The sequence below is a fragment of the Streptomyces hawaiiensis genome, assembly GCF_004803895.1.
Lineage (GTDB): Bacteria > Actinomycetota > Actinomycetes > Streptomycetales > Streptomycetaceae > Streptomyces > Streptomyces hawaiiensis.
This window is the reverse complement of the sequence record NZ_CP021978.1, coordinates 509,869-565,492: the sequence shown is the minus strand read 5'-3', so window position 1 is coordinate 565,492 and position 55,624 is coordinate 509,869. Positions and strand designations below refer to the sequence as shown.

Below are 55,624 nucleotides of genomic sequence, written 5' to 3'. Positions count from 1 at the left end.
CTTCTGGTCCTTCGGCGGACTGTTCATCGTCGGCTCGCCCGAGCAGCGGCGCCTGGGCATCAAGGACTCCTTCGACCTCGCCTGGAGCGACTGGCGGGGCAGCGCGGGCTTCGACCGGCTGGAGGACGAGGACTCCTGGGCCGTGCGCTGGGCCCGCGCCTACGTCGAGTTCGCCGCGGGGGAGAAGCGGTCCTGGCTCGACGGGCACGGCATCACGTTCCTGCCCACCGTCGGCTGGGCCGAGCGCGGCGACCTCACGGCGCACGGGCACGGCAACAGCGTGCCCCGCTTCCACGTCGCCTGGGGCACCGGCACCGGCGTCGTCGAACCGTTCGTGCGGTACGCCGAGCAGGCCGCCCGCGACGGCCTGCTCACCTTCCACCACCGCCACCGCGTCGACGCCCTCGTCGTCGAGAACGGCACCGCCAGGGGCGTGCGCGGCACGGTCCTCGCCGAGGACTCCGCCCCCCGCGGCGTCGCCTCCAGCCGCGAGGCGATCGGCGAGTTCGAACTCACCGCCCAGGCCGTCATCGTCACCAGCGGCGGCATCGGCGCGAACCACGACATCGTCCGCCGCTACTGGCCCGAACGCCTCGGCACCCCGCCCCGCGAGATGGTCACCGGCGTCCCGGCCTACGTCGACGGGCGGATGCTCGACATCAGCGCCGAGGCGGGCGTCCGGCTGGTCAACCGCGACCGCATGTGGCACTACACCGAGGGCCTGCAGAACTGGGACCCGATCTGGCCCGGCCACGGTATCCGCATCCTGCCCGGACCGTCCTCGATGTGGTTCGACGCCCTCGGCCGCCGCCTGCCCGGGCCCTGCCTGCCCGGCTACGACACCCTCGGCACCCTGAAGCACTTGCGCACCACCGAGGACATCGCCGGGTACGACCACTCCTGGTTCATCCTCACGCAGAAGATGATCGAGAAGGAGTTCGCCCTGTCGGGCTCGGAGCAGAACCCCGACATCACCGCCAAGGACCGCGCCGGATTCCTCAAGGAACGCATCCTCGGCAAGGGCGCGCCCGGACCGGTCGACGCGTTCCTGCGCAAGGGCGCCGACTTCGTGACCGCGTCCGGCGTCGAACAGCTCGTCGCGAAGATGAACGACCTCACCGACGAGCCGCTCCTCGACGCGGCCGGGATCAAGCGCCAGATCGAGGCCCGCGACCTGCAGATCGCCAACCCCTACGCCAAGGACGCCCAGGTGCAGGGCATCCGCAACGCCCGCCGCTACATCGGCGACCGCCTGGGCCGGGTCGCCACCCCGCACCGCATCCTCGACCCGGCGGCCGGGCCGCTGATCGGCGTCAAGCTGCACATCCTCACCCGCAAGACCCTCGGCGGAATCCAGACCGACCTCGACTCCCGCGCCCTGGGGACCGACGGCAAGCCGGTCGAGGGGCTGTACGCGGCCGGCGAGGTCGCCGGATTCGGCGGTGGCGGCGTGCACGGCTACAACGCCCTGGAGGGCACCTTCCTCGGCGGCTGCCTCTTCTCGGGCCGGGCGGCGGGCCGGGCGGCGGCCAAGCAGAGCGCCTGACCCCGTCGGACGGCCCGCTCCGTCAGGATTCGAGGAGGCGGGCCAGCACGGTGGCGTGACTCCGCTCAGGCGTCTTCGACGCCGTCAGCAGGGTCACGTCGCCCTTGCCGGCCAGCTCACGCACACCGTCAAGCGCCTCGGAAGCCTCGTCGGCGGCGAGCTCCGCCTCGTACCGCTCGGCGAACTCCTCGTACGAGCCTTCGCCCGCGTGGTACCAGCGGCGCAGCTCCGTCGACGGGGTGACGGCCTTGGGCCACTCGTCCACCCGAGCCGCGTCCTTGGCCAGTCCGCGCGGCCACAGCCGGTCGACCAGGACTCGCACTCCGTCCTCCGGCTGGGCAGGGTCGTAGACACGGCGCACGCGCACGCTCATGTTCGGCTCCTTTCCGCGGGTGGTACGGGTGTGCCGCGAGCCTAACCCCGGCCGAGGCCCGGCACCGTCGGCGAACGGCCGATTCCGCTCGTGCCGGGCGGGTACTCCGTCCGCTTGGCGGCGTCGAGGAAGGAGGTCATGACATGAGTGCATCGGACGGCCTGCCGGTCGTGCGCACTCTCGACGAACTCGCCGAGCTCGTGGAACGGCACCAGGGCCTGTACGTCCGCTGGTCGCGCGGCCCGGAGATCGATCTCCGCAAGGCGTCCAGCACCGACGACCTGACCGGCGTGTCCCTGCCGGGCCTGTCCGCCAACCCGCTCGGCGTCGAGGAGTGGTGGGAGGACCGGCCGGTCCGCGTGTGGGTGGCCCGCCGCCTGCACGACTACGCCCATCTGCCGCACGACAAGGGGCCGGGGGTGCACCCCTGGGTGCTCGCCGGCCAGGAGGCCGCCCGCGGCCCCGACAACGAACCGCTGGTCACCGACGTCCGCCCGATGTGCTGGATCGACCAGCGGGTCATCGACGAGGCGAAGGCGGAGGTGGCCCGGCAGGAGAACCCCTGGGGACCGCTGCGGCGCGGCTAGGGGGCTTCTGACGGATCTCCTCGATGTCCACGAGATCCGTCAAAAGCCCCCTGGGTCCCCGGGGGCTGTCCCCAGAGGTGGCGGCCGGTGTCAGCCGGAGCGGCGCTGGGCCGCTGTGCGGCGCTTCAGCGCACGCCGTTCGTTCTCGCTCGTCCCGCCCCACACGCCGATGGACTGACCCGTGTCCAGGGCCCATTGCAGACACTGCTCCTGCACGGGGCAGCGCCGTCGGCACACCGCCTTGGCCTGCTCCGTCTGCAACAGAGCCGGGCCGGAGGTGCCGATCGGGAAGAAGAGCTCGGGGTCCTCGTGCCGACAGGCAGCGTGGTCTCGCCAGTTGTCCATCGAAGTCACCTGCATCGCATAGAAACGTGCTCTCTCGGACTTGCTCCTCTGCGGGTCACCTGTCGATGCGTGGTGAAACAGGGCGTTCCCGGACAGTCGTTCACTGCTCCCGCATGCCCCAGGGGGATCCGTAGTCCGTCAGCAGGTCCAGGAAGGGCCGGGCCGGGAAGGCCTCCGGGCCGAGCACGCCCGCACCCGACCAGGCGCCCGTGGCGAGGAGTTCGAGCGCGACCACGGGGTTGATCGCGGTCTGCCACACCACGGCCTGGGAGCCGTACTCCGCCATGGACCACTGGTTGTCGACCACGTGGTACAGGTACACCTCGCGCGACTCGCCGTCCTTCACGCCCCGCACCCACGTGCCCGCACACGTCTTGCCGTGCATCCGCTCGCCCAGCGTCGCCGGGTCGGGCAGGCATGCGGCGACCACGTCCCGGGGTGATACCGCCACCGGACCGTCCGGCCCGGGCACGGTCACCGGGGTGGTGCGGTCCAGGCCCAGCAGATGCAGTGTCCTCAGCGTCTCGACGAACTCCCGGCCCAGGCCGTACTTGAAGGTCACCCGGCGGGCGTCGACCCAGCGCGGGACGAGCAGCACCTCCTCGTGCTCGACGTTCACGCACTCGACCGGGCCGATGCCCTCGGGGAAGTCGAAGGCCTCGGGCTCGCTGAAGGGCTCGGTGGTGAACCAGCCCTTGCCCGACTCGTAGACGACCGGCGGGTTGAGGCACTCCTCGATGGTGGTCCAGATGCTGAAGGAGGGGGCGAAGTCGTAGCCGTCAACGGTCAGGTTCGCGCCGTCGCGGATGCCGATCTCCTCGATCTCGTCGAAGAGTTCGTCGGCGGCGTACCGCGCGAAGACGTCCGACAGGCCCGGCTCGACGCCCATGCCGACGACGGCCAGCAGCCCTTCCTTCTCCCAGTCGGCGGCCTGCGCGAACTGCTCGTCGCCGAGCTTGACCCCGCACTCCTCGTACGGCCGCTCGGTGTGCGGGCGGGACAGCGACATCGCCATGTCGAGATAGGTGGCGCCGGCGGCCCGGGCCGCGCGGAACAGGGGCATCACGAAGCGGGGGTCGGTGGCGTTGAGGAGGACGTCGCAGCGGTGCCAGGCGAGCAGGCGGGCCACGGCCGCCTCGTCACCCGCGTCCACCTGCTCGGCGGTGAACCGCGCGTCGCCGCCCAGCGCCGCGACGGCCGCCTCGGCCCGGTCGGGAGCGTAGTCGGCCACCACCATGGCCTCGAAGAACGGCCGCCGGGCCGCGATCCGGGTGATCGCCCCGCCCACACCACCGGCACCCACGAGCAGTACACGCATGACAGAAACTCCCTATTCGCGAAGAACGTGACGCGTCCTTGGAGAGATAGAACGCCGCCCTGTGTCATAAGGTCAATGGCGTTGGCATAAGGAGAGACGAAGGGAGGGAGACCGCGTGCCCAAGCCCGTGGTGCCCGAGGAGAAACGCCGCCGGCGCAGGCCCACCCGGAGCGGCACCGTGCTGTCCGAGGAACTGATCGTCGAGACCGCGCTGCGCATGCTGCGCGAACACGGCAGCGCGGGACTGACCGCCCGCCGGCTGGGCCTCGCCCTGGACGCCGACCCGAGCACGCTCTACCGCTACTTCCGGGGCATGGACGACCTGACCCTCGCCATCGGCGACGCGCTCATCGGCCAGGCCCTGGCGGGCTGGCGGCCCACGGGGGAGTGGCGGGCGGACCTGCGGTCCTTCGGGCTGCGCATCCACGCCGCGTATCTCGCCCATCCCCAGGCCGCCCTGCTGACCACGAACCGCGTCACGGGCCGGGCCCATGAGCTGGCCGCCGACGAGACCGTCCTGGACGTCCTGCGCACGGCCGGCTTCCCACTGCACGACACCGTGCGCATCTACCACGCCTTCATCGACCAGACCCTGGCCTTCGCCGCGCTGGACGCCGCCTCACTGGCCCTGCCCAGCGACTCGCTCCACGCCGACGAGGACATGTGGCGCTCGACGTACGCCCGCCTGCCCGCCACCACCCATCCCCGCATCGCCGAGGCGGCGCCCCTGCTCGCCACCCGCATGCTCACCAGCGCCTATCCGACGGCCCTGGAGATGCTGCTGGACAGCGCGGCGGCCCGGCTGGAGGCCGTATCAGGGACCGAGCGGGCCTGAGCGGGCCTGAGCGTCAGGCGCGCAAAGCTTCCGCCGCGGTCGCCGTCACCGTCTTTGCCACCTGCGCCAGCGCCGGCGAGTCGAGCTTCCACTGCTGCCAGTACAGCGGCACGTCGACCACGCGGCCCGGGGCGATGCCGACGAGCCGGCCGTCGCCCAGCAGCGGATCCGCCTGGGGCTCCGGCACCAGACCCCAGCCCAGCCCGGCGGCGACGGCCTGGACGAAGCCCTCCGAGGTCGGCACGTAGTGCCGCAGCGCACTCGCGCCGCTTCGCCCCCGGGTGAGCCCGCGGACGAAACCGTCCTGGAAGTCGTCACGCCGGTCGAAGACCACCACGGGTACCTCCGTGAGCGCCTGCGCCAAGGGCCCGCCGAGGTGGCGCGCGGCGAACTCCGGCGCGGCCACGGGGTGGTAGCGCATCCGTCCGAGCGAGCGTACGGAGCAGCCGGGCACGGGGTCCGGCGACGAGGTCACCGCGGCCATCACCACGCCCTCCCGCAGCAGTGCCGCCGTGTGGTCCTCGTCCTCGCGGCGCAGCTCGAAGCAGAGCCGCAGTTCCTCCGGTACCCGCGTGAGGACGGGCAGGAACCAGGTGGCCAGCGAGTCCGCGTTCACCGCGACCGACACCCGGATCGGCTCCCCGGCGCCGCTCAGCCCGAGTTCCGCATAGGCGTCGTGCTCCAGCCGCGCCACCTGGCGGGCCAGCCGCACCAGCACCTCGCCCGACTCGGTCGGCCGCACCGGCTTGGTCCGCAGCAGCAGGACCCGCCCCGTGCGCTGCTCCAGCGCCTTCACTCGCTGGCTGATCGCCGACGGCGTCACGTGCAGCGCGGCCGCCGCCGCGTCGAACGTCCCCTCGTCCACGACGGCCAGCAGGGTCCGCACCTGGTCCAGCGGGAGATCCGTCATCATCACGAGCGCTAATGATACGTAAGAATCCTTAGCTGGACCCGGGCCGGGCGTATCCGTAGCGTCGACGCCATGACCAGCACCTTCACCGCGGGCGCCGCCGGTTTCGGCACCGGACTGTCCCTCATCGTCGCCATCGGCGCCCAGAACGCCTTCGTTTTGCGCCAGGGGATCCGCCGCCAGGCCGTCCTCGCCGTGGTCGCCATCTGCGCCCTGTCGGACGCGGCGCTCATCGCGCTCGGGGTCGGCGGCGTCGGCGCGGTGGTGGTGAAGTGGCCGGGCGTGCTGACGGCGGTCGGCTGGATCGGCGGCGCGTTCCTGCTGGGCTACGGCGCCCTGGCCGCCCGCCGCGTGTTCCGGCCCGGCGGCGAGGCGCTGAGGACTCAGGGGGAGGCGGCCGGATCGGTGCGCCGGGCCGTGCTCACCTGCCTCGCGATGACCTGGCTCAACCCCCACGTCTACCTCGACACCGTGTTCCTGCTGGGCTCCGTCGCCGCCGACCACGGTTCGCTGCGCTGGACCTTCGGCCTCGGCGCGGTGCTGGCCAGCCTGTGCTGGTTCACCGCCCTCGGGTTCGGCGCCCGGATGCTCGGGCGCTTTCTCGCCAAGCCCGCCGCCTGGCGCGTTCTGGACGGCCTGGTCGCCGCCACCATGATCGTGCTCGGCGCGGTACTCATCCTCGGCAGCTGACACCTCGGCGCTGTACTCATTCTCGGCAGCTGACACCTCGGCCGCGGGACGCTCTTCGGCTGGTGCGATAGTGATCCCCGCCCGAAAGGTGTAGGGAGCATCGAGGAAGCGGCGCGTGGACACGAGCGAGAGCACAGCCGAAGAGCGGGAGCCCGGGCCCGAGGCGCCCCGCCGGCGGCGCTGGGCCATGGACACCCGCCCCCTGCGCCGCCCCGCCTACCGGCGCCTGTGGAGCTCGACCATCGTCACGGCCGTCGGCAGCCAGCTCACCGCCGTCGCCGTGCCCAAGCAGATCTACGACATCACCGGCTCCTCGGCGTGGGTGGGGGCCGCCGGCCTGGCCGGACTCGTGCCCCTGATCGTGTTCGCGCTGTGGGGCGGGGCGATCGCCGACGCCATGGACCGGCGCAAGCTGCTGCTGATCACCAACAGCGGCATCGCCGTCACCTCGCTGCTCTTCTGGCTGCAGGCCTTCGCCGGTCTGGAGTCGGTGACCGCGCTGATGCTGCTGCTCGCCGTGCAGCAGGCCTTCTGGGGCCTGAACGCGCCGGCCCGCAACGCCTCCATCGCCCGGCTCGTCCCCGAGGACGAACTGCCCGCCGCAAACGCCCTCGGCTCGACCGTGATGCAGACCGGACAGGTGGCCGGCCCGCTGCTCGCCGGTGCCCTCATCCCCGTCATCGGGCTGCCCGAGCTGTACCTCATCGACGCGCTGGCCCTGTGCGTGACGGTGTGGGCGGTGTACCGCCTGCCTTCGCTGCCGCCCCTGGCGGGCACGGCGGTGCGGCGCGCGGGCGTGAAGGAGATCGCCGCCGGTTTCCGCTACATCTCCGGGCACACCGTGCTGCTGCTGTCCTTCCTGGCCGACATCATCGCCATGGTCCTCGGCATGCCCCGCGCCCTGTTCCCGCAGCTCGCCTCACAGACCTACGCGCCGTACGGGGAAGGGCTCGCACTGGGCCTGCTCTTCGCGGCGATCCCCGTCGGCGCGGTCCTTGGCGGGCTGCTCTCCGGCACCTTCTCCCGGGCCCGGCGGCACGGCCGGCTGGTCATCGGGGCGGTCGTCGCCTGGGGCGTGGCCATCACGGGCTTCGGGCTGAGCCGCAACCTCTGGGTCGCGGTGGCCTTCCTCGCCCTCGCCGGGGTGGCCGACATGGTCTCCATGGTCTTCCGCGGGGCGATCCTGCTGTCCGCCGCCACCGACGAGATGCGCGGGCGCATGCAGGGCGTCTTCACCGTCGTCGTGGCGGGCGGCCCGCGCCTGGCCGACGTGCTGCACGGCACCGCTGGATCCGCCTTCGGCCCCCGCACGGCCGTCGTGGGCGGCGGACTGCTGGTGGTCGCGGTGATGCTGGTGCTGGCCGCCGCGGTGCCGGCGCTGCGGCGCTACCGCGTCTGACGTCTCACAGGACTCCGCGCCGGTGCAGCGTGTACTGCTCCATCAGCTTGCCCCGGGTCATCTCCAGCCGGTGCGCGAGCACCTCGGCGACGTTCCGCACCAGCATCATCCCCAGCTCCGGGTCCTCCCCGCACAGCCCCAGCACGGCCCCCGCGTCGAACTCGTAGGCCCGCACCGGGCTGAACGCCACCGCACCGAAGTCCCAGGTGTAGGGCGGGAACAGCCACGACCAGCCGAGCAGGTCGCCCGCGCCGAGGCTGGCCACGGTCACCCGCTGCAGGGAATTCACCTGCTGGTCCAGGGAGACGGCGCCGGAGCGGATGACCCAGAAGCGGTCGGCCGCGCCGTCCGCCTCGAAGATCCGGGCGTCCTCGGGGAAGGACACCTCCCGGGCGAGCGTCATCAGACGCTGCCGCTGGGGCGGAGGCAGGGCGGTCAGGAGTTTGATCGCTTTGGTCATGCGGAGCTCCTCGCCGGGCGGTTGCCTGCGGTGCTGTCCTAAGCCCATTTCAGCCGCTGGCGGGGCCGTGGGCACCTCGGCGTACAAGACTTCTTCCGACAGGCGGTCCGGGCATGAAAAAGCCCTGGCTGGACGGGGGAGACCAGCCAGGGCCGTAAGCGGTGGTGCGGAGGACGAGCAGTCGACTCCGTCACCACGTATGAATGAACCGTAAACCATCCAGGGGGCGTGCGCGCCCCCTGGACCGGGTTGCGTGACCTGATTCACGCCCGGGTCATCGCGCGAGCACCCGGACCGTCTCCAGCTCCGGGTCCTCGGGGTCAGGCAGGTGCATGCCCGCCTCCAGCCCCGTCCGCAGGTACGCCAGCACCGGCTCGGTGAGGCGTTCGCCCGGGAGGACCGCGGGGATGCCGGGGGGATACGGCGTGATCATCTCGGCCGCGACCCGCCCGGCCGCCTCCGCCACCGGCACGGTCTCGGCCGGGCCGAAGAACGCGTCCCGGGGCAGCACCGCCTGCTCCATCCGCAGCTCCGCCGGCGACGGCACCTCCACCCTCGGCGCCCTGGGCAGATCGCGCGCCGCCCGCGCGAGGTCCCGCAGCGCCTCCAGCAACTGCCCCGTGGTCTCCCGGTCGTCGCCATGGGTGATCTGAGCACCGATGCGGCGGTGGTCCACCAGGTGCGCGTCGATGTGCCGGTGCTCGCGCAGCCAGTCCGCCGCCTGGAAACCCGTGATCCCCAGTCCGGTGAGGTCGATGACGCCCGGCAGCGGGTCGAGGTCGTCGGACAGGCCCGGACCGCAGAAGTCGTCCCGGTCGTTGACGTGCAGTCCGTCGATCTCCTCGATGGCGGCCCGGGTCTCGGCCGCGAGGTCCAGCGCACCGCCCATCAGTTCCTTGCCGTGCAGCGCCATCTGCCGCCGCCAGCCGTCCAGGCCCGCGAAGATCAGCACCGAGGGGCTCGTGGTCCCCAGCAGGTCCGCCCGCATCCCCAGCAGCTCCGGCGGCACCAGATCGCCCTGGAGATGGAAGACCGAGCCCTGCTCCAGACCGCTGCCCATCTTGTGGATGCTGGTCACGCAGATGTCCGCGCCCGCGTCCATCGCCCAGGACGGCAGGCCGGGGTGGAACGGCAGATGCGCACCCCACGCCTCGTCGACGATCAGCGGCCGTGAGCGCCGGTGACACACGTCGGCGATCGCCCGCAGGTCCGCGCAGCCGCCGTACGGCGTGGGACTCGTGACCAGCGCGCCGCGCGCGTCCGGATGCGCGTCGAAAGCCCGGTCGAACTCCTCGGCGGACGGGGGATGAGCGAGATTCCGCTCGGCATCCCACCGGGGCTCGACCCAGACGGGCTCGATACCGGAGATGATCAGCCCCGCCACCACCGACTTGTGGGCGTCGCGCCCGACCAGCAGCTTCTCGTGCGGCCCCGCGACCGACAGCATCGCGGCCTTCACCGACAGGGAACTGCCGCACGTGCTGAAGAACGTGTGCGCGGCGTGCACCGCGTCGGCCATCAGCTCCTGGGCCCGTTGCAGCACCCGGCCCCGGGTGAGCCGGTCGTCCAGACCACCCGAGGCCAGCACGTCCCCGTGGAACACCGCGTCACCGAGGATCTCCCGGACCGCCGGATCAGCGCCGCGGGCCTGCTTGTGCCCGGGCGGCGTGAACGACAGATGCCCCTTGCGTCGGTACTCGTCGAGGGCTTCCAGAACCGGTGCTCGCGTGTGGTCGACTGTCATGCGCACCGGGTTCCCGGCGTGTGCCCCAGCAATCCGGCCCCACCCGGTCAGCCCTCAGGCGCGTGTTTGCCCGGGCTCACGATCTCGTCCAGCACCCGCAGCACCGCTTCGTAGGACATCCGCCGCACGGTCGCGTCCCGGGCCCCTTGCGGGTCGGTCGCGTCCAGTTCCTCGCTCCTGGTCCGCCACGTCCGCTCCTCCTGCGCCGCGCACTCCCTGGCCCGCTGGATGCGCCGCAGCAACTCGTCCGAATCCACTACATCCGTCATGCACACCGCGTACCCGCCCAGCGCGCGGAGATGGCACCGGCTCACGGCCGTTCGAGGTGCTTCTCGGGCCTTGCGGCCGCACCGGAGGTTTGCAGGTGCGGGGAGAGGTGAGCCGAAGAGTAGGACTGCGGCGCTCGCGCGATGCGCGCCCCGAACGCCGCGGCAGGTCGAGGCAAGCAGCGGGTCCGCGGGCCCCCGGGCAGTCCCGTGCGGGCAAGCCGCGGAACGCGGTCCGGACCCGGAATCCGTCTGTGCTGACAGGGAGCTGCAGAATGTGCGAGGAGCACATGATCGAATCCGTATTCGAGCCGCCCGGCGCTCACCGCGCCCGGCCGTGCAAACCCGCCGAGGCGCGCCGGGCCGTGGAGCGAGCCGTGGCCGAACGCTGCCGGACCACCCACACCCCGTGCGACACCGACGCCCTGTCCGACGCGCTGCTCGTCGCGTCGGAACTGACGACCAACGCGATCCTGCACGGCGGCGGTGTCACCGACTTCCAGGTGGACGTCGACGGCCCCGGTGTGCGCGTTTCGGTGAGCGACCGCAGTGACGCGCTGCCCGTGACCGTGCCACGCACCGACCCGCACGGACGGATGCGGCACGGCGGCCACGGCTGGCCCATCGTCTGCCGGCTCGCGCGCGACGTCCGGGTGTCGGACCTGCCCGCCGGGGGCAAGTGCATCACCGCTGTCGTACCCCTGTCCTGAACCCCCGTGAGCCGGTGCCCGACAGATTGCTCAGCAAAGCGGAGTTTGTACCACCGGGGGCAGGGCAGACGCAGTTTCGTGCTTCGGACCGGAGGCGCGCCAGCGGGAGCGGTATGACTGCCCCGGAGGCCGTCCAGGCGCATCCGGGCAGCGACCTTCCCGCGGTCAGTCCCTGAAACCACCGTTCAGGAGCGAATCCGCATGCTCATCGAAACGCCCACCCATCGTCCCGGCACGCCCGAAACGACGACCACCGCTTCCCGGCGGCGTCACGACGACGCCCCCGACACCGCCGCCCTCTTCGCCCGGATGGCGGAGCTGGAAGAGGGTCCCGAGCGGGAGGCCGTCCGCGACGAACTGGTCACCCTGTGGCTGCCCATGGCCCACCGCATCGCCGGCCGCTTCCGCGACCGCGGAGAGTCGATCGAGGATCTCCGGCAGGTCGCCGCACTGGGCTTGGTCAAGGCCATCGACCGGTTCGACCTGAGCCGGGGTGCCTTCGAAAGCTACGCCGTCCCCACCATCACCGGCGAGGTCAAGCGGCACTTCCGGGACCGCATGTGGGCCCTGCGAGTCCCCCGCCGCGTGCAGGAGCTGCGCAACAAGGTGCGAGTGGCACGCCGCGAGCTCACCCAGAACCCGGGCAGCCCCGAGCCGTCCGTGGCGGACATCGCCACCCACACCGGCCTGACCGAGGAAGAGGTCAACGCCGGGCTCGAGGCCCTGGACAGCTTCAGCACCCTGTCGCTGGACGCCGAGCTCTCGTCCGACGACGACGGCTACAGCCTCGCGGACACCCTCGGCGCGGCCGACTCGTCCTACGACATCGTCGTGGACCGCGAGTCCGCCAAGGAGGGCCTGCGCCGGCTGCCGGAACGCGAACGGGCCATCCTCTACATGCGCTTCTTCGAGGACATGACCCAGAGCCGCATCGCCGACCACCTCGGCATCTCCCAGATGCACGTCTCCCGCCTCATCAGCCGTAGCTGCGCCCGCGTGCGCGACGAGGTCCTGGGGCAGCGGACGGGCAACCGGGGAAGCGGTGACCCCTCCACGACGGCCTGACCATCCGACCCCAGAGGAGCGAACGACCATGCTGAGGCCCCACCCCGCCGTGCTGCGCCGACTCGTCGACGAGTACGAGGCCCTGGCGGCCGCCGAGGCCGCCCGCGGGCCGGCGGAGTCGAATCCCAGGGCACGCGACCTGGCGTACACGTTGTGTGTGTCCACCGGCACCCGGGACGTCAAGCGCGCCCTGGAAGCCGCCCACCAGTGGCTCGCGACCGCACCCGCACCGGTCCGCGAACCCGTTGCGGCGACGACCGGACAGCGCATGGCGGTCACGGAGCCCGCCTGATCCGCGTGCGCCACTGACGCGACGGGGAAGACGAGGCGGAACGAGGGCCCGGCCACGGCGGAAGCCGAGGCCGGGCCCGGTCGCGTCCTGCCACCGGCGCAACTCAAGCCGCACACGCCGGCCGGCGTCCTGGTGAACCGCGCCGCTGGAGGGACAGCGCCCGGCCTGGAACTGGAATCCCCTGGTCCGGAGGCTGCGCCGGGTGTGTGGACGCCGACCCGGGGCATCCGGACTCCCGGGAGGTCCACATGAACACGAGTGCGATGGCACAGAGCGGCCGGTTCCGGGCGCGGCGGATGGCGCGGGGCTCGGTGACCGAGGGGGCGGCCCGGGCGGGTTTCGCCGCCCGGGGCGTGATCTATCTGCTCGTCGGGGCGCTGGCCCTGCAGATCGCCTTCGGCGGCACCGGCCGGCAGGCCGACCGCGGGGGAGCGCTGCAGGAACTGGCGCAGAAGCCGTTCGGTGCGGTGCTGCTGTGGGCGCTGGGCATCGGGCTCGTCGGAATGGCCCTGTGGCGGCTGTCCGAGGCGCTCTTCGGCTCGGTCGGCAAGGACGGCCGCAGCGCACGCAAGCGCCTGATGGCAACGGCCCGCTTCGCCTTCTACGTCTTCGTCGCGTACTCGGTACTGTCGTTCGCGGTCAGCCGCCATCAGAGCGGCGGATCCAGCGACCAGCAGTCCCGGGACGCCACGGCCAGGATTCTGGAGATACCCGCAGGCCAGTGGCTGGTCGGTGCCGCCGGGGTCGCGATCGTCGTGGCCGGCGGCTGGATCGCCGTACGCGCGGTGCTGCGCAAGTACCACGACAAGCTCCGGCTGGGTCAGATGAGCCACCGGACGCGGCAGCTGGTGGACGTCACCGGCGTGGCCGGCGGCGCGGCCCGCGGGCTGGTCTTCGCGGTGGCCGGGGTCTTCGCCGTCCGCGCCGCCGTCGACTACGAACCCGACCGGGCCAAGGGCCTGGACGACACCCTGCGCTCCTTCGCCGACACCCCCCTCGGCCCCTGGCTGCTGGTTTGCGTCGCGGCCGGTCTGGTGCTCTTCGGAGTGTTCTCCTTCGCCATGGCCCGGTGGCGACGCGTCTGAGTCGCGTCTTGCGGGGAACACGGTGCGAATGAGCGATTCCGAGATTCCGCATGGCGATGGCCGGCCCGTGGACATGTACCTGGACCTCCTGCGCATCCGGATGGACACCGAGGACTACCGCCTTCTGATGCGCGCGGTGGAACCGGTCCTCGAGGCGATCGAAGAGGAACGCCTGTCCAGCCTCGACTTCGCGCTCGACTCCGGGGCCAACGACGAACTTCCCCAGGAGGTCCGCGACGAGGTGGCGCTCGTCATCGCCACCGCCGTCACCGGCCGCCTGGACAACGAAGTGGTCGAACTCGACGTCGACGACACCGGCCCGGTCAGGATCGTCACGGACGCCACCACCGCGTCCGACCCCGAGCGACTCGGCGAGATAGCCGACTACATCCGGGACCGGCACAAGCAGACCGAGGAGCTGCGCGGCATCGCCGAGGTGAGCGGACTGCCCACGGACTTCTGACGGGCAGCGGCACTCCTGGGGCGACTCTCACCCCTGGGGCGCCGCCACCGGCACATCCAGCGGCCGGGCGAGGCCCACCACGGCCTCGTCCAGCCGCTCCAGATGCCGCAGCACGCGGTCGGTGATCCGGCCGTAGCGCGGCGTTCCGGCATCGGAGCCCAGCAGGGAGGCGATGCTCGGCCCGGTCTCGACCCGCACGCCCGCGTGCTCGTCGGCCACCCGGGCCGCGATGGTCTCGATGTTGCGCACCGTGCGCCCGGCGGCCCCGCGCAGCCGCGGGTCCGCCGCGATCGAGGGATGCGTGGGCAGCAGCTCGGCGGTCGCCGCCAGCGTCCGCGCGTGATATGCGCACGTCTCCAGCAGCGCCACCACGTACCGGGCCGTGTGACGCCGGGTCCGCAGCGGTGTGACCGGGTGGATCAGCGGCTGGGTCGCGGCCCGCAGATCGGCCAGCGCCTGGTCCAGGTCGCGCGCCTTGTCCAGCAGCTCGTCCACCGGTCCGCCGCTGAGCTGGCCGACCGCGGCCTCGGTGACCTCGGCCAGCCGCTCCAGCACGGTGCCGAGCAGTTCGTTCGTACGGCGATCCGTCCGCACCGGCAGGACCAGCGCCGCCGCGACCACCCCGCAGACCGCGCCGAGCGCCGTCTCCTCGATCCGCAGCACGAGCACATCGAGGCTGTAGGTGTGCAGCAGCGTGTACAGCAGCCCCAGCATCGCCGTCACGAAGAACGACATCAGCGTGTACGACAGCGGCGCCACGTAGAACATCGCGAAGATCAGCACCAGGACCAGGGCGAACGCCGTCCAGGTGTGCCGGCCGACCAGTCCCGCCAGGACGATGCCGGCCACCACGCCGAACACCGTGCCCAGCAACCGCCGGTACCCCTTGACCAGGATCTCGCCCGTCGACGCGGTGTTGAGGAAAACGATCCAGCACGTCAGCACCGCCCAGTACCAGCGCTGCGTGGACAGCAGCTCACCGCCCACGATGGCCAGCGAGGACCCGACGGCGACCTGCACGGCCGCACGCGTGGTGGGCCGCCGCAGACCCGTCTCCTCCTCCTGCGCCGTCTCCTCGCCGCCGCCGTCGATCGCGGCGTCCTCGGCGTCCAGTTCCTCGCGCGAGCGGGCCGTCGCGGGGGTGTCGTCCGACTCGTCCTGCGGCCCGTCCAGCGCGATCCGCAGCCCGAGCACCGCACGGGCCGACTCGCCGATGCCACGGAAGACGTCCTGGACGGCGGCCGACGCGGGCGGCAGGTTCTCCTCGTCCCGGTAGCCGAGGAGCCGGTTGCGCACATGGGCCAGCCCGGTGCCCGTGTCACCGCTGCCCGCCCGCAGCACCAGGGCGTGCAGCGCCTGCAGATCACGGCGGAGTGTGGCGCCCGCCTCGTCCGGCACGGCCGGCCCGGAAACCAAGGGGGCGGGCGCGCCCGGCAGGTGCAGGGTGAGTGTGTCGGCCCGTTCGGCACTGCGGGCGGTCAGCAGCAGCAGTCCGAGCCGCTCGGCGGCGATCTCGGCGTCGGCGATCCTGCGCTGCACCAGCCGCGCCGCCGACTCGTCCGGTGTGCCCTCCTCCAGCCGCCCCTGGATCATCATCGCCGTCTCGTGCAGCCGCGCGGTGCCCTCCCGCACGGCCTTTAGCGCCTTGTCCATCTCCTCCGCGCCGGCGTCGAGGAGTTCGAGCTGGGCGGACACCAGCTGGGCCAGCCGGGCACGGAAGGCCAGCCGCAGCCGCAGCAGCACACCCGTGGGCGTCGCGGGCACGACCGCGAAGCGCATCAGGGCACTGGAGCAGAACGCCAGGGCCATGGCACCGCACAGCGCGGGCAGCGTCGAGACGGTGGCGCCGACGAACAGGGACAGGAAGTAGACCTGGAACCCGATCATCCCCAGAGCGGTGCCCCGGTCGCCGAACCGGCGGCCGTAGACCGCGCAGAAGATCAGGACGACGAAGAAGGCGTCACCGAAGACGACGAGACGCGTGTTGAGCACCGCCCCCAGGGACACCGAGGCCAGGGCCACCGGCAGCCCCAGGGCCAGCGTCACGGCCTGAGCGCCGAGCTGCTTCTCCCGGATGGCGAAGGTGGCGACCATCGCCGCCATGGCCCCCGCCACCAGAAGGTGCACATCGGCCCCCAGCAGGGAGAGCACGGCCAGGGTGAGGGCGATCGCGCCGACCGTCCGCAGCCCGGCCGTCAGACGCAGCAGCCCGGGGTCGGACGCCGCGACCCGGTCCCGCAGTCGTGCCCGCACCGCGCGTCCCGCTGCCCTCACGCCGCCGCACTCTCTCCCGACTCACACCAAGATCCGTATCTCAGCATGACATGCCACGAGCGGACGCTCCCGTCCGGCCCGGTCCTACTCCGGCCGGCCGGACCCCTCGACCTGCGCCCGCACCTGCTCCGGCGTCAGATAGGCGTCGGTGTACTCGAAGTCCTTCAGCCGCGCGGCCTTGCGGGCCTGGAACCCGGTCCGTACGAAGTCGTCACCGGCCACCGCGTTGAGCAGCCAGTTCGTCATCACCCGCGTCTTGGCCACGTTGGTGCGCAGCGCCGACCAGTGGTAGCCGCGGGCCACGGCCTGGGCGGGCAGCCCGCGCAGCTCGATGCCGAGCGGCTTGGAGACCGCGTCGGTGCCGCCCAGGTCGACGACGAGCCCGAGGTCCTTGTGGACGTACGGCTTCATCACCTGGCCCCGCAGCGAGGCGATGACGTTGTCGGCGACGTGCTTGCCCTGCCGCAGGGCGTGCTGCGCGGTGGGCGGGCACATGGCCCCGTCCCCCTTGGCCAGGTCGGGTACGGCGGCCGAGTCGCCGAGCGCGAACACCCCGTCGTCGCCGGGCAGGTTCATCTCGGGGGCGACCGTGAGCCGGCCCTTGACCGTCTCCGCGCCGAGCGTGGCGATGAGCGGGCTGGCGACGACCCCGGCGGTCCAGATGAGCGTGCGGGTCGGGACCCCCCGGCCGTCGGTGAAGGTGACCTCCTCGGGACCGGCCTTGGCGATGGAGGTGCCCAGGGAGATCTCGATGCCCCGGCGGCGCAGGATCTCCCGCGCGCTGCTGCCGAGCTTGTCGCCCAGCTCCGGCATCAGCTTCGGCGCGATGTCGATCAGATGCCACTTGATCAGGCTCGGGTCCAGCCGCGGGTAGCGCTTGACCGCCGCGTGCGTCAGGCGCTGCAGGCACGCCGCGGTCTCGGTGCCCGCGTAACCGCCGCCGACCACCACGAACTGCAGCCGCGAGGCCCGCTCCACGGGGTCCTGACTCGCGTCGGCCAGGTCCAGCTGGGAGATGACGTGGTCACGGATGTACGCCGCCTCGGCGAGCGTCTTCATCCCGAACGCGTGGTCCGTCAGCCCCGGGATGTCGAAGGTGCGGGTGATGCTGCCGGGCGCCAGCACGATGTAGTCGTACGGCTCGTTGACGATCTCGTCGGTGATGGTGCGGATCACGCACACCTTGGACTTCAGGTCCACGCCGATGGCGCCGCCCGGAATGATCCGCGTGCGGTACTTCTTGCTGCGTCGCAGGGAGACGGCGATCGACTGCGGCGTCAGCACGCCGGAGGCGACCTGGGGCAGCAGCGGCAGATAGAGCTGGTAGGCGAACGGCGTCACCAGCGTGACGTCGGCCTCGTCCGGGGAGAGTTTGCGTTCCAGACGGCGGACGCACTCCACGCCGGCGAAGCCTGCGCCAACCACCAGGATCCTGGGTCGTGTCACGGTGTTCATCCCTTTCTGCGGCTCCAGGCGGTCTGCCTCGAACGCCTTCCGACTGCCCCTGGATCGCTGGTTCGCACCCTTTCGATCCCACCGTGTGTCCGGCCGGCACGCCAGTCGGACGCGGCAGGCAGACGAACGCGTCGATCACCACCATGCCCGCACCGTGGCCGAAAAGCACCAGGCTGGAGTGAAGAACGCGTGCACACCCGGCCGCGCCGGACCCGCCGTCAGGATCCGGCGCGGCCCTGGAAATGACACAGCAACAGACACACGTCGTCGTCCCGCTCGGAATCGCTCAGCAGCGGATGCAGGAGCCGGTCCGCCGACCCCTCCAGGTCCGCGTCCAGCTCCGGGGACCGGAACCCGCCGAGTGCCGCGGCCAGCCGCTCGATGCCCGGGTCTATGCCCTGCGCCCGCCGCTCCACCAGCCCGTCGGTGTACAGGGCGAGGGTGGAGCCGGGTTCCAGCCGCTCCGTATGGTCGGCGATCTCCTGGGTGAGCGGGATGCCCAGCATCGCGCCGGGCTTGGCGTCGAGGGTGCGCACGGCGCCGTCGGGCAGGCGCAGTACCGGCGGCGGATGCCCCGCGGCGGCCCAGGTCAGCGTGGGTTCGTCCGGGTGGAACCGGGCGATGACGGCAGTGGCGTACAGGTCCGGCTGGAGATGGTGCAGGAACCGGTGCAGGCGGGTCAGCAGCCGCCCCGGGCTGTCGCCGTCGACGGCGTACGCCCGCAGCGCGGTGCGCAGCTGGCTCATCATGACCGCCGCGTGCAGACCGTGCCCGGTCACGTCGCCGATGACGGTGATGAGACCGCCGTCCCGCTGCGGGAACGCGTCGTACCAGTCGCCGCCGATGTTCAGCCCGTGCGTGGCCGGAAGATACCGCGCGGCCAGGCTGAGGCCCGGCGTGGCGGGCAGGTCCGTCAGCAGGGCGCGCTGCAGCGTCTCGGCGATGTCGCGGTTGTGCTCGAAGCGCCGGGCGTTGTCGATCGCGATGCTGGCCCGCCGGGTGAGCTCGATCAGCATGACCGCGTCGTCCGGGTCCCAGCGGGCACCGGGCGGCGACAGCGTCAGTACCCCCAGCGGCGCCCGCCGCGTCGGCAGCGGCACACACAGCAGCGGCCGCCCGGGATCCAGCGCCGACGGCGGCTGGTCCTCGACGCCGGGCAGGTTGCCGGGATGGTCGGCGGCGTACTGGGGCCGCCCGGTACGGGCCGCGACCACCGCGGCGGCCGGATGCGGCGCCGACCGGTGCTTGTCCTCCTCGTGGTCGAACAGCCAGACGTCGACGCTGCTCGCGTACTCCGGCACCAGCAGGTCCGGCAGCCGGCGCACGATCTCCTCGTGGTTCAGCGACGCCGTCAGCACAGCACTCGCGTCCGCGAGGAACGTCAGCCTGCGCCGGGCGCTCTCCGCCTCGTTGCGGGCGCTGCGCTCGGCGGCGAAGGCCTCGCGCTGGGCCCGCCCGGCCGCGTCCAGCTCGGCGTGCAGTGCCAGGACGCCCTGGTTGGTCTGGTGCAGCTCCTCGCGGTGGAAGGCGACCAGATCCTCCTGCTCGGTGAGCTTGTCCAGCACCACGGCCGTGTCCTCGTCGGCGCCGAGCAGCGCCTCCGACAGGGCGGCGGGGTCGTCGGCGACGGTGCCGTCCTCGACGGCCTCGGCCGCCTCGGGACAGGGGACCGTGACCTCCCACAGCGGCTCCCCGGCCGCGCACGCCTCCGGCGACGGGGTCACCACGACGTGCAGCAGCCCCTCCTCGGCGTGGGAGCCCGCCAGGTCCATGGTGAGCCGCCAGGTGCCGCCCTTGGTGAGGCACTGCCGCAGATGGGCGCTGAGGGCGGCGGCCAGCCGGGTCCGTTCGATGGTCGGCACACCGTATGCGGCGGCCAGGCGCGCGAGCGCGATACGGGCACGGGCCGCGTCGGTGACGGTGGTGATCTGCCAAGTGCGCATCATGGGCGTTCCGGCGGGGTCGAGGTCAGCACGGCCACGGCGGTGTCGTCCCGCACCGGCCGGGCGGGACTGCTGGCGTCACGTATCGTCACGGCGGCCGTCACAGCCGGGTCGGCCATGGGCAGACCGGGGTCGGACGGCGGTGTCCAACGGCTGGGCAGGCCGTCGGTGTGCAGGATCAGCAGCGGGTCGGCCGTCCAGTCGGCCTCCACCTCGCGAAGGGTGGCGGGCCGGTGGACCCCGACGATGCCGGGCCGCGACAGCAGGGCGCGCCAGGTGCCGTCGGTGCGCAGCCGCGCTCCCACGTTGCCGATGCCGGCGAACCGCAGCCGCCCGGCCGAGAGGTCGAGCTGGGCCAGGGAGACGGCCGCGCCCCGCGTGCCCTTCAGCGCGTCGTGCAGCCGCCGCAGCGACTCGGCGGGGGAGAGGCCGGCCCAGCGGTGCAGCGTCGCCACGGCGGTGGAGGACGCCCGGGCCGCTTCCGGCCCGTGCCCCAGGCCGTCGGCCAGCATCAGCGTCACCAGGTCCCCGGAACGGACCCAGGCCCAGGCGTCCCCCGAGTACTCGGCACCGCCGTAGGGGATGTTCACGCCGCCCGCGCGCACGGTGGTGGGCGGCAGGGAGCGGTCCTGTGACGCGTCGGCCAGCGGGCCGGGCCCGGCCGCGCCGATGCCCGGCAGGACCGGTGCCGGCGCGAGGCGCGCGCCGGCCGCTGACGGCACGGCGCTGCCCGCGGGCACACCGCCGGACGCCACGCGGGCGTCGCCGGCACGGCCGGCCACGCCCGTGTGCTCCGTCAGCCCGCCGTACGGAACGGCTCCGTGAGGCGGCGCACCGCCCGGCCACCGTCCGCTGCCCGAGCCTTCGTGCCCGGCCCCGGCAGGACCGCCCGGCCCGGGTGAGTGGTCCCAGCTCCCGGACATCCCGTCGGCCCACACCCGCACCCGGGGGCCGGCGGGCGCGCCGTCGCCCCGGGGCGTCCCGCTCACGCGGGCCACGGCGACCGTGCCGCGGCCGGGCGTCGTGTGCAGGCTGAAGTCGTCGGCGAGCCGCAGACACGTGCCCAGGCCCGCACCGAGCGAGCGGGTCGTGGAGAAGCCGTCGCGCACGGCCGCGGGCACATCGGCGATGCCCGGGCCGTGGTCGATCGCGGCAATCTGGACCACCCTCGACTCCTCACCACGTGGCACGGGCGGGGCGACGACGTCGATGAGCACCTGACCACCCTCGGCGTGCTTCAGCAGATTCGTGGCGAGCTCGGTCGCGACCAGCGCGGCGGCCGCGGTACGCCGCTCGTCCAGCCCGGCCAGCGCGGCGGCGCTCTCCGCCGCGACCCGTGCGTCGTGCACCCGGGTCGAGTCGCGCACCGGCACGTCCCACACGCGCGGCATCAGGCCTCCTCGCGCGGACGCGGCGGCCGGCTCACCCAGCAGGTCACCCGCACCGTGGTGCCCGTGCCCGGCGTGGTGTCGATGTCGAAGTCGTGCACCAGGCGCCGCGCGCCGCTCAGCCCCATCCCCAGACCGCCGCCGGAGGTGTAGCCGTCGCTCAGTGCCCGGTCCAGGTCGGCGATGCCCGGCCCCTCGTCGGTGAAGGCCAGCCGCAGCCCCTGCGCGCCCGCACGACCGACCTGCGTCGCCTCCATCTGTCCGCCACCGCCGTGCACGAGGGTGTTGCGGGCCAGCTCGCTGGCCGCGGTGATGAGCTTGGTCTGGTCCACCAGACCGAAGCCGAGCCGGGCGGCGGCCTGCCGTACGTGCTGACGCACCCACACCAGGTCCATGTCCGACCGGATGGGCAGGCAGGCCTCCACGCCCGCGGCGGTGTGCATCACGGACTCTCCTGACGCGGGCTGCCGGGACGGGTCACCGGGGCCTGCTGCGCGAGGAGCTCCATGCCCGCCTCGGTACTGAGCGCGGTGCTCAGACCGGGCAGCGTCAGGCCCAGTTCGACGAGGGTGATGGCGACCGCCGGGCGCATACCGGCCACCACGGTGCGCGCGGCCAGCAGCTTGGCCTGCGCGGCGATCTCGGCCAGCACCCGGCCGAGAAAGGAGTCGACGATCTCCACACCGGAGATGTCGATGAGGACCCCGCGCACCCCGGTACGGGAGATGGTCTCGGCGAGGTCCTGCTGGAGCTGCTGCGCCGTGCTGTCGTGCAGGTCCCCCTGGAGCGTGACGAGCAGGACGTCGCCGAGCCGGAGGACCGGTACGTGGCCGGTCACGGGAGGGGGGTAGGCGTCGTTCACCGCTGACCCGCACCCGGGTTCACGATGTCCGTGCCGAGCTGGTGCAGCGCGTACCCCAGTGCGTCGGCGAGGCTCGCACGCGTGATGACGTCCAGGTCCAGCCCGAGATGCACGATGGTCTGCGCGATGGCGGGGCGGATGCCCGAGACGATGCACTCGGCGCCCATGAGGCGCGCCGCGGCGACCGTCTTCATCAGGTGCTGCGCCACCAGCGAGTCGACCGTCGGCACCCCGGTGATGTCGAGGATCGCGAACCGCGCGTGCTGCTCGACGACGGCGTTCAGCAGCGTCTCCATCACGATCTGGCTGCGGGCGCTGTCGAGCGTCCCGATGAGCGGCACGGCCACGACGCCGTCCCACAGCCGGATGACGGGCGTGGCGACCTCCATCAGCTGCAGCCGCTGGCGGTCGCTGAGCGCCTGCCACTCGCTTAGTGCCGTCTGCATGGCCACCAGCCGCAGGGTGCCCATGAGCACCGTCAGCGCGGTCGAACAGGCGCGCAGGTGCTCGGGGGGCGCCTGCTCCAGATCGGAGGCCAGCAGGTTCTCCACGGGTGGCCGCAGGGCGGCCAGCTCGCTGGAGACCTGGGTGTTGGACAGCCCGGCACGGGAGCGGGCCACGCCCATCCGGGCCAGCTGCTCGCGCACGCCGCTGAATCCCGCGGCGTCCGGGTCCTCCACCTGCTCCGAGTCGGCCACCTGGGCCAGTGCGTCCACGACGACCTTGCCCGCCTCCACCGCCTCGTCGCGCGAGACGGTGAACACGGTGCGGAACAAGGGCTCGTCCGCCCACCGCTGGGCGATCTGCTCACGCCGGCGGTGCAGGAAGTCCCTGACCTCGTGGGTGGGCGTGGCGAGCTGTCCGTCCGCTTCGTGCTCCGGCACCTGGTTCTCTCCTCATCCGCGTTGCGTCGACCGCGCCCGCTTCTGGCAACGAGAACGGCGATGTGACACTTGCCGGGCGACAACTCTAACCATGCGCCGACCTCGTACGACACCTGCTCCGGTGCAAGCGATCCGGTTCAGGGGAACGGCCGTTGGGGTCGTCGTGATCGGCGTGAGCCGTCGTTCGGGCAGGGCGGAGCGAGGGCACCGGGCCACCGGTCTTCGCCGGCGCCGTGCCCGAGGGGGCAGCCGTACCGTCAGACGCTCGGCTCCCCCGGCTCGTGGGGGAGGCCCGCCCCTTCGTCGACACGGGTCAGAGCCTCGTCGACACTCTCCGATATCGGCACCGTGATGCTGACGCCCGTCAGATCGAGGATGCGCCGCACGGCCGGCGTCGGGCTGATGACGTGCACGCTGCCCTCGGTCTTACGGGTCTCCTGGTACACCCGCAGGATGATGTTCATCCCGGACGAGTCCATGAAGGGTACGGACGAGAGGTCGAGCAGGAAGTGCCGTCGGCCGTGGTGGAGTTGGTTGGCCAGATGGGCCTGGAACTCGGTCGCGGTGTCGACGTCCAGGTAGCCGTCGACCGTGATCAGGGCCACGTCCTCCCGGGGCAGTTCGACTTCCACGGACAGCGGGTTCTGGGCGAGGGGCACGGATACCTCCAACAAGTGCTACGGCCTGGGCTGGTCACCTCTGGGGACGACCGCGGTGCGAGGGGATCCCGGTCGTTCTCCGGACTCGAATGCCGTTTCTCATGCGCCTCCCTTCGCTGACGGGCTTCGGATGTCACCGCGCCCCGCGATTACCCCGGAAACCCACCTCCATGCCCCCTCGTCCGAACATCGCCGGGAGTGGCCGCCGGAAGTCGCGTGCACCAGCAGGTGTGTGCGCCGAATGCGCTTGCGACAGGAGGGTAATTGCTGCTGTGGGACAGGGCGGGCGCGAAGCGCTCGCCGGAGGAACTGCGATCCGCACATCGCCAGGGAGGATGGAGCAGCGTGGCCATCGACAGAATCTGGTCGTACACGCCGGACAGCGGTCACACCGAGGGGCAGGACCTGACCGGTTTCGCCGTCACCGCGACCGACGGCACGATCGGGCACGTGGACCGGGAGGCCGCCCCGCACGACATGCGGCACCTGGTCGTCGACACCGGCGTCTGGGTGTTCGGCCGCAGCGTCCTGGTACCCGCGGGAGTCATCACCGGCATCGACATACGGGGGAGGAAGGTCACACTGGCCTGCAGCAGGGGAGACGCCAAGGCGGCACCTCGCTTCCAGACCGACAGCGAGACCAGGGACCGGGAGTACCTGCGGTCCGTGGGTGACTACTACGACCGGCTGCCACCGCGCGAGGCGGCCTCGGTCTGAGCCGGTCACGGGCGCGTCGCGCCCGTGACGCTCCCGGCTCACCAGGGCATGAACACGTGCACGTCCTTGCCCCGGTCGTCGGCCACCACGCTGACCTGGTCGCACAGCGTGTGGATCAGGTGCCAGCCGATGCCCCCGCCGCCGCTGCGCGGATCGAAGGGGCGCGGGGCGGGCTCGGTGGTGCTGCTGTCGTGCAGGACCACATGCACGCCGTCGAACGTGCGGCGCATGCGCAGCGCGAACGGGCCGGGGGCGTACTGGACCGCGTTGGCGGCCAGTTCCGTCACCACCAGCAGGATGTCGTCCCAGTACTCGGGGGCAGAGGGCGGAGAGGAGCGTGCCAGATCACGCAGGAACTCCTCCGCGGCCAGCCGCGCACCGGTCACGTCATGCGGCTCGCCCACGAAGCTGTTCGTGCGGCTCGGGATCTCCTCGGAGGTCAGGGCGTCGTCCCCACGCGGCTCGGTTGACATATCGCCTTTCCGGCCCGGGCGTCAGCAAGGGCTGTCGTCAGGGCTGTCGTCCTTTCTCTTGCGTCGCCACTGTTGCGTGTTCCCGAGGGGGCGAGGCCTACGCGTCCAGCCGCACGCTCAGCGGAACACGTTGTCCGAATCGTCCCAGTTCGGCGGTTCGACCGGGGTGCTCGGCCTGCCAGGACGTCTGCGTGACTGGTACATCGCGTCGATCTCGGACGCGTAGTGCCGCACGATCTCGTCCCGGCGCAGCTTCATCGACGGCGTCAGCAGCCCGTTGGTCACGTCGAACGCCTCCGGCAGGACCCGGAACACCCGGATCGACTCCGACGGCGACACGGCGCTGTTGGCCGCGGCCACCGCCCGCGCGACCTCCTCCCGCAGCGCGTTCTCCTCCCGTGCCTCCCGCATCTCGCCCTGCACTGCCAGCCCGGCCCGCCAGTGCGCCAGGAACTCCGGATCCAGCGTGATCAGGGCGCCGACACAGGGCCGGTTGTCCCCCACGACCACCGCCTGGTGGATGAGCGGGTGCACCCGCAGCCGCTGCTCCAGGGCCAGCGGGGCGACACTCTTGCCACTGCTGGTGATGATGATGTCCTTCTTGCGGCCGGTGATCGTCAGATAGCCCTCCGAGTCAAGCCGCCCGAGGTCCCCGGTGGCAAGCCAGCCGCCGCGCAGCGCGGCCCGGGTGGCGGCCGGATCGCCCACGTATCCCTGGAACACCGACGGGCCCCGCACCAGGATCTCCCCGTCCTCGGCCACCTGGATCTCCATGCCCGGCAGCGCCTGCCCGACCGTCCCGGACTTCTCCCGGCCGAGCGGCTGCATCGTCACCCCGCCGGCGGTCTCCGTCAGGCCGTACCCGTCGTGCACGTAGATGCCGATGCCCTCGTAGAACAGGGACAGATCACGGCTGAGCGGTGAGCCGCCCGACGTCGCCCGCCGCACCCGTCCGCCCAGCGCCGCCCGCAGCCTGCGGTACACCGTGCGCTCGTAGAGCGCGTGCTGGAGCCGCAGGTCGAAGCCGGGCCCGCGGCCGCGGCCCAGCCGCTGCCGCTCCAGGGCCGCGGCGAAGTCCCGGGCGGTCTCGGCGGCCCGCTCGAACAGTCCGCCATGGCCCCCCTGCTGAGCCGTGCGCAGGAAGTTCTTGTAGATCTTCTCCAGGACCGACGGAACCGCGTAGAGGTACGTGGGCCGGAACGAGCGCAGCGCCGACGACAGCGCCTCACCGCTCAGATCGGCCTGGTGTCCCATCAGCAGCCCGCCACGCAGGCACAGCCCCTGGATCATCAGCCCGTACACATGGGAGAAGGGCAGGAACGCGAGTACGGAGCCCTGCTCCCCGCGTGGCGCGGCCGTGTGCCCCCAGCCCGCCAGCAGCGTGTCGCAGGGGCGGGCGAGGTTGCGGTGGCTGAGCGCGCAGCCCATGGCGTGGCCGGAGGTGCCGGAGGTGTAGGCGATGACGGCCGTGGAGTCCGGCAGCACGATGCGGCGCATCGAATCGACGGTGGCGATCGGGATGAACTCGCCGCGCTCCGCCAGCTCCGCCAGGGCGCCCGCGTCCAGCTGCCAGACGTGACGCAGCAGCGGCAGCGACGCGCACACCGAGCCGACGGTCATGACGCCCTGCTCGTCCTCGACGACCACGGCCACACAGCCGGCGTCCCGCAGGATCCACTCCACCTGGTCGCGCGAGGACGTCGGGTAGACCGGGACGACCTCGGCGCCCACGGCCCACAGCGCGTAGCACAGGACCGTCCACTCGAACCGGGTGCGCGCCATGATCGCCACGCGGTGGCCCGGCGCGATCCCCGACGCGATCAGCCCCTTGGCCACGTCCACCACCTCGTCGCGCAGCTCGATCGCCGTCACCTCCTCCCAGGTCGCGGAGGCCGGGTCGGCCCGGCGGGCGAGCATCGGCCGGGCCGGTTCGCGGTCCGCCGTCTCGAAGACACTGTCGGCGAGCCCGCCGGTCAGAGGCGCCACGGCCGGGGGAGCGAGGGCGAGGTCGCGCATGCACTGCTCCTGACGTGTACGGGGTGTGACATTGCCGACGGGTACCGTCATCGGCGGTGCTCGAATGTAGTCGAGTCGAGACCCTTCGGGGTCGGAAAATACGGAAGTGGACCCACTGGTGATCTCGGCGTGATCGGGGGACCCGGACGACATGACTCACATCAGTCCCGATCCCGAACCCGAACGCACCCCCGGTCTGGAACCCGGCGGCGGTGTACCGCCGGGCGAGACCCCGCCCGCGGAGAGCAGCATGCCGGAAACGCTGCCCCGGGAGACGCACAACCCGACCAGGGGCTGGGCCAAGGGTCCGCTCACCGTGATCATCGTCCTCGCGGTGCTGATCGCGGCGTTCTTCCTGGCCTACGCCCTCGTCCTGATCCTCTGAACCCCCGTCCGGGACAGACGGGACGCCTCACGCCTGGGTGTGGCGGACACATTCGGTGACGACGTCCCGCAGACTTCCCGTGCGCTCCATCAGCGCGCGCTGCACCTGTGCCCCGTTGCCCTCCCGCAGCAGCTCGGCGCAGGCGGCCTCGGCCCGCTCCAGGTCACCCGTACCGGCGAGGGCCTCCTCGACATGGTCCAGCAGGGCGCGGACGACGGCCTCGGCGGGCATGCGCCGCATGGTCGCGGGGTGCAGCAGCTCGCCCGCGAGTCCGGACCGGGCGGCCTGCCAGTCGGCCAGCCGCAGCAGGCTGACACTGTGGCCGAGCGGCTCGCGTCCGGCCCGCCACTCGCGCGCGGCCGTCTCGACCAGCCCGCGGACGAGCGTGGCGATCAGCGCGGCCGTGCCGGAGTGCAGACAGACGTCCGAGACGCGGAGCTCCACCGTCGGGTACCGCGGGGACAGCCGCGCGTCGAAGTAGATCATCCCGTCGTCGAGGAGGGCGCCGGTGGCCACCATGTCCGCGATCAGACGGTGGTACCGCTCGGGGGAGCCGAAGATCTCGGTCGGACCGGCCGACGGCCAGCGCAGCCACACCCTGCTGCGGTAGCTGCTGTACCCCGTGTCCTTGCCCTGCCAGAACGGCGAGTTCGCGCTGAGCGCCCTCAGTACCGGGAGCCACGGCCGCAGCCGGTCGACGACCGCGACGCCCTCCTCGTCGGACTCGACCGACACGTGCACATGGCAGCCCATGACGAGCTGCTCCCGGGTGGCGATGCCGTACTGCTCCGCCATCCACTGGTAGCGCCGGTTGACGCCGACGGCGGGGCTGACCGGCAGCGGCGAGGTGGCGAGCGCCGCCACGGTGCAGCCGATCTCCCCCGCGTGCCGGGCGGCCTCCTTGCGACAGCGGACGATCTCCGCGCGCAGGCTCTCCATGGACGACTGCGGATGGGTGGCGAACTCCAGCATCTGCTCGTGGAGTTCCTTCTCGAACACGTCCTGATCCGCGTCGTCCTTCTCCGCCCGGGCGAGCACCGCCGCGGACAGTGCCCGCGGTTCACCGGTCTCCGGATCGACCAGGAGGAGTTCCTCCTCCACTCCCACGGTGCGCACCTGATGCCCGCCCTTCTGTGCCCTGCCGCGTCGTACCACCGGGTGCTCCCGGTGGTACGACCTAGTGCCCCTCACAGGCGGGTGGGACACCTGGTGGGGCGGCAGGACTTCACGCAGCGAACGGCGTCAGCCACACCGTGGCGAGCGGAGGCAGCGTGATCCGGACACGGCCGTCCTCCGGTTTGACCGGATCCGGGTTGGTGACGCCGCCGCCGCCGTAGCGCGTGTCGTCGGTGTTGAGGCGCTCCTCCCAGGCGACCACGTCACCCGGCACCCACAGGTCGTAGTCCTGCCGGACGACGGGGGAGAAGTTCGACACCGCCAGAAGCGGACCGCCCTCGGCGTCGTACCGCAAGAACGCGAAGACGTTGTCGTCCGCCGAGTCCACCGCCACCCACCGGAAGCCCTCCGGGCGGGTGTCGCACTGCCACAGCGCCGGCGTCGCCCGGTACGCGGTGTTCAGGTCACGGACCAGGTCGCGCACTCCCCGGTGGTCACCCGCCGAGTGGTAGCCGTCGTCGAGCAGCCACCACTCCGGCCCGTGCTCCACCGACCACTCGGCTCCCTGCGCGAACTCCTGCCCCATGAACAGCAGCTGCTTGCCGGGATGGCTCCACATGAAGCCGAGATAGGCCCGGTGCGTGGCGCGCCGCTGCCACCAGTCGCCCGGAATCTTGGACACCAGCGCCTGCTTGCCGTGCACGACCTCGTCGTGGGAGATCGGCAGGACGTAGTTCTCGCTGTAGGCGTACACCATCGAGAACGTCATCTCGTGGTGGTGGTACTTGCGGTGCACCGGCTCGTGCGCGATGTACTCCAGCGAATCGTGCATCCAGCCCATGTTCCATTTCAGCCCGAAGCCGAGCCCGCCGGTGTCGGTGGGCTTGGTCACCCCGCCCCAGGCGGTGGACTCCTCCGCGATCGTGACCACGCCCGGAGCCCGCCGGTACACGGTCGCGTTCATCTCCTGCAGGAATCCCATGGCCGCCAGGTCCTCCCGGCCGCCGTAGGCGTTGGGCTCCCACTGGCCGTCCTCGCGCGAGTAGTCCAGGTAGAGCATCGAGGCGACGGCGTCGACCCGCAGGCCGTCGATGTGGAACTCCTCGCACCAGTACACGGCGTTCGCGACCAGGAAGTTGCGCACCTCGGTGCGGCCGAAGTCGAACTCGTACGTGCCCCAGTCCGGGTGCTCCGCGCGCCGGTCGTCCCCGGGCTCGTAGAGCGGCTCCCCGTCGAAGCGAGCCAGCGCCCAGTCGTCCTTCGGGAAGTGCGCCGGCACCCAGTCCATGATCACGCCGATGCCGGCCCGGTGGCAGGCGTCGACGAAGAACCGGAAGTCGTCCGGGGTGCCGAGCCGGGACGTCGGCGCGTAGAACCCCGTGACCTGGTAGCCCCAGGACCCGTGGAAGGGGTGCTCGGCGACCGGCATCAGCTCGACGTGGGTGAAGCCCAGGTCCTTGACGTACTTCGGGAGTTCCTCGGCGAGCTGCCGGTAGGTCAGCCCCGGACGCCAGGACGCCAGGTGCACCTCGTACACCGAGAGGGGCGCCTCGTGCACGGGCGTGTCGGCGCGGTGCGCCATCCAGTCGGTGTCGCCCCACTCGTAGTGCGAGGCCGTCACGATCGACGCCGTGTTGGGCGGTTCCTCGCAGCGGCGGGCCATCGGGTCGGCCTTGAGGAAGCGGTGGCCGTACCGGGAGTGGATCTCGAACTTGTACGCGGTGCCCTCGCCGACGCCCGGCAGGAACAGCTCCCACACGCCGGACGCGCCGAGCGAACGCATCGGGAACTGCGTCCCGTCCCAGTGGGTGAAGTCCGTGGCCACCCGCACGCCCTGCGCGTTCGGCGCCCAGACGGTGAACCGGGTGCCGGACACGCCCTCGTGCGTCATGGGCTGCGCGCCGAGCGCCTGCCACAGCTGCTCGTGCCGCCCCTCGCGGATCAGGTGCAGGTCCAGCTCGCCGAGTGCGGGCAGGAAGCGGTACGGGTCGGGCGTCTCCTGCTCACCCTCCTCGTACGCGACGTGCAGGGTGTACTCGGGGACCGCGGCCAGCGGCAGCACGCCCGAGAAGAGGCCGTCACCCTCCGAGACGAGGGCTGTGCGCTTGCCGCCGATCACCACGTTCACCGCACGGGCGAAGGGGCGCAGCGCCCGGAACACGATCCCGCCGGGCACCGGGTGGGCGCCCAGCAGCGCGTGCGGATCGTGGTGGGCGCCCGCCAGCAGGCGCCCGCGGTCCTCGGGACTCAGTACGGGCGCGGTCGTGCTCGGGACCGGGCCTGACGGCTCCGGGATTGAGGTGTCTCGCAGGGCCACGGCTCAGTCTCCTCTCACAGCGAGGCGCTCGATCGCCGCCATCGGTACAGGCAGCCAGTCGGGGCGGTGCCGTGCCTCGTACAGCACCTCGTACACGGCCCGGTCCGTCTCATAGGCGCGGAGCAGTCCGTGTTTCTTGCGCGGGTCCCAGCCGGCACGGGCGGCATAGCCCGCGCAGTAGGCCTCGCGGCAGCGGCGGGCCCACTCCGGGCGCCAGGGGCGGCGCTGCCGGGCGGCGTAGTCGAAGGAACGCAGCATCCCGGCGATGTCCCGCACGGGGGAGTGGGCGCTGCGCCGTTCGGAGAGCGGCCGGGACGGCTCGCCCTCGAAGTCGATGACGAACCACTCGCGCCCGGCCCGCAGCACCTGGCCCAGGTGCAGGTCGCCGTGGATGCGCTGGGCGGGCGGCCCGGGGTCGCAGCCGGTGAGGGCGGCGAACGCGGTGCGCAGGCCCGGCACGAACGGCTGCAGCGCGGGCACGCAGTGCGCGGCGGCATCCAGCCGCTCGGTCATCGCGGCCGCCGTCTGCCCGTTCTCCCCGGGCCCGCCGACGGGGAACGCCGACGCCAGCGCGAGGTGCACCTCCGCGGTGGCGGCGCCCAGTGCCCGGGCCTGGACCGTGAAGTCGTCCCCGGCGGCCAGCGCGTGCAGCCCCAGCGTCCAGCCGTCGGAGGCGTCCCGCAGATACGGCTGGAGCACACCGAGGGTCGCCTTGAACGGGTGCCTCGTCTGGAACCAGGCCACGGGCGCGGGGACCCGGTGACAGCCCTGACGGGCCAGCGCGCCCGGCACCTCCAGGTCCGGGTTGACGCCCGGCTGGATACGCCGGAAGACCTTCAGGATGTACTCGTCGCCGTACACCAGCGAGGAGTTGGACTGCTCGGCGTCCAGCAGCCGCGGCGCCAGCCCGGCGGGCACCCGCTGGTCCGGGTCGCAGTCGAAGCGCAGGGGGCCCGCGGTGCCCGGGTGCCGCAGCCGGTCAAGCAGGAGCTGGGCCGAACGGGGGTCGTGCAGCGCGTCGTAGACCGTCAGTCCGGCCAGCGGCCCGTCCTGCACCCGCCCGATGAGTGCCCGCCCGAGACGCGACGAGGGCTGCTCCCGCACGCCGAGCAGCAGCTGGTAGCAGTCGCCGGCCGGGGGAGCCCCGCCGGGCGAGGGCACGCCTGTGTGACCGGCGTGACCGGCGTGGACCAGCAGATGCAGACAGCCCGGGAAGAGCTCGGTCATCGACAGCAGGCCGAGCTCCGTGACGGGCCGGTCCTTGCCCGCGAACCAGCGCTGCCGGGGCAGCCAGTCGCGCAGCAGCCCGCCGAGCGACTCCATGGGCTCGGCCAGGCGCGGGAGGTCCGGGCGGAGGGATGCGGTCTTCGGCATGGTCACGCCTCCTTTCGTCGGCGCAGGCTCACAGTCGCCGGCCGATGCGGGATGCGACTCGAGTGAGCCGGAACCAGTAGAAGCCGTGGCCCCCGAGGGTCAGCAGATAGGGCAGCTCGCCGATGGCGGGGAAGCGGACCCCGCCGAACAGCTCCACCGGATGCCGCCCCGCGAACTCGCGCAGGTCGAGCTCGGTGGGCTGCGCGAACCGCGCGAAGTTGTTGACGCACAGGACCAGGTCGTCCTCGTACTCCCGCAGGAACGCCAGCACCGCGGGGTTGGAGGAGGGCAGTTCGGTGTACGAGCCGAGCCCGAAGGCGGGGTTCTGCTTGCGGATCTCGATCATGCGGCGGGTCCAGTGCAGCAGCGACGACGGCGACGACATCGACGCCTCGACGTTGGTCACCTGGTGGCCGTAGACCGGGTCCATGATCGCCGGGAGGTAGAGGCGGCCCGGGTCGCAGGTGGAGAAGCCGGCGTTGCGGTCCGGGGTCCACTGCATGGGGGTGCGGACGGCGTCGCGGTCGCCGAGCCAGATGTTGTCGCCCATGCCGATCTCGTCGCCGTAGTAGAGGATCGGCGAGCCGGGGAGGGCGAGCAGCAGCGCGGTGAACAGCTCGATGGTGTGCCGGTCGTTGTCCAGCAGGGGGGCCAGCCGCCTGCGGATGCCGATGTTGGCGCGCATGCGGGGGTCCTTGGCGTACTCGGCCCACATGTAGTCGCGCTCTTCGTCGGTGACCATCTCGAGCGTCAGCTCGTCGTGGTTGCGCAGGAACATGCCCCACTGGCAGCCGGAGGGGATGGCCGGGGTCTTGGCGAGGATCTCGGAGACCGGGTAGCGGGATTCCCGCCGTACGGCCATGAAGATGCGCGGCATGACCGGGAAGTGGAAGGCCATGTGGCACTCGTCGCCACCGCTCGGATAGTCGCCGAAGTAGTCGACGACGTCCTCGGGCCACTGGTTGGCCTCCGCAAGCAGTACCGTGTCCGGGTACAGGGCGTCGATCTCCTTGCGCACCCGCTTCAGGAAGTCGTGCGTCTCCGGGAGGTTCTCGCAGTTGGTGTCCTCGGCCGCGTAGAGGTAGGGCACCGCGTCGAGCCGGAATCCGTCGATGCCCAGGTCCAGCCAGAACTTCAGCGCGGCCAGGATCTCCTCCTGGACGCGCGGGTTCTCGTAGTTGAGGTCCGGCTGGTGCGAGAAGAAGCGGTGGAAGAAGTACTGGCCCCGCACCGGGTCGAAGGTCCAGTTCGAGGTCTCCGTGTCGACGAAGATGATCCGCGCGTCCGGGTACCTCTTGTCGTCGTCGGCCCACACGTAGTAGTCGCCGTAGGGCCCGTCGGGGTCTTTGCGCGACTCCTGGAACCACGGGTGCTGGTCGCTGGTGTGGTTCATGACGAAGTCGATGATCACGCGCATGCCGCGCTGGTGGGCGGCGTCGACGAACTCCACGAAGTCGGCCAGGTCGCCGAACTCCGGCAGCACGGCCGTGTAGTCGGAGACGTCGTAGCCGCCGTCGCGCAGCGGGGACTTGAAGAACGGCGGCAGCCACAGACAGTCGACGCCGAGCCACTGGAGGTAGTCGAGCTTGGACGTGAGGCCCTTGAGGTCGCCGACGCCGTCGCCGTTGCTGTCCTGGAACGAGCGGACGAGCACCTCGTAGAAGACGGCGCGTTTGAACCAGTCGGGATCCCTGTCCCGCGCGGGAGTGTCCTCGAAGGTGTCCGGTACGGGCTCGTTCACGGTCATGACGTTCCTGCCCCTGCGTTCGCGTGCGCGGCGGGCGGGGACTGGACGTGGAAAACGTGCGCGGGAGCCCGCCCCGGCTCCAACCGCACGTAGTTGTTGCGCCCCCAGCGGTAGGTCTCGCCGGTGAGTTCGTCACGTACTTCCACCGGCTCGTGCCAGTCCAGGCCGAGCTGCGGCATGTCCAGCGAGACCGTGGCCTCCTGGGCGTGATGCGGGTCGAGGTTGGCGACCACCAGGACGACGTCGGATCCGCTGCGCTTGCTGTACGCGAGGAGCGTGTCGTTGTCGGTGTGGTGGAAGCGGAGGTTCCTGAGCCGGTGCAGCGCGGGGTGCTCCCGCCGGATGGTGTTGAGCCGGGTCAGCAGCGGGGTGAGGGTGCGGCCCTCGCGTTCGGCGGTGGTCCAGTCGCGGTGCCTGAGCTGGTACTTCTCCGAGTCCAGGTACTCCTCGCCGCCTTCTTTCAGCGGGGTGTTCTCACACAGCTCGTAGCCGGAGTAGATGCCCCAGGTGGGCGAGAGGGTCGCCGCGAGCACGGCCCGGACCTCGAAGGCGGGCCGGCCGCCGTGCTGGAGGTAGGCGTGCAGGATGTCGGGGGTGTTGGCGAAGAAGTTCGGCCGCATGTAGGACGCGGCCTCACCGGAGAGTTCGGTGAGGTACTCGGTCAGCTCCTGCTTGGTGTTGCGCCAGGTGAAGTACGTGTACGACTGCTGGAAACCGATCTGGGCCAGGGTGTGCATCATCGCCGGCCGCGTGAACGCCTCGGCCAGGAAGATCACATCGGGGTCGGTGCGGTTGACCTCCCCGATGACCCGCTCCCAGAAGACGACCGGCTTGGTGTGCGGGTTGTCCACCCGGAAGATCCGCACCCCCACGTCCATCCAGTGCCGCAGCACCCGCACCGTCTCGGCGATCAGGCCGTCCATGTCGGTGTCGAAGGCGATGGGGTAGATGTCCTGGTACTTCTTCGGCGGGTTCTCCGCATAGGCGATGGTGCCGTCCGGGCGGTGGTGGAACCACTCCGGGTGCTTGTGCACCCAGGGGTGGTCCGGGGAGCACTGCAACGCGAAGTCCAGCGCCACCTCCATGCCCAGCTGACGTGCCCGCTGAACGAACCAGGCGAAGTCCTCCAGCGTGCCCAGATCCGGGTGGACGGCGTCGTGGCCGCCCTCGGGCGAGCCGATCGCCCAGGGCACGCCGACGTCGTCCGGGCCGGGGGAGAGGGTGTTGTTCTTGCCCTTGCGGAAGGTGGTGCCGATGGGGTGGATCGGCGGCAGGTAGACCACGTCGAAGCCCATCGCGGCGATTGCCGGCAGCCGTCGCGCGGCGGTGCGGAACGTGCCGTGGGGCTGCTGCGCGGTGCCCTCCGAACGCGGGAAGAACTCGTACCAGGAGCCGTACAGGGCCCGCTCCCGCTCCACCAGCAGGGGCAGCGGCTCGCTGCTGGTGACCAGATCCCGCAGCGGATGCCGGTCCAGGACCTCGTCCACCTCCGGCGTCAGCGCCGCCGTGAACCTGGCCGCGGTGGGCAGCGAGTCGTCGCGCAGGGTCTCCGCCGCGGCGAGCAGCACAGTGCGGCCGGCTTCCTTCGGCACGCCGGCCGCCGCCCGCTCGTACAGTTCCGCGCCCTCTTCCAGGACCAGGCCCGCATCGATGCCCGCCGGAATCTTTATGCCCGCCACGTGGCGCCAGGTGGCCACCGGATCGCTCCAGGCCTCCACCCGGTACGACCAGCGGCCGACGGCGTTCGCGGTGACCTCGGCGCCCCAGCGGTCGCTGCCGGGGGCGAGCTCGCGCATCGGTGTCCGCGGGCCGGGACGGCCCTCGGGGTCCTTCAGGACGACATGGGCGGCCACCGCGTCGTGCCCCTCCCGGAACACGGTGGCGGTGACCTCGAACGCCTCACCCACGACCGCCTTCGCCGGCCGGTTGCCGCTCTCCACGGCCGGGCGGACGTCCCGTACCGGGATACGGCCGATGGCCCGGGTCCTCGTCATGGTCCTCACCTCCACCGTGCTCGAAAGCCGGGCCGCGGGGGCCCGGTCAGGGACTGGATGTGTGGGACGGGCGTTACCTTCCCGCCGTGGATCTCCGCTCGGAAGCGGGGGATCTCCGCTCCGCCGCCGACGGTCTTCGTCTGACCGCCGCGGCGGGACGAGACCGTTCGTTCGGTTCCTGCGCACAGGTGATGTGCTGCTCCTGCAGGCAGGTGATCTGCTGTTCCTGCAGATAGGTGACGTGGTTCGTGCGCAGGTACCGCTCGGCCGCGTCCGCCGCCTCCCGCGCGCAGCGCTTGCCCATCAGCACGCAGAGCGTGTAGCCGGAGTCCTCGAACGTCGTCCGCACGGTGCGGTCGTTCGGTGCCGCGAGCATCACGCGTTCCCAGGCCCGGTAACGCCGCAACTGCCGGGCGACTTCGGCTTTGGCGGGTAGCAGCATGGCGTCGATCACCTTTCGGGGCTCGAGGGGCACGGTCTCCCGACGGTCGGACGGCGGCCGTGCGCACAGCGACACGGACCCGTAACGGCGATCGAGTTCTTCACACATGGTGCATGCGCGGCGACGCAGCGTCTTGTTGGACCTTCAACCAGTGGCGGCCCTCCTGGACCGTTCGGGCCACCCCAGCCCGCTCACTTGTGTGCGCTACCGCCTCAACCGTGCGCTCGTGTTGCACGAACGGGCTAGCACCCTCAGGCTGAGGGTGACTCAGAAGCGATAGACGCTCACGTTCCGTGTTCGGGGCTCGTCCCGCAGGACCGCGGGAGCGAGAAGGAGCTGAGCTTCGCGGTGAGGAGCCGACCGATGAAGACCGCAGTGCCCTGCTACTACCACCTCGACGTGGAAGTCAGCCCGGAACGGGTGGGACAGGTCAGCCGAATTCTGGCCGCTCACCTGAAGTTCTGGGACCTGGACAACCTGGTCCAGCCCGTCTGCGGCGGTGCCGAGATGCTGCTCAAGGCCATCGACGAACACGCCACGGACAAGCACACGTCGATCGAGATGTGGTGGAACGGGCAGCACCTGATCACCGCCATCGGGGACAACGACCGCGCCCTGCGCCCGGACCAGGAACTGCGAGGCTGCCTGGAGCACCTCGCGGCCATGAGCGACGGCTGGGGCTGCTGCGCCACCGAGACCGGCAGCAAGGTCATCTGGTTTTCGCAGCGCGCCCGCGCCGGCGAACGCGTCCCGCTGGTGCCGACCGCTCCCGCCCCGCGGGAGAGCGAGGGTCTCGACGTGCCCCGCGAGGAGCGGATCGCGCAGCTGGCCAGGCCGGCCGGCACGCCGGGTGAGCTCCTGGAGGAGGCCCGGTGACCCGCCGGCAGACTCGGAAAGGGGCGTCAGCCTGGAGCGGGCGCCCCTACCCGCTGGGTGCCTCCTACGACGGGGAGGGCACCAACTTCGCGCTCTTCAGCGAGGTCGCCGAACGCGTCGAGCTGGTCCTCGTCGACGACGCCGGCGCCCACACCCAGGTGCGGCTGAACGAGGTCGACGGTTTCGTGTGGCACGGCTACCTCCCCGGCATCGGCCCCGGCCAGCGCTACGGCTACCGGGTGCACGGGCCGTGGGCCCCGGCCGCGGGGCACCGCTGCAACCCGGCGAAACTGCTGCTCGACCCGTACGCCCGCGCGGTGGAGGGGCAGATCGACAACCACCCCTCGCTCTACGAGCGCAACCCGGACGGCCCCGACCCGGCCGACAGCGCCGGGCACACCATGCTCGGCGTGGTGACCGACCCGGCCTTCGACTGGGGTGACGACGCCCGGCCCTGCCGGCCCTACGCCGACACGGTGATCTACGAGGCACACGTCAAGGGCATGACCCGCACCCATCCCGAGGTGCCCGAGGAACTCCGGGGCACCTACGCCGGGCTGGCGCACCCCGCGGCCGTCGAGCACCTGACCTCCCTGGGCGTCACGGCCGTGGAGCTGATGCCGGTCCACCAGTTCGTCCACGACGGGGTGCTGCACGACCGCGGCCTGGCCAACTACTGGGGCTACAACACCATCGGCTTCTTCGCGCCCCACAACGGCTACGCCGCCCACGGCACGCGCGGGGGGCAGGTCGCCGAGTTCAAGCAGATGGTGAAGACCCTGCACGCCGCCGGGCTCGAAGTGATCCTCGACGTGGTCTACAACCACACGGCCGAGGGCAACGAGAGGGGCCCCACCCTCTCCTTCCGCGGCATCGACAACTCCTCGTACTACCGCCTGGTCGACGGCGACTGGGAGCACTACTACGACACCACCGGCACCGGCAACAGCCTGCTGATGCGGCACCCCTACGTCCTTCAGCTGATCATGGACTCGCTGCGGTACTGGGTGACCGAGATGCACGTCGACGGCTTCCGCTTCGACCTCGCGGCGACACTGGCCCGGCAGTTCCACGAGGTGGACCGGCTGTCGGCGTTCTTCGACCTCATCCAGCAGGACCCGGTGATCAGCCGCGTCAAGCTGATCGCCGAGCCGTGGGACGTCGGCGAGGGCGGTTACCAGGTGGGCAACTTCCCGCCGCTGTGGTCGGAGTGGAACGGCATGTACCGCGACGCGGTCCGCGACTTCTGGCGCGGCGAGGACCACACGCTCGGCGAGTTCGCCTCCCGGCTGACGGGCTCCTCCGACCTGTACCAGCACAGCAGGCGCCGGCCGCGCGCCAGCGTCAACTTCGTCACCGCGCACGACGGCTTCACCCTGCGCGACCTCGTCTCGTACAACGACAAGCACAACGAGGACAACGGCGAGGACAACCAGGACGGCGAGAGCACCAACCGGTCCTGGAACTGCGGCGCCGAGGGCGCGACACGCGACCCGGCCGTGCTGGAGCTGCGCACGCGCCAGCAGCGCAACTTCCTCGCCACGCTGCTGCTCTCCCAGGGTATCCCGATGCTCTCCCACGGCGACGAACTCGGGCGCACCCAGGACGGCAACAACAACGCCTACTGCCAGGACAACGAGATCTCCTGGATCGACTGGCGGCTCACCGAGGAGCAGCGCGACCTGCTGGAGTTCACCCGGTACGTCATCCGGCTCCGTACGGGACACCCCGTGCTGCGCCGCCGCCGCTTCTTCCTCGGCGAGACGCTGACCCGGGCGGACCAGCCGCTGCCCGACCTGGTGTGGCTGGCGCCGGACGCCCGCGAGATGACCGACGACGACTGGGAACGCGGCGACGCGCACTCCGTCGGCGTCTTCCTCAACGGTGACGCCATCGCCGAACCCGACCCGTGCGGCCGCCCGGTCGTCGACGACTCCTTCCTCGTGCTCTTCAACAGCCACTGGGAGCCGGTCGACTTCCGCCTGCCGAACGCCTCCTACGGCGAGCGCTGGAAGGCCCTCATCGACACGGCCGACCCCGAGGGCACGCCCGACGAGTCGGAGCACAAGGCGGGGACGGGTCTCACCGTCGGAGCCCGCAGCCTGGTCCTGCTGTCCCGGCCGTCCCGGGCGTCGCGCGAGAAGGAGTGAGACGGGTCAGCGATCGCGGCGCGCGGTCACCGTGAACTGCGCGCCGTCGTGGTCCCGCAGCACCGCCTCGTGGCTGCCCTTGGACAGGACGCTGCCGCCGTGGAGTTCGGCCGCTCGGGCACAGGCCTCGACGTCGTCCACGGAGAAGTGGACCTGCCAGTGCGGGCGGATCGCGGGGTCCGGGGCCGCCCCCAGGGCACCGGACTCGATCCGGGCCACCACGTCCCCGCGGCTGCGCAGCACGACCTCGCCGCCCTCGTAGTGGACCTCGCAGCAGCCGGGGCGCTGGGAGGCCCAGTCGAGGACCTCGCCGTAGAAGATCGCCGCGTCGAAGGCGTCACGGGTGTGGAGCGTGATGAAGGCCGGCTGTGCGTTGCGCCAGGTCTCCCAGTCGGTGAAGAGGTCGCCCTCCCAGATGCCGAAGGTCGCCCCGTCCCGGTCGGCCAGCAGTGCCGCCCGGCCCGGCGGCAGTGAGATCGGCCCGACCGCGACCGTGCCCATGCGCTCCTGCACCCGCGCCACCGCGTCGTCCGCACTGCGCACCGCGAAGTACGGCGTCCAGGCCACCGCCATCTGCCACATGGTCGCCACCCCCGCGATCCCGGCCACCGGCGAGCCGTCCGCCAGCGCGATCCGGAACCGGTCGCCCAGCTTGGCCGGCCGCCACTGCCAGCCCAGCACGGCACCGTAGAACTCCTCGGTCGCCTTGACGTCCCGGCTGGTCAGGCTCACCCAGCAGGGTGCGCCGAACACGGAGTGTGATGAGACGACGTCCTTCGTGCCGGAGGAGCTGGGCATGTCGTGGTTCATGGCAGTCGCGTCCTGATCTCGTCGGCCTGGCAGCCACCGGAGGATTGACACCAGTGTCCAACCGGAACCGCTGTGGGCGCCTGCCGAGTACCCCGGCGGGAGCGCCGAAACGGCGTCCGGGCTGGTCCGCCCCGGTGGCACCGGGCGGGCCGAGTGGCGACGATGGAGGGGTCGGACACTGCGTCACCGTACTCAAGCACCCGGTGGGGCCTTGGGGGCAGCGGCGCACCGGACCCGGAGGTGACCATGCCCACGGACGGGGGCTCGGATCGGATCTTCGAGCTGCAGGAAGAAGTCCAGCAGCTGAAGGAGGCGGTCGTCTCCCACGCCGTCGTGGACCAGGCGATCGGGATGGTCGTGGCGCTCGGCCGGATCTCGCCCGACCAGGGGTGGGCCGTGCTGAAGGAGGTCTCCCAGCACACCAACATCAAGCTGCGCAACGTCGCGGAACTGATCCTCGTCTGGGGGCGCACGGGCGTGATGCCCGAGGAGATCCGGGCCGCGCTGGAGGACGCCCTCGACCGCACCGGACCGACGCAGATCCCCGGATCGCCGCCGGAGGCGTGATCCGGGGATCGCGGACAGACCTCCCCCGGTTCACCGCGCCTCGGTCAGCAGCTCCTCACGCAGATGGGCGAAGCAGCTGCTGAGCAACCGGGAGACGTGCATCTGAGAGATGCCGAGCTGCTCCGCGATGCGGCTCTGCGTCATGCCCTTGAAGAACCGCAGATAGAGAATGATCCGCTCGCGCTCCGGCAGCGCCTCCAGACAGGGCCTGACGGCCACGCGGTTGACGACGATGTCGAAGGCCGGGTCGGGCCCGCCGATCGCGTCCCCGAGGGCGTAGCCGTCGGTCCCGGGCATCTCCGCCTCCAGCGACAGCGCGGAGAAGCACTCCAGGGCCTCCATGCCGGTGCGTACCTCGCCCTCGGTGAGCTGGGCGTACTCGGCGATCTCGGCGACCGTGGGGGAGCGGCCCGGGGTGGTCTGGGACAGCTCCTTGGCGGCGTGCCGCACCCGGTTGCGCAGGTCCTGGACCCGGCGGGGCACGTGCAGCGTCCACATGTGGTCACGGAAGTGGCGCTTGATCTCGCCGGTGACCGTCGGCACCGCGTACGCCTCGAAGGCGTTGCCACGGGCCGGGTCGTAGTGGTCCACCGCCTTCACGAGGCCGAGAGCGGCCACCTGGTACAGATCCTCGAGGGCCTCGCCACGGCCCCGGAAGCGGACGGCGATCCGCTCGGCCATGGGGAGCCAGGCCTCGACCAGTTCGTCCCGCAGGGCCTTGCGCTCGGGCCCCTCGGGCAGCCGCGCGAGACGGGCGAACGCCGCGGCGGTGTCGGGCGCGTCGTCGTGGGGGTGCGGGCGGGTGCTGCCGGCGATACGCATGGTGCGCACCTCCCTGAGCAGGTGCTGAATGGACAGACACCGTGGGAGGCGCGGACACGGACCTCACGGAGAGCACCGGGGGCCCGGGCCTGCCGGCTCCCACGCACGTGCCTCCTGTCCGAAGCACTTCACTGCCCATTCCCGGGCAGGGATATAGCGAAACAATTAAGACAATACGGCAATCGAGGGTCATGGGCGCTCTCAAGTGCCTTGCCGATCAGGTCCACTGCCCTTTCCTGAGCATCCCTTGACCTTCCTGGACCTCTCTTGACCCCGCCTTGGACCGATTAGCTCTGCTACAGAGCTAATCTCGGCCGCATGGAGCCGGAGACCTTCCCCGAAGAGCTGGCCGACGCACTCGTCGGCGTCCAGCGGCTGATCCGGCGGCGCCTGCGGCGGCAGATGCCCGACCCGCGACTGCGTGGCGCCGAGGTGGAACTGCTGCGCCTGGTCCTGGCCCGGCCCGGTGTCGGCATCTCCGACGCGGCCAAGGACCTCGGTCTGGCGGCCAACTCGGTGTCCACCCTGGTCAACCAGCTGGTGAGGGCGGGCTACCTGGTCCGCGAGACCGACCCGGCCGACCGGCGCGCCGCCCGGCTGCTGCCCGCCCCCGCCGCCGAGACACGGCTGCGCGAGTGGCGCCGGCGCCGCGCCGAACTCGTACGCCGCCATGTCTCGCGCCTCGACGAACCGGACCGTGAGGCGCTGCTCGCGGCGATCCCGGCCCTGCGCAAGCTGGCCGACACCCTGCACGAGGAGACCGAGGACTCATGACGCGGGACACCGCCCCACCCCGGGCCGACGGGAGCGCCCCACCCCGGGCCGACGCCGTCGCCTGCACCGGGCTCACCCACACCTTCGGCGACCACACCGCCGTCGACGGACTCGATCTCACCGTCCGGCAGGGCGAGGTCTTCGGGCTGCTCGGGCCCAACGGCGCGGGCAAGACCACCGCCATCCGCTGCATCACCACCCTGCTGCCCGTGCCCGCCGGCATGGTCCGCGTCTTCGGCCACGACGCCGCCGGGGACCGCATGGCCGTACGCCGCCTGCTCGGCTACGTGCCGCAGCAGCTGTCCGCGGACGCCGGGCTCACCGGGCGGGAGAACGTCGCCCTGTTCGCGAGGGTCTTCGACGTGCCCCGCGGGGAACGCGCCGAGCGCGTCGCCCAGGCCCTGGCCGCGGTGGACCTCGCCGACGCCGCCGACCGGCTGGCCGCCACGTACTCCGGCGGCATGGTCCGCCGGCTCGAACTCGCCCAGGCCCTGGTCAGCGCCCCGCGCCTGCTCATCCTCGACGAACCCACCATCGGCCTCGACCCGATCGCCCGCACCGGCGTGTGGGAGCACATCGGCGCCGTCCGCGAGGCCACCGGCATGACCGTGCTCGTGACCACCCACTACATGGACGAGGCCGACCACTACTGCGACCGGGTCGCCCTGATGCACCGCGGCCGGATCCGGGCCCTCGGCACCCCGGCCGAGCTCCGGGAGGGGCTGGGCGCACGCCGCCGCGCCGCGGGCGCGGCCCCGGACGCGCTGCCCACGCTGGAAGACGTCTTCCGGGACGTGGCCGGCAGCGGTCTCGACGACGAGGCAGGAGATTTCCGCGATGTCCGAAGCACCCGCCGCACCGCGCGCCGTGTCGGCTGACCCCGCCCGCGCCCACGGCATCGACCTGCTGCTGAAACCCCCGCAGCCCCGCGCGGGCTGGCGGCTGCTGCCCGCCCGTGTCGGAGCGATGTGCGCGGTCGAGCTGCAGAAGCTGCGCCACGACCGCACCGAGCTGTACACCCGCGCCATCCAGCCGGCCCTCTGGCTGCTGATCTTCGGTCAGACCTTCAGCCGTATCAAGGCGATCCCCACCGGCGGCATCCCCTACGTCGACTACCTGGCGCCCGGCATCATCGCGCAGTCCGCGATGTTCATCGCCATCTTCTACGGCATCCAGATCATCTGGGAGCGCGACGCCGGGGTCCTCAACAAGCTCCTCGTCACTCCGACCCCGCGGTCGGCGCTGATCACCGGCAAGGCGTTCGCGGCCGGGGTGAAGTCGCTCGTCCAGGCCGCCGTCGTCCTCCTCATCGCCGCCGTGCTCGGCGTGGCCCTGACCTGGAACCCGCTCAAGCTGCTCGCCGTCGCCGCGATCGTCGTCCTCGGCTCGGCGTTCTTCTCCTGCCTGTCGATGACCATCGCCGGCATCGTCCTGAGCCGCGACCGCCTCATGGGCATCGGTCAGGCGATCACGATGCCGCTGTTCTTCGGCTCCAACGCCCTGTACCCGGTGTCCGTGATGCCCGGCTGGCTCCAGGCGATCAGCGGGGCCAACCCGCTCAGCTACGAAGTGGACGCCCTGCGCGGCCTGCTCCTCGGCACACCCCACCATCTGGGGTCCGACTTCGCGGTGCTGTTCGTCGCCGCCGCGCTCGGCGTCGCCGCCGCCTCGGCCCTGCTGGGCCGGCTGGCCCGTTGATCTTCACTCGTGGAAGTGATGTGCGGCACGCGTGGGCAAGCGCTTTCTCCGGCTCTTTCCGGATAACCGCTGGGCACGGCTTGATCACCGATCAAAAAGGATGAACTGCCTGGCCACAGCGCATTCTGCTCATTTGACAGTGCGCTGAGACCACAGATAGGAAGCAGCTTCCAGAGGTCGAGAGGTGCAGCGTGTACGAGCCGAACGTGGTCGGGGACTGGCAGGAGTACGACGAGCATGCCGGTCTGCGCGTCCGCGTCCACCGTCTGGAACCGGCCGAGCCGCCCCGCGGCCGTGACGACGCCGCTGAAGGACTGACGTACTTCTGCCTCCGTGTGACGGTCGAGAACCGCGGCAGCCGCCACCTCGGCGTCCACCTCGAGGACGGCCAGATCGACGTGCGGCTCGGCCCGGACGGGGAGAGCGCCTTCATCGACTGGCGCAACTCGCAGTTCATCGAGGGCTTCGACGTCTATCCGCTGCGCCGGGCCACCGCCGTGCTGTACGCGGCCGGCGCCGAGGCGTCCCTGAGCCTCGTGGACGTCCAGGTGCAGTTGCGCGTCGAGGAGGAGTGGACCGGCCGCCGGCTGTGGGCGGGCGGCATCGGTGCGCATGAGGGCCCCGCCGGCGGTCAGCAGGGCACGGCGCGGGACAGCCTGGCGCACCAGGTGAGCGTCTTCCTGCGGGACCAGGCGGAGGAAGGCACCGCCTGATCCGGCGTCAGGGCGTCGCGGAGATCAGTGCGCGATGCCGTCGATGATCTCGCGGGCTCCCTGGCGCAGCAGGGCCACCGCGACCGAGGTGCCGAGCGTGGCGGGGTCCAGCCGTCCCGCCCACTCGTGGGCGTTCAGGCGCGTCTTGCCGTCCGGGGTGAACACACAGGCCCGCAGGGACAGTTCGCCGCTGCGGTCCACCTGTGCGAATCCGGCGATGGGGCTGTTGCAGTGTCCCTGCAGCACATGCAGGAACATGCGCTCGGCGGTGGTCTCCCGGTAGGTGTCCGGGTCGCCGAGACCGCTCACCGCGTCGATCAGCGCGGCGTCGTCCTCGCGGCACTGCAGCGCCAGCACGCCCGCGCCGATGGGCGGCATCATCGTCTCGGTGGAGAGGACCTCGCTGATCACGTCCTCGCGGCCGATGCGCTCCAGGCCGGAGACCGCGAGCAGCAGGGCGTCCGCCTCCCCGGCGGCCAGCTTCGCCAGGCGCCGGTTGGCGTTGCCGCGGAACGGCACGCACTCCAGGTGGGGATGCGTGGCGGCCAGCTGTGCGACGCGGCGCACCGAGGAGGTGCCGATCCGGGTCCCGGCCGGCAGCTCGTCCAGGGTGAGCCCGCCCGGGTGGATCAGGGCGTCGCGGATGTCGTCCCGCTTGAGGAACGCGGCGAACACCGTGCCCGCCGGGAGCGGCCGGTCGGCGGGCACGTCCTTCACGCAGTGCACCGCGAGGTCGGCCTCGCCGGCCAGCAGCGCCGCGTCGACCTCTTTGGTGAACGCGCCCTTGCCCTCGACCTGGGACAGATCGCCCATCCATTTGTCGCCGGTGGTCTTCACCGGCACGACCTCGGTGCGCACTCCGGGATGGGCGGCCGCCAACTCGGCCCGGACGCGCTCCACCTGGGCGAGCGCCATGGGGGAGTCGCGGGAGACGATGCGAATCAGTTCGGGGACGGACATGCGGACACGATAGACCCTCCCGCTGGTGCGTTCGTGCCGTACCTCCCCCGACTGCCCGGCACCGGGCGTCAGTTCGGGACGAGCGGTTCGCTCAGTTCCACCGCGCGCAGGGCGGCGGCCAGGGCCCGCCCGTCGCCGACGTCGAGGGCGGTGTCGGTGAACTTGACGACGTGCTCGTCGCCGTGCGCGAGGGCGCGTTCCAGCATCTCCTCCGCCGTGCGACGGGGCGCGGGGACACGCGGGGCGGGCTCTGCGGTGGCGTACATGGCCGTGACCGCCGCCGACGCGGTCCACGCCGCGTGCAGGCTCGGGGCCCACAGCGCGCGGGGGAGGGAGCCGAGGGTGCGCAGGACGGCGTTGGGCGCGGTCGCCGCGTGCACCAGCATGGTCGCCTCGCCGTGGCCGTGGGTGGCGTAGCGGTGGGTCGCGGCCCGGACCAGTTCGGCGAGGCGGGTCCGGGCCGTGTCCGGGTCGGTCACGTCGTCCGCCCACAGCGGCAACCGTCGTACGGCCGCCAGCCGATCGGGGAATCCGCCCCGGGGATCGGCGATCGGCGGCACGGCGTCCAGGGACCGCGCGGCACTCGGCGCCGCGGGCAGGGCCGCGATACCGGAGACGGGCCGGTGCCGGGCGGCCCAGTAGCCCAGGCCGTGCGCGAGTTCGGCGAGCCGCGGCGCGTTCACGCAGGCCTCCAGGGCCCGTACGGCATGCCCGACGCGGATGACGAGATGCGTGGATCCGCCGTACATCCCGGGCAGCAGCTGCGGCCACCACACGGCGAGGACGTCCCGCCACGGCTGCTCGGCGAGCGCGCGGCCGAAGTGCCCGATCCAGTCGGCGGCCCGGCGCGGATCCCCCAGCGCCTCACGCCAGTCGGCGCCGGTCACGGGAGCGACGGGCCCGGGCAGGTCCTCCAGCTTGTGCCGGTACAGGTCCAGCCAGCGGTGCACGGCGTCCGCCCGGCCGTGCGCGGCGAGCGCCTCCACGACCATGGGGGCGTGATTGGTGAGCCGGCCGAGCCGCTCCGGCCCCGAGGCGTGCAGACGTCCGAGGGCCTCTTCGAGGGCCCCTGTCGTGTCGTGCGTGTCCATGCCGGGACGCTATGCGGCCGCCCCGCGCCGGGGGATCGGGCGCGGGGCGGAATCCGCACCCGGCCGGAGGCCTAGGCCTTTGGCCGGGGCGGTGCCGTCAGGCGTACGGGTCGAAGGCGATGCCGGAGGGCTTGGCGGATGCCAGGTGGTTGGCGAAGTTGCCGTCCTTCAGGCCGAAGTTGGCGCTGCCGAAGTCGTACGACGTGAGCTTGTCGCGCACCCCGGCAGGGAAGCCGTTCCAGCCGACCAGCGCCGGGTACTGCCAGGTGCCCTTGTGGTTCTCCGGCGGCTCGTCGTTGGAGTTGGCCGCGCGGAAGCAATGGGTCCTGACGCCGTCCTTGTGGTAGACGATCTTCGCGTGCGTGCCGTCGAAGCGGACCCCGGACGCCGCGTACACCGTGAACCCGCCGTGAGCGGACGTCGACACGTACTTGACCTGGTTGTCCTGCACGAACACCGCGACGTGCTCGAAGTCGTGCCGGTGACCGCCGATGCCGCTCCCGGCCACGGCCTGGTCCTTCTCGAAGTAGAGGGCGTACAGGATGGCGCACCAGCCGTTGTTGCACTTGGAACGCGCGTAGCCGTTGGTGTTGTCGAGGTCCGAGGCGTCCCGGCAGTCGCCGTTCAGGGCGCCGGTCGGGTTGAGCCCGCCGTTCACGGCGCCGTCCGTGCCGATCGCGGCCGTGGAGTAGCAGCCGTCGGTGTCGTAGTCGTAGGCGGGCTGGTACGTCTTCTCCAGGGCGTCCGCGTTGGCGGGCAGCGCCGGCGGCGGGGCGGCGAAGGCCGTGGCGGGGAAGGCGAGGACGAGGGCGGCGGCACCGGCTGCTCCGGTGAGCCATCTCCTGCGGTGGGCGAACGGGCGTGACGACACTGCGTCCTCCTTGGTCCGGGCGCAGCCCAACGGCTGTGGGGGAAAGGGAGGTTCAGCTTCCACGTTGAACGCGTCCATGCCAAGAGGGGCGGAGGATCCCAGAAGTGAATCGCAGCCCAACAGTCGGAGTCCGGGCCGTCGTTTCAGACCAGGTCGTCCGGGATGTCGGCCGCCGCCTCCTCGGGTGCGAGGTCGGGTCGCAGCCGCAGCCAGGACGGCTGGCGCAGCAGCCCCTCCCGGGTGCGGGTGCTGTAGCGGACCTCGCCGACCAGGCGGGGTACGACCCAGTGCGCGCCCGGAGCGCGCGGGGCGGGGTCGAAGGGGCAGACGCCGGTCGCGGCGGCCCTCAGCAGCTCTGCCAGTTCCGTGCGTTCGGCCTCGCTCCAGCCGGTGCCCACACTGCCGACGTAGCGCAGCCGCCCCGCGGCACGCTGTCCGACCAGCACCGCGCCGGGCAGGCCGGTGAGCCGTCCTTTGCCGGGCTGCCAGCCGCCGACCAGGACGTCCTCGGCGCGCATGTTGCGGATCTTGATCCAGGCCCGGGAGCGCACTCCCGGTTCGTACACCGAGTCCAGCCGCTTGCAGACCAGGCCCTCCAGGCTGTGCTCCCGGGTGGCGCGCAGGGCGTCGGCGCCGTGGCCGACGAGTGCGCGCGGGGTCGACCAGGAGGGTCCGGTGAGGCCGAGGCCCTCGAGCGTCGCGCGGCGTCGTGTGTAGGGGAGCCGCAGGAGGGAGTGGCTCTCCAGGTGCATCAGGTCGAACAGCACGAGATGGACCGGGACTTCCGCCGCCCGCCGTGCGGCCCGGGCGGGTGCGTGGGCCAGGCCCATCCGGGACTGCAGCAACTGGAAGCTGGCGCGGCCCTGGTCGTCCAGGGCCATGATCTCGCCGTCCAGTACGGCGGGTGTGGCGCCGAGGGCGGTGCCCAGCGGCCGCAGTTCGGGGTAGGCGGCGGTGATGTCGTCCCCGGAGCGGGCGCGCAGCAGCACGCTGCCGTCCCCGGGCAGGTAGACCACCACGCGCTGGCCGTCCTGCTTGGTCTCGTAGGCCCAGCGCGTGTCCTGCGCGGCGGGCGGCAGGGTGCCGGACGTGGCGAGCATGGGCGGGATCAGCGGCAGGTCCACGGGTGAGGTGTCGACGAACCGGCGGGCCGTCACGCGTGTTGTGCTGCTGTTTCCCCTGAACGGCGCCGCCGGGCCGGCCTGCGGGACGCCGTCGCTCGACGGCCGCCTGCACACCGCGCGATTTACTTGACTTACGCAACGAGACGGTAACGTGGCGCTCATGTCCACACCACCGCTCCCCGACGTTCCCTCCCCGGAAGTGATCGAGATCGAGCGTGCCCTCACCCGCGTCACGTACCTGAGCACCCGCGCCCGCCGGCACGAGCGGCTGATGGCCCTGGCGGGCGTGCCGCTCGACCGTGCCGCCGTCGCGCTGCTGCGGCAGATCGCCGACTCCGAGCCGCTGCGGCCGGGGGAGCTCGCCGTCCGGCTGGGCGTGGAGGCCTCGCACGTCACGCGCACGGTGCAGCAGTTGCAGAAGTCCGGGTACGTCACCCGCGTCCCCGACCCGGACGACCGCCGCGCCCAGCGCATCGAGCTCACCGGCGCCGGCGGCGAGGCCATCGCCAAGGTGCGCGAGGCCGGGGTCCGCGGGATGCAGATGGCCCTCTGGGACTGGTCACCCGACGAACTGCGGCAGCTCGCCACGCTCTTCCACCGCATGGTCGACGACTTCCTCGCCCACGCCGTCGACGAGGAGGGCGACCCCCGGCCGGACCCGGCCGGCAAGGCCTGACCCCCGGTCACCGTGCGGCCTGATCAAGCGGATCGGCCCGCTCGGCGACCGCGGCCCCCGGCGGCGCCGGCTCACGCAGGCCGCACAGCAGCAGCCGGCCCAGCACGGGCAGTGCGATCAGCGGCAGCAGGGCCGAGCGCAGGGACGTCGCGTCCGCCAGTGCTCCGAGCGCCGGGGCCGCCAGGCCGCCGACGCTCACGGCCAGGCCCAGCGTGACCCCGCTCGCGGTCCCCACGCGCCGGGGCAGAAAGTCCTGACCCAGCGTGATGTGCAGCGAGAACGGCACATACAGACCCGCCGACGTCAGCGCCGCGAACAGGTACACCGGCGGCCCGGGCACCAGGACAAGACCGGCCACGGCCAGGACCGTCAGGGCGTACGACCGGCGCACCACCCCCATCCGCCCGTACCGCTCGGCCAGCCGGCCACCGGCCAGCGTGCCGGCCGCGCCGCCGGCGTAGAGCACGAACAGGGCCGCCGTCCCGGCCGCCTCGCCGCCACCGGTGCGCTCCCGCACGTACAGCGAGACGAACGTGCTCAGCCCCACGAAGACCACGGAGCGGCAGACCACGGCACCGGACAGCCGCAGGAAGGACCCCCAGTCGTCCTCGCCGACGGCGGCGGACGCACCGGCACTCCCGGCGCCGGACCCCGCCGAGCGCACCGCCGCCGCACACAGCGCCGCCCCCGCCAGGGCCGGGACGACCAGCAGCGGCGAGGCGCGCAGCCCGCCCGTGGCCACGACGGCGAAGACCAGCAGCGGTGCCAGGGCGAAGCCGGCGTTGCCGCCGAAGGAGAACCAGCCCACTCCCGTGTGCCGGCCGCGCGCGACGGCCCGCGCCGCCCGGGCCGCCTCCGGATGGTAGGCCGCCACGCCCACCCCCGACACGGCCACCACCGCCAGGGTCAGCCCGTAGGAGCCGGTGACCCCGCTCAGGGCGACGCCCGCCCCGGCCGTCAGCGCGCTCAGCGGCAGCAGCCACGGCATCGCCCACCGGTCGGCGAGCACCCCGAACAACGGCTGCACCAGCGACGACAGCAGGGACGCCGCCAGGACGACACCCGAAGCGGCGGCATAGGAGTAGGCACGCTCGGCGACGAAGTACGGGACCAGGGCGGCCACGGCCCCCTGGTACACATCCACGCAGGCGTGCCCCACGGACATCAGGACGACAGGGCGGTCGTGTCTCGTAGCGGTCACCAGGCGATCGTCGTCCGCGAGGCCTCCGGCCCGCTTCCGATAATCTGCCGGACTGTGCCGAACATCCGCCACACCCCCCAGGCACCGACCCGCGCCCAGCGGCTCACCGCCGGCGACCGCATCGACGCGCACCGGCACGACGACCACCAGATCGTCTACGCGGGAGCCGGAGTCGTCGCCGTCACCACCGACGCCGGAACCTGGTTCGCGCCCGGCACCCGCGCCATCTGGGTCCCGGCAGGCACCGTGCACGCCCACCGCGCCCACGGCCGGCTCGACCTGCACCTGGTCGGCCTGCCCGCCGGCGACAACCCCCTCGGACTGGACCACCCGGCCGTCCTCGCCGTCGGCCCGCTGCTGCGCGAACTGATCCGCGCCTACACCCGCGACCCCGGCGACGACAGCCCCGAGCGCCGCCGGCTGCGCGCCGTCCTGCGCGATCAACTGCGCCTCTCGCCCCAGCAGCCGCTGCGCCTGCCCACCCCCGCCGATCCGCGTCTGGCCGCTGTCTGCACCCTCGTGCACGCCGACCCGGCCGACGTGCGCACCCTCGCCGAGCTCGGGGCCGCGACCGGGGTGGGAGAACGGACCCTGAGCCGGCTCTTCCGCGGCGAGTTCGGCATGACGTTTCCCCAGTGGCGCACCCAGTCGCGGCTCTACCACGCCCTGCGGATGCTGGCCGACGGTCTGCCCGTCACGACCGTGGCTCACCGCTGCGGCTGGTCCTCCGCCAGCGCCTTCATCGACGTCTTCCGCCGCTCCTTCGGCTACACGCCGGGCAGCCACCACCGGCGCACCCGGGACCCGGTGGACTGACCTGTCTACCGACCGGTAATAATGCGCGGCAGGCCTTCAGAGGAGGAACCGTGTCCCGGTCCGAACGCTCGCCCCTGCTGCTCGCGGGCCTCCTGGCCACCGCGGGCGTCGCCCACTTCGCCACCCCCCGCCCGTTCGACGCGACCATCCCGCGCGGCCTGCCCGGCACGCCCAGGGCCTGGACCTATGCGAGCGGCGCCGCCGAGCTCGCCCTGGCCGCGGGCCTGGCGCTGCCGCGCACCCGCAAGGCCGCCGCGCTCGCCACGGCCGCCTTCTTCGTCGGGGTGTTCCCCGCCAACGTCAAGATGGCCGCCGACTGGCGCCACCGCCCCACCCCGCAGAAGGCCGCCGCCTTCGGACGCCTGCCCCTGCAGGTGCCCCTCGTGCTCTGGGCCCGCGGCGTCGCCCGGAACGCGGAGGGCAGGTCGTGACCGCGCGCGTGGAGACGGGGGACACGGTCGAGGACTTCGCCCTGCCCGACGAGACCGGCACCGTCCGCAGCCTGTCCGGGCTGCTCGCCGAGGGCCCCGTCGTGCTCTTCTTCTACCCGGCCGCCCTGACCCCCGGCTGCACCGCCCAGGCCTGCCACTTCCGTGACCTCGCCGCCGAGTTCGCCGCCGTGGGAGCACACCCCGTCGGCATCAGCGGTGACGACGTCGAGCGGCAGCAGGAGTTCGCCGGACGGCACGGCCTCGGCATGCCGCTGCTGTCCGACGCCGACGGCGCGGTCCGCGAGCGGTTCGGGGTGAAGCGCGGCTTCTCCCTGGCGCCCACCAAGCGCACCACGTTCGTCATCGCGCAGGACCGCACGGTCCTCGACGTCGTACGCAGCGAACTGCGCATGAACGCGCACGCCGACCGGGCGCTCACCGCGCTGCGCGCCCACCGGGCCTGACACCGTCACGAATGCTGCGCCGCGGTTGATAGAGGGCGGCAAAGGGATAATCCTGGACGATATGGAGGACGCCTCCGCTGCTGCGATCATCGACGCCCGCGGCATGGTGACGGGATGGAGCGAGGGTGCCCGGCGGCTGACCGGCTACCCGGCCCGTGAGGCCCTGGGCCGTGCCGTACAGGAGCTGCTCGCCGAGGCCGTGCCGCTCGAGGCGCTGTCCGCGCGGTCCGGCACCGTCATGGTGCGGCACCGCGACGGCTATCTCGTCGGGCTCCGGGTCAAGGCCTGCGCCGTGACGGGCCCGGACGGGGAAGCGGGCGGATATGTGATCACCGCCGCCTCGCCCGGCCGCGGGGAGACCTCCCTCGCGGGCCGCGCCTTCCAGCAGGCGTCCATGTCGATGTCCGTCTTCGACACCGGCCAGCGCTACGTGCGGCTCAACGACGCCGCCTGCCAGGTCATGGGTGTGTCCGAGGAGACCCTGCTCGGCCGGCACTTCCCCGAGACCGTGGAGGAGGCGGAGCACAGCCGCGGCTTCAACTGGCACCTGCGGCACGTCGTCGAGACCGGCCGGCCGCTGCGGTACGAGAGCTACACCGGCGCACCGGCCCTCAACCGGGAGCACGCCTGGGTCACGGAGATGTGGCCGGTCAGGGATGCCGCCGGCGAGCTCATGGGGACCGCCCTGGCCGCGTTCGACAGCACCGAGCAGTACTGGGCGCGGCAGCGGCTGGCCCTGCTGAACGAGGCGGCCGCCGCGATCGGCACCACGTTGGACGTGGTCCGCACGGCAGAGGAGCTGATCGGGGTCGTGGTGCCCCGGTTCGCGGACTTCGCGAGCGTGGACCTGTTCGACTGGGTGCTCGGCGCGGACGAGGCGCCGGCGGTGTCGGCCGAGGAGATCACGCTGCGGCGGGTCGCCCACGGCTCTGTCACCGAGGGCACTCCGGAAGCGGCCGTCCATGTGGGAGAAGTGGACGTCTACCCCTCGTTCTCGCCGATCGCCCGGGCCATGCGGGAGGGCCGGGCCATCCTCAGCCAGGCGGGGGAGCCGGCGTTCATGCGCTGGGTCGCCGAGCGCAATTCCCGCGCCCCGGACGGACGCCCCTACCGCAAGGGCGTCCACTCGATGATGGCCGTACCGCTGCGGGCCCGCGGCATCACGCTCGGTGTCGCCGTGGCCGTGCGCGTGGCGCAGCCCGACGACTACGCCGCCGACGACGCCGTGTTCGCCGAGGAGCTCGCCAGCCGGGCCGCGGTCTGCGTCGACAACGCCCGCCGCTTCGCCCGCGAACGCACCACCGCCCTGGCCCTCCAGCACAGCCTGCTGCCGAGGGGCCTGCCCGGCCAGGCCGCCGTCCAGGTCGCCCACCGCTATCTGCCCTCCGGATCGGCGGCCGGCATCGGCGGCGACTGGTTCGACGTGATCCCGCTGTCCGGCAGCCGCGTCGCGCTGGTCGTCGGGGACGTCGTGGGCCACGGCATCCCCTCCACGGCGACCATGGGCCGGCTGGTCACGGCCGTCCGCACCCTCGCCGACGTGGACCTGCCGCCGGACGAGCTTCTCACCCACCTCGACGACCTGGTCACCCATCTCGCCTCGGACGACCAGGACGACGAGGTCGCCGAACTCGGCGCGACCTGCCTCTACGCCGTCTACGACCCCGTCACACGCCGCCTGAACCTGGCCGCCGCCGGGCACCCCGCGCCCGCCCTGGTGCTGCCCGACGGATCCGCCCGGCTGATCCCCATGAGCGCGGGGCCACCGCTGGGCGTGGGAGGCCTGCCGTTCGAGGCGACGGAGCTCCAGCTGCCCGAGGGCTCCGTCGTCGCCCTCTACACCGACGGACTCATCGAGGACCGCGACCGCGATGTCGACCACGCCACCGAGGAGCTGTGCCGGGCCCTGACCGCGCCCGCCGACTCGCTGGACGCCCTGTGCGACACGGTGCTGAAGGCCGTACTGCCGGAGGAGCCCAGCGACGACGTGGCCCTGCTGCTGGCCCGCACCCGGGCGCTGGGCGCCGATCAGGTCGCAACCTGGGACGTCACGCCCGACCCCGCAGAGGTGGCCGCCACCCGGCAGGCCGCCACCGAACAGCTCACCGCGTGGGGACTGGACGAGACGGCCTTCGTCACCGAACTCGTCGTCAGCGAACTGGTCACCAACGCCATCCGCTACGGCGCCCCGCCCATCCAGCTGCGCCTGATCCGCGACCAGACCCTCATCTGCGAGGTGTCCGACGGCAGCTCGACCTCCCCGCACCTGCGGCGGGCACACCAGGACGACGAGGGCGGCCGCGGTCTGCTCCTGGTCGCGCAGCTCACCCAGCGCTGGGGGAGCCGGCAGACCACCCGGGGCAAGACCATCTGGTGCGAACAGTCGCTCACGCCGCTGTTCTGACCGGCCGGCTCACTCCCCTGCCGCGTCCGACGCGACCTGGGCGAGCGTGCGACCGGACTTGGCCGAACGCGCCCGGCGGGGATCGGGAGCCCCGTGCGTCCGGGCCGTGCCCCCGGCCCGTCGCACGAGCAGCCAGGCCTCCTCGCCGTCGCCGCTGCCGTCGCCGCGGAACCGGGTCAGGGCGTACTCGCCGTGCAGCTTGGAACCGCTCAGCCGGAACGTGGCGTGCCCGCGCTCCAGCGACTTGGCGAAATCGACGGGCCGGCCCTTGCGGTCGTGGCTCAGCGGCTCGTACGTGCCGTGGTCCCAGACGATCACCGTGCCGCCGCCGTACTCGCCGCGGGGGATCACACCCTCGAACTCCTCGTACTCCAGCGGATGGTCCTCCGTGGGCACGGCCAGCCGCTTGTCCTTCGGATCCGCCGAGGGGCCCTTGGGGATCGACCACGACTTCAGCACGTCGTCCACCTGCAACCGGAAGTCGAAGTGCATCGTGCTCGCGTCATGGATCTGCACCACGAACCGGGGCTGGTCCCCGGCGCACGCACCGCGTCCCCGGGGCTCGCCGGTCCGGTCGAAGTCGCGCTTGCCGCGGTAATCCCGCAGCCGGTCCCGCTCAGCCACCTGCGGCTCCTTCCTGCCTCGCGGGCCCCGGGTACCCGTCAGAACTCCTCGTGCACCTCGGGGTCCCCGCCGACCCGCCGCTGCGCACGGTCCGCGACGGCCCGCATCTCGTCCTCGCTCAGCTCGAAGCCGAAGACGTCGAGATTGGCGCGCTGCCGCTCGGGGTTCGACGACTTCGGGATGGGCACCGCGCCCAGCTGCGTGTGCCAGCGCAGCACCACCTGCCCGGCGCTCACCCCGTGCGCCTCGGCGATCCGCGCCACGGCGGGGTCCTGAAGCAGGGGCGTGCCCCGGCCCAGCGGGCTCCAGCTCTCGGTGACGATGTTCTTGCCCGCGTGGAAGGCGCGCAGGTCGTCCTGCGGCAGCAGAGGGTGCAGCTCGATCTGGTTGACCGAGGGCAGCACCCCGGTCTCCTTCT

Annotated in this window: 56 protein-coding genes (2 of these 56 running past the window's edge); 24 read left to right on the top strand and 32 right to left on the bottom strand. The window is 72.1% G+C overall.

The window, feature by feature from the left end; genetic code table 11:
• Positions 1 to 1,546 carry the 3' portion of an FAD-binding dehydrogenase gene (locus CEB94_RS02690; protein ID WP_175430620.1) on the top strand. It extends 128 nt beyond the left edge of the window, so only the last 1,546 of its 1,674 coding nucleotides appear in the window; its start codon lies off the left edge, out of view; the stop codon is at positions 1,544 to 1,546.
• A gap of 22 nt (positions 1,547 to 1,568) precedes the next feature.
• On the opposite strand, the gene CEB94_RS02685 is transcribed toward CEB94_RS02690, so the two are convergent.
• Complete coding sequence (locus tag CEB94_RS02685; RefSeq protein WP_175430619.1) at positions 1,569 to 1,919, bottom strand: DUF488 domain-containing protein; 351 nt, start codon at positions 1,917 to 1,919, stop codon at positions 1,569 to 1,571.
• Between the two features lie 143 nt (positions 1,920 to 2,062).
• Here CEB94_RS02685 and CEB94_RS02680 point away from each other — a divergent pair, with 143 nt between their 5' ends.
• Entirely contained in the window at positions 2,063 to 2,506 is a 444-nt protein-coding gene (locus tag CEB94_RS02680; protein WP_175430618.1) for a DUF6098 family protein, read from the top strand.
• Between the two features lie 90 nt (positions 2,507 to 2,596).
• Here the strand turns inward: CEB94_RS02680 and CEB94_RS02675 are convergent, their stop codons facing one another.
• Complete coding sequence (locus CEB94_RS02675) at positions 2,597 to 2,851, bottom strand: WhiB family transcriptional regulator (RefSeq protein ID WP_175430617.1); 255 nt, start codon at positions 2,849 to 2,851, stop codon at positions 2,597 to 2,599.
• Between the two features lie 100 nt (positions 2,852 to 2,951).
• Entirely contained in the window at positions 2,952 to 4,169 is a 1,218-nt protein-coding gene (locus CEB94_RS02670) for a saccharopine dehydrogenase family protein (RefSeq protein WP_175430616.1), read from the bottom strand.
• 115 nt (positions 4,170 to 4,284) lie between these two features.
• Between CEB94_RS02670 and CEB94_RS02665 the strand changes: the two genes are divergently transcribed.
• Positions 4,285 to 5,004 (top strand): TetR/AcrR family transcriptional regulator, encoded by a 720-nt coding sequence (locus CEB94_RS02665; protein ID WP_175430615.1) that lies wholly within the window; start codon positions 4,285 to 4,287, stop codon positions 5,002 to 5,004.
• Positions 5,005 to 5,017: 13 nt separating this feature from the next.
• Here CEB94_RS02665 and CEB94_RS02660 read toward each other — a convergent pair whose 3' ends face one another.
• Positions 5,018 to 5,917: a LysR family transcriptional regulator ArgP gene (locus CEB94_RS02660; protein ID WP_175436858.1), complete on the bottom strand. Its 900-nt coding sequence runs from the start codon at positions 5,915 to 5,917 to the stop codon at positions 5,018 to 5,020.
• 69 nt (positions 5,918 to 5,986) lie between these two features.
• Between CEB94_RS02660 and CEB94_RS02655 the strand changes: the two genes are divergently transcribed.
• Positions 5,987 to 6,604 (top strand): LysE/ArgO family amino acid transporter, encoded by a 618-nt coding sequence (locus tag CEB94_RS02655; RefSeq protein WP_175430614.1) that lies wholly within the window; start codon positions 5,987 to 5,989, stop codon positions 6,602 to 6,604.
• Positions 6,605 to 6,719: 115 nt separating this feature from the next.
• On the top strand, positions 6,720 to 8,003 hold the full coding sequence (locus tag CEB94_RS02650) for an MFS transporter (RefSeq protein WP_175430613.1): 1,284 nt from the start codon (positions 6,720 to 6,722) through the stop codon (positions 8,001 to 8,003).
• A gap of 4 nt (positions 8,004 to 8,007) precedes the next feature.
• On the opposite strand, the gene CEB94_RS02645 is transcribed toward CEB94_RS02650, so the two are convergent.
• From CEB94_RS02645 to CEB94_RS02635, 3 genes are all read right to left on the bottom strand, one after another.
• The gene (locus CEB94_RS02645; protein WP_175430612.1) at positions 8,008 to 8,463 is read right to left on the bottom strand and encodes a cyclic nucleotide-binding domain-containing protein; all 456 of its coding nucleotides are present in this window, start codon (positions 8,461 to 8,463) and stop codon (positions 8,008 to 8,010) included.
• A 274-nt stretch (positions 8,464 to 8,737) separates the two neighbouring features.
• Positions 8,738 to 10,207 carry an aminotransferase class I/II-fold pyridoxal phosphate-dependent enzyme gene (locus CEB94_RS02640; protein ID WP_175430611.1) on the bottom strand — a complete coding sequence of 490 codons (1,470 nt, stop codon included), beginning with the start codon at positions 10,205 to 10,207 and terminating at the stop codon, positions 8,738 to 8,740.
• Between the two features lie 47 nt (positions 10,208 to 10,254).
• On the bottom strand, positions 10,255 to 10,476 hold the full coding sequence (locus tag CEB94_RS02635) for a hypothetical protein (protein WP_175430610.1): 222 nt from the start codon (positions 10,474 to 10,476) through the stop codon (positions 10,255 to 10,257).
• Between the two features lie 272 nt (positions 10,477 to 10,748).
• On the opposite strand from CEB94_RS02635, the gene CEB94_RS02630 reads away from it, so the two are divergent.
• From CEB94_RS02630 to CEB94_RS02610, 5 genes are all read left to right on the top strand, one after another.
• The gene (locus tag CEB94_RS02630) at positions 10,749 to 11,183 is read left to right on the top strand and encodes an ATP-binding protein (protein ID WP_175430609.1); all 435 of its coding nucleotides are present in this window, start codon (positions 10,749 to 10,751) and stop codon (positions 11,181 to 11,183) included.
• A gap of 201 nt (positions 11,184 to 11,384) precedes the next feature.
• Positions 11,385 to 12,248: a SigB/SigF/SigG family RNA polymerase sigma factor gene (locus CEB94_RS02625; protein ID WP_175430608.1), complete on the top strand. Its 864-nt coding sequence runs from the start codon at positions 11,385 to 11,387 to the stop codon at positions 12,246 to 12,248.
• 28 nt (positions 12,249 to 12,276) lie between these two features.
• Positions 12,277 to 12,540 (top strand): DUF5133 domain-containing protein, encoded by a 264-nt coding sequence (locus CEB94_RS02620; RefSeq protein WP_175430607.1) that lies wholly within the window; start codon positions 12,277 to 12,279, stop codon positions 12,538 to 12,540.
• Between the two features lie 248 nt (positions 12,541 to 12,788).
• A complete protein-coding gene (locus tag CEB94_RS02615) occupies positions 12,789 to 13,625 on the top strand; it encodes a DUF1206 domain-containing protein (RefSeq protein ID WP_175430606.1) in 837 nt (278 codons plus the stop codon).
• A gap of 28 nt (positions 13,626 to 13,653) precedes the next feature.
• Positions 13,654 to 14,088, top strand: coding sequence for a hypothetical protein (locus CEB94_RS02610; protein ID WP_175430605.1), 435 nt, complete (start codon positions 13,654 to 13,656; stop codon positions 14,086 to 14,088).
• Between the two features lie 27 nt (positions 14,089 to 14,115).
• Here CEB94_RS02610 and CEB94_RS02605 read toward each other — a convergent pair whose 3' ends face one another.
• The 8 genes from CEB94_RS02605 to CEB94_RS02570 all read right to left on the bottom strand — a co-directional run bounded on the left by CEB94_RS02605 (position 14,116) and on the right by CEB94_RS02570 (position 23,553).
• Positions 14,116 to 16,362, bottom strand: a complete 2,247-nt coding sequence (locus CEB94_RS02605) for an FUSC family protein (RefSeq protein ID WP_175430604.1) — start codon at positions 16,360 to 16,362, stop codon at positions 14,116 to 14,118.
• 84 nt (positions 16,363 to 16,446) lie between these two features.
• Positions 16,447 to 17,817 (bottom strand): NAD(P)/FAD-dependent oxidoreductase, encoded by a 1,371-nt coding sequence (locus CEB94_RS02600; protein ID WP_175430603.1) that lies wholly within the window; start codon positions 17,815 to 17,817, stop codon positions 16,447 to 16,449.
• A gap of 218 nt (positions 17,818 to 18,035) precedes the next feature.
• On the bottom strand, positions 18,036 to 19,763 hold the full coding sequence (locus tag CEB94_RS02595) for a PP2C family protein-serine/threonine phosphatase (protein WP_175430602.1): 1,728 nt from the start codon (positions 19,761 to 19,763) through the stop codon (positions 18,036 to 18,038).
• Positions 19,760 to 21,151, bottom strand: coding sequence for an ATP-binding SpoIIE family protein phosphatase (locus CEB94_RS02590; protein ID WP_175430601.1), 1,392 nt, complete (start codon positions 21,149 to 21,151; stop codon positions 19,760 to 19,762). The genes CEB94_RS02595 and CEB94_RS02590 overlap by 4 nt, the downstream gene beginning before the upstream one ends.
• Complete coding sequence (locus tag CEB94_RS02585) at positions 21,151 to 21,591, bottom strand: anti-sigma regulatory factor (RefSeq protein WP_175436857.1); 441 nt, start codon at positions 21,589 to 21,591, stop codon at positions 21,151 to 21,153. The genes CEB94_RS02590 and CEB94_RS02585 overlap by 1 nt, the downstream gene beginning before the upstream one ends.
• Positions 21,591 to 22,010, bottom strand: a complete 420-nt coding sequence (locus CEB94_RS02580) for an STAS domain-containing protein (protein ID WP_175430600.1) — start codon at positions 22,008 to 22,010, stop codon at positions 21,591 to 21,593. The genes CEB94_RS02585 and CEB94_RS02580 overlap by 1 nt, the downstream gene beginning before the upstream one ends.
• Positions 22,007 to 22,894: an STAS domain-containing protein gene (locus CEB94_RS02575; RefSeq protein ID WP_175430599.1), complete on the bottom strand. Its 888-nt coding sequence runs from the start codon at positions 22,892 to 22,894 to the stop codon at positions 22,007 to 22,009. The genes CEB94_RS02580 and CEB94_RS02575 overlap by 4 nt, the downstream gene beginning before the upstream one ends.
• Positions 22,895 to 23,151: 257 nt before the next feature.
• The gene (locus tag CEB94_RS02570; protein WP_175430598.1) at positions 23,152 to 23,553 is read right to left on the bottom strand and encodes an STAS domain-containing protein; all 402 of its coding nucleotides are present in this window, start codon (positions 23,551 to 23,553) and stop codon (positions 23,152 to 23,154) included.
• Positions 23,554 to 23,898: 345 nt separating this feature from the next.
• Here CEB94_RS02570 and CEB94_RS02565 point away from each other — a divergent pair, with 345 nt between their 5' ends.
• Positions 23,899 to 24,270, top strand: coding sequence for a PRC-barrel domain containing protein (locus CEB94_RS02565; protein WP_175430597.1), 372 nt, complete (start codon positions 23,899 to 23,901; stop codon positions 24,268 to 24,270).
• Positions 24,271 to 24,308: 38 nt separating this feature from the next.
• Here CEB94_RS02565 and CEB94_RS02560 read toward each other — a convergent pair whose 3' ends face one another.
• Both CEB94_RS02560 and CEB94_RS02555 read right to left on the bottom strand, forming a co-directional pair.
• The gene (locus CEB94_RS02560) at positions 24,309 to 24,743 is read right to left on the bottom strand and encodes an ATP-binding protein (protein WP_175430596.1); all 435 of its coding nucleotides are present in this window, start codon (positions 24,741 to 24,743) and stop codon (positions 24,309 to 24,311) included.
• 117 nt (positions 24,744 to 24,860) lie between these two features.
• Entirely contained in the window at positions 24,861 to 26,759 is a 1,899-nt protein-coding gene (locus CEB94_RS02555) for an AMP-dependent synthetase/ligase (protein ID WP_175430595.1), read from the bottom strand.
• A gap of 151 nt (positions 26,760 to 26,910) precedes the next feature.
• On the opposite strand from CEB94_RS02555, the gene CEB94_RS02550 reads away from it, so the two are divergent.
• Positions 26,911 to 27,144 carry a DUF6480 family protein gene (locus CEB94_RS02550; RefSeq protein ID WP_175430594.1) on the top strand — a complete coding sequence of 78 codons (234 nt, stop codon included), beginning with the start codon at positions 26,911 to 26,913 and terminating at the stop codon, positions 27,142 to 27,144.
• Positions 27,145 to 27,171: 27 nt separating this feature from the next.
• Here the strand turns inward: CEB94_RS02550 and CEB94_RS02545 are convergent, their stop codons facing one another.
• From CEB94_RS02545 to CEB94_RS02520, 6 genes are all read right to left on the bottom strand, one after another.
• Entirely contained in the window at positions 27,172 to 28,260 is a 1,089-nt protein-coding gene (locus CEB94_RS02545; RefSeq protein WP_175430593.1) for a glutamate--cysteine ligase 2, read from the bottom strand.
• 109 nt (positions 28,261 to 28,369) lie between these two features.
• The gene (gene glgB, locus CEB94_RS02540) at positions 28,370 to 30,577 is read right to left on the bottom strand and encodes a 1,4-alpha-glucan branching protein GlgB (RefSeq protein WP_175430592.1); all 2,208 of its coding nucleotides are present in this window, start codon (positions 30,575 to 30,577) and stop codon (positions 28,370 to 28,372) included.
• A gap of 3 nt (positions 30,578 to 30,580) precedes the next feature.
• Entirely contained in the window at positions 30,581 to 31,951 is a 1,371-nt protein-coding gene (locus CEB94_RS02535; protein ID WP_175430591.1) for a maltokinase N-terminal cap-like domain-containing protein, read from the bottom strand.
• Positions 31,952 to 31,979: 28 nt separating this feature from the next.
• Positions 31,980 to 33,698: a maltose alpha-D-glucosyltransferase gene (gene treS / locus CEB94_RS02530; RefSeq protein ID WP_175430590.1), complete on the bottom strand. Its 1,719-nt coding sequence runs from the start codon at positions 33,696 to 33,698 to the stop codon at positions 31,980 to 31,982.
• Positions 33,695 to 35,692, bottom strand: coding sequence for an alpha-1,4-glucan--maltose-1-phosphate maltosyltransferase (locus tag CEB94_RS02525; RefSeq protein ID WP_175430589.1), 1,998 nt, complete (start codon positions 35,690 to 35,692; stop codon positions 33,695 to 33,697). Before CEB94_RS02525 ends, treS begins: the two co-directional genes overlap by 4 nt.
• Positions 35,693 to 35,765: 73 nt before the next feature.
• A complete protein-coding gene (locus CEB94_RS02520; RefSeq protein ID WP_175430588.1) occupies positions 35,766 to 36,134 on the bottom strand; it encodes a DUF5133 domain-containing protein in 369 nt (122 codons plus the stop codon).
• Between the two features lie 363 nt (positions 36,135 to 36,497).
• Here CEB94_RS02520 and CEB94_RS02515 point away from each other — a divergent pair, with 363 nt between their 5' ends.
• Both CEB94_RS02515 and glgX read left to right on the top strand, forming a co-directional pair.
• Positions 36,498 to 37,010 carry a pep a2 gene (locus CEB94_RS02515; protein ID WP_175430587.1) on the top strand — a complete coding sequence of 171 codons (513 nt, stop codon included), beginning with the start codon at positions 36,498 to 36,500 and terminating at the stop codon, positions 37,008 to 37,010.
• A complete protein-coding gene (gene glgX / locus CEB94_RS02510) occupies positions 37,007 to 39,160 on the top strand; it encodes a glycogen debranching protein GlgX (RefSeq protein ID WP_175430586.1) in 2,154 nt (717 codons plus the stop codon). Before CEB94_RS02515 ends, glgX begins: the two co-directional genes overlap by 4 nt.
• 6 nt (positions 39,161 to 39,166) lie before the next feature.
• Here glgX and CEB94_RS02505 read toward each other — a convergent pair whose 3' ends face one another.
• Positions 39,167 to 39,970 (bottom strand): VOC family protein, encoded by an 804-nt coding sequence (locus tag CEB94_RS02505; RefSeq protein ID WP_175430585.1) that lies wholly within the window; start codon positions 39,968 to 39,970, stop codon positions 39,167 to 39,169.
• A 246-nt stretch (positions 39,971 to 40,216) separates the two neighbouring features.
• Between CEB94_RS02505 and CEB94_RS02500 the strand changes: the two genes are divergently transcribed.
• The gene (locus CEB94_RS02500) at positions 40,217 to 40,537 is read left to right on the top strand and encodes an ANTAR domain-containing protein (protein WP_175430584.1); all 321 of its coding nucleotides are present in this window, start codon (positions 40,217 to 40,219) and stop codon (positions 40,535 to 40,537) included.
• Positions 40,538 to 40,567: 30 nt separating this feature from the next.
• Here the strand turns inward: CEB94_RS02500 and CEB94_RS02495 are convergent, their stop codons facing one another.
• The gene (locus CEB94_RS02495) at positions 40,568 to 41,359 is read right to left on the bottom strand and encodes an RNA polymerase sigma factor SigF (RefSeq protein ID WP_175430583.1); all 792 of its coding nucleotides are present in this window, start codon (positions 41,357 to 41,359) and stop codon (positions 40,568 to 40,570) included.
• A 318-nt stretch (positions 41,360 to 41,677) separates the two neighbouring features.
• On the opposite strand from CEB94_RS02495, the gene CEB94_RS02490 reads away from it, so the two are divergent.
• From CEB94_RS02490 to CEB94_RS02475, 4 genes are all read left to right on the top strand, one after another.
• Positions 41,678 to 42,133: a MarR family transcriptional regulator gene (locus CEB94_RS02490; RefSeq protein WP_175430582.1), complete on the top strand. Its 456-nt coding sequence runs from the start codon at positions 41,678 to 41,680 to the stop codon at positions 42,131 to 42,133.
• Positions 42,130 to 43,011, top strand: a complete 882-nt coding sequence (locus tag CEB94_RS02485; RefSeq protein ID WP_175430581.1) for an ABC transporter ATP-binding protein — start codon at positions 42,130 to 42,132, stop codon at positions 43,009 to 43,011. Before CEB94_RS02490 ends, CEB94_RS02485 begins: the two co-directional genes overlap by 4 nt.
• Positions 42,971 to 43,831, top strand: a complete 861-nt coding sequence (locus CEB94_RS02480) for an ABC transporter permease (protein WP_175430580.1) — start codon at positions 42,971 to 42,973, stop codon at positions 43,829 to 43,831. Before CEB94_RS02485 ends, CEB94_RS02480 begins: the two co-directional genes overlap by 41 nt.
• A gap of 191 nt (positions 43,832 to 44,022) precedes the next feature.
• Positions 44,023 to 44,544: a hypothetical protein gene (locus CEB94_RS02475; protein WP_175430579.1), complete on the top strand. Its 522-nt coding sequence runs from the start codon at positions 44,023 to 44,025 to the stop codon at positions 44,542 to 44,544.
• A gap of 24 nt (positions 44,545 to 44,568) precedes the next feature.
• Here the strand turns inward: CEB94_RS02475 and hemC are convergent, their stop codons facing one another.
• From hemC to ligD, 4 genes are all read right to left on the bottom strand, one after another.
• A complete protein-coding gene (gene hemC, locus CEB94_RS02470) occupies positions 44,569 to 45,504 on the bottom strand; it encodes a hydroxymethylbilane synthase (RefSeq protein WP_175430578.1) in 936 nt (311 codons plus the stop codon).
• Positions 45,505 to 45,572: 68 nt separating this feature from the next.
• On the bottom strand, positions 45,573 to 46,595 hold the full coding sequence (locus CEB94_RS02465; RefSeq protein WP_175430577.1) for a questin oxidase family protein: 1,023 nt from the start codon (positions 46,593 to 46,595) through the stop codon (positions 45,573 to 45,575).
• 97 nt (positions 46,596 to 46,692) lie between these two features.
• Positions 46,693 to 47,466 carry an NPP1 family protein gene (locus tag CEB94_RS02460; RefSeq protein WP_175430576.1) on the bottom strand — a complete coding sequence of 258 codons (774 nt, stop codon included), beginning with the start codon at positions 47,464 to 47,466 and terminating at the stop codon, positions 46,693 to 46,695.
• Between the two features lie 143 nt (positions 47,467 to 47,609).
• Positions 47,610 to 48,590 (bottom strand): non-homologous end-joining DNA ligase, encoded by a 981-nt coding sequence (gene ligD / locus CEB94_RS02455; protein ID WP_175436856.1) that lies wholly within the window; start codon positions 48,588 to 48,590, stop codon positions 47,610 to 47,612.
• 160 nt (positions 48,591 to 48,750) lie between these two features.
• On the opposite strand from ligD, the gene CEB94_RS02450 reads away from it, so the two are divergent.
• Positions 48,751 to 49,266, top strand: coding sequence for a MarR family winged helix-turn-helix transcriptional regulator (locus CEB94_RS02450; protein WP_175430575.1), 516 nt, complete (start codon positions 48,751 to 48,753; stop codon positions 49,264 to 49,266).
• A gap of 7 nt (positions 49,267 to 49,273) precedes the next feature.
• Here the strand turns inward: CEB94_RS02450 and CEB94_RS02445 are convergent, their stop codons facing one another.
• The gene (locus tag CEB94_RS02445) at positions 49,274 to 50,431 is read right to left on the bottom strand and encodes an MFS transporter (RefSeq protein ID WP_175436855.1); all 1,158 of its coding nucleotides are present in this window, start codon (positions 50,429 to 50,431) and stop codon (positions 49,274 to 49,276) included.
• 90 nt (positions 50,432 to 50,521) lie between these two features.
• Here CEB94_RS02445 and CEB94_RS02440 point away from each other — a divergent pair, with 90 nt between their 5' ends.
• From CEB94_RS02440 to CEB94_RS02425, 4 genes are all read left to right on the top strand, one after another.
• Positions 50,522 to 51,283: an AraC family transcriptional regulator gene (locus tag CEB94_RS02440; RefSeq protein ID WP_175430574.1), complete on the top strand. Its 762-nt coding sequence runs from the start codon at positions 50,522 to 50,524 to the stop codon at positions 51,281 to 51,283.
• A 50-nt stretch (positions 51,284 to 51,333) separates the two neighbouring features.
• Entirely contained in the window at positions 51,334 to 51,714 is a 381-nt protein-coding gene (locus CEB94_RS02435) for a DoxX family protein (RefSeq protein WP_175430573.1), read from the top strand.
• Positions 51,711 to 52,178, top strand: a complete 468-nt coding sequence (locus CEB94_RS02430; protein WP_281292491.1) for a peroxiredoxin — start codon at positions 51,711 to 51,713, stop codon at positions 52,176 to 52,178. Before CEB94_RS02435 ends, CEB94_RS02430 begins: the two co-directional genes overlap by 4 nt.
• Positions 52,179 to 52,239: 61 nt before the next feature.
• Positions 52,240 to 54,582 (top strand): ATP-binding SpoIIE family protein phosphatase, encoded by a 2,343-nt coding sequence (locus CEB94_RS02425; protein WP_175430572.1) that lies wholly within the window; start codon positions 52,240 to 52,242, stop codon positions 54,580 to 54,582.
• Between the two features lie 9 nt (positions 54,583 to 54,591).
• Here CEB94_RS02425 and CEB94_RS02420 read toward each other — a convergent pair whose 3' ends face one another.
• Entirely contained in the window at positions 54,592 to 55,206 is a 615-nt protein-coding gene (locus tag CEB94_RS02420; RefSeq protein WP_175430571.1) for a DNA polymerase ligase N-terminal domain-containing protein, read from the bottom strand.
• Positions 55,207 to 55,244: 38 nt separating this feature from the next.
• Positions 55,245 to 55,624 carry the end of an aldo/keto reductase gene (locus CEB94_RS02415; protein ID WP_175430570.1) on the bottom strand. The gene runs 451 nt beyond the window's last position, so only the last 380 of its 831 coding nucleotides appear in the window; its start codon lies off the right edge, out of view; it ends in the stop codon at positions 55,245 to 55,247.

Coding starts and splice junctions, on each gene's coding strand:
- CEB94_RS02685 (WP_175430619.1), bottom strand. CDS start 1,919: ATGAGCGTGCGCGTGCGCCGTGTCTACGACCCTGCCCAGCCGGAGGAC.
- CEB94_RS02680 (WP_175430618.1), top strand. CDS start 2,063: ATGAGTGCATCGGACGGCCTGCCGGTCGTGCGCACTCTCGACGAACTC.
- CEB94_RS02675 (WP_175430617.1), bottom strand. CDS start 2,851: ATGGACAACTGGCGAGACCACGCTGCCTGTCGGCACGAGGACCCCGAG.
- CEB94_RS02670 (WP_175430616.1), bottom strand. CDS start 4,169: ATGCGTGTACTGCTCGTGGGTGCCGGTGGTGTGGGCGGGGCGATCACC.
- CEB94_RS02660 (WP_175436858.1), bottom strand. CDS start 5,917: ATGATGACGGATCTCCCGCTGGACCAGGTGCGGACCCTGCTGGCCGTC.
- CEB94_RS02655 (WP_175430614.1), top strand. CDS start 5,987: ATGACCAGCACCTTCACCGCGGGCGCCGCCGGTTTCGGCACCGGACTG.
- CEB94_RS02645 (WP_175430612.1), bottom strand. CDS start 8,463: ATGACCAAAGCGATCAAACTCCTGACCGCCCTGCCTCCGCCCCAGCGG.
- CEB94_RS02640 (WP_175430611.1), bottom strand. CDS start 10,207: ATGACAGTCGACCACACGCGAGCACCGGTTCTGGAAGCCCTCGACGAG.
- CEB94_RS02635 (WP_175430610.1), bottom strand. CDS start 10,476: ATGACGGATGTAGTGGATTCGGACGAGTTGCTGCGGCGCATCCAGCGG.
- CEB94_RS02630 (WP_175430609.1), top strand. CDS start 10,749: ATGTGCGAGGAGCACATGATCGAATCCGTATTCGAGCCGCCCGGCGCT.
- CEB94_RS02625 (WP_175430608.1), top strand. CDS start 11,385: ATGCTCATCGAAACGCCCACCCATCGTCCCGGCACGCCCGAAACGACG.
- CEB94_RS02620 (WP_175430607.1), top strand. CDS start 12,277: ATGCTGAGGCCCCACCCCGCCGTGCTGCGCCGACTCGTCGACGAGTAC.
- CEB94_RS02615 (WP_175430606.1), top strand. CDS start 12,789: ATGAACACGAGTGCGATGGCACAGAGCGGCCGGTTCCGGGCGCGGCGG.
- CEB94_RS02610 (WP_175430605.1), top strand. CDS start 13,654: ATGAGCGATTCCGAGATTCCGCATGGCGATGGCCGGCCCGTGGACATG.
- CEB94_RS02600 (WP_175430603.1), bottom strand. CDS start 17,817: ATGAACACCGTGACACGACCCAGGATCCTGGTGGTTGGCGCAGGCTTC.
- CEB94_RS02595 (WP_175430602.1), bottom strand. CDS start 19,763: ATGATGCGCACTTGGCAGATCACCACCGTCACCGACGCGGCCCGTGCC.
- CEB94_RS02590 (WP_175430601.1), bottom strand. CDS start 21,151: ATGCCGCGCGTGTGGGACGTGCCGGTGCGCGACTCGACCCGGGTGCAC.
- CEB94_RS02585 (WP_175436857.1), bottom strand. CDS start 21,591: ATGCACACCGCCGCGGGCGTGGAGGCCTGCCTGCCCATCCGGTCGGAC.
- CEB94_RS02560 (WP_175430596.1), bottom strand. CDS start 24,743: ATGTCAACCGAGCCGCGTGGGGACGACGCCCTGACCTCCGAGGAGATC.
- CEB94_RS02555 (WP_175430595.1), bottom strand. CDS start 26,759: ATGCGCGACCTCGCCCTCGCTCCCCCGGCCGTGGCGCCTCTGACCGGC.
- CEB94_RS02550 (WP_175430594.1), top strand. CDS start 26,911: ATGACTCACATCAGTCCCGATCCCGAACCCGAACGCACCCCCGGTCTG.
- CEB94_RS02535 (WP_175430591.1), bottom strand. CDS start 31,951: ATGCCGAAGACCGCATCCCTCCGCCCGGACCTCCCGCGCCTGGCCGAG.
- treS (WP_175430590.1), bottom strand. CDS start 33,698: ATGACCGTGAACGAGCCCGTACCGGACACCTTCGAGGACACTCCCGCG.
- CEB94_RS02525 (WP_175430589.1), bottom strand. CDS start 35,692: ATGACGAGGACCCGGGCCATCGGCCGTATCCCGGTACGGGACGTCCGC.
- CEB94_RS02520 (WP_175430588.1), bottom strand. CDS start 36,134: ATGCTGCTACCCGCCAAAGCCGAAGTCGCCCGGCAGTTGCGGCGTTAC.
- CEB94_RS02515 (WP_175430587.1), top strand. CDS start 36,498: ATGAAGACCGCAGTGCCCTGCTACTACCACCTCGACGTGGAAGTCAGC.
- CEB94_RS02505 (WP_175430585.1), bottom strand. CDS start 39,970: ATGAACCACGACATGCCCAGCTCCTCCGGCACGAAGGACGTCGTCTCA.
- CEB94_RS02500 (WP_175430584.1), top strand. CDS start 40,217: ATGCCCACGGACGGGGGCTCGGATCGGATCTTCGAGCTGCAGGAAGAA.
- CEB94_RS02495 (WP_175430583.1), bottom strand. CDS start 41,359: ATGCGTATCGCCGGCAGCACCCGCCCGCACCCCCACGACGACGCGCCC.
- CEB94_RS02490 (WP_175430582.1), top strand. CDS start 41,678: ATGGAGCCGGAGACCTTCCCCGAAGAGCTGGCCGACGCACTCGTCGGC.
- CEB94_RS02485 (WP_175430581.1), top strand. CDS start 42,130: ATGACGCGGGACACCGCCCCACCCCGGGCCGACGGGAGCGCCCCACCC.
- CEB94_RS02480 (WP_175430580.1), top strand. CDS start 42,971: ATGTCCGAAGCACCCGCCGCACCGCGCGCCGTGTCGGCTGACCCCGCC.
- hemC (WP_175430578.1), bottom strand. CDS start 45,504: ATGTCCGTCCCCGAACTGATTCGCATCGTCTCCCGCGACTCCCCCATG.
- CEB94_RS02465 (WP_175430577.1), bottom strand. CDS start 46,595: ATGGACACGCACGACACGACAGGGGCCCTCGAAGAGGCCCTCGGACGT.
- CEB94_RS02450 (WP_175430575.1), top strand. CDS start 48,751: ATGTCCACACCACCGCTCCCCGACGTTCCCTCCCCGGAAGTGATCGAG.
- CEB94_RS02445 (WP_175436855.1), bottom strand. CDS start 50,431: ATGTCCGTGGGGCACGCCTGCGTGGATGTGTACCAGGGGGCCGTGGCC.
- CEB94_RS02425 (WP_175430572.1), top strand. CDS start 52,240: ATGGAGGACGCCTCCGCTGCTGCGATCATCGACGCCCGCGGCATGGTG.